Below are 56,932 nucleotides of genomic sequence, written 5' to 3' on the forward strand. Positions count from 1 at the left end.
CCTTCGAGGGCATGCGCAAGGCCGGCCAGCTGACCGCCCGCGCGCTCGACGCGGTGGCCGAGATGGTCGGCCCCGGCGTTTCCACCGCCGCCATCGACGATCTGATCTTCCAGTTCGCCATGGACAATGGCGCCCTGCCGGCGACGCTGATGTATCGCGGCTATCGCTATTCGGTGTGCACCTCCATCAATCACGTGGTCTGCCACGGCATGCCCAACGCCCGCCCGCTGCGCGAGGGCGACATCGTGAACGTGGACGTCACCTTGATTCTGGACGGCTGGTACGGCGATTCCAGCCGCATGTTCGCCATCGGCGAAATTCCCCGCCGGGCCGAGCGGCTGATCGAAGTGACCTATGAGTCCATGATGCTCGGCATCGAGGCCATCAAGCCGGGCGGCCATGTGGGCGACATCGGCGCGGCGATCCAGGATTTCGTGGAGCCGCAGCACATGAGCGTGGTGCGCGATTTCTGCGGCCATGGCGTCGGCCAGGTGTTCCATGACGAGCCGAACATCGTCCATGTGGGCCGGCGCGGCGAGGGGCCGGAGCTGAAGCCGGGCATGATCTTCACCGTGGAGCCGATGATCAATCTCGGCCGTCCGCACGTGAAGGTGCTGTCCGACGGCTGGACGGCGGTGACGCGCGACCGCTCGCTCTCCGCCCAGTTCGAGCATACGGTCGGCGTGACCCAGACCGGGGTGGAAATCTTCACCCTGAGCCCGAAGGGCTATCACAAGCCGCCCTATCTGCCGGCCTGACCATGGCGGGGGAGCCCGAGGACGGCATCGCCGAGGCCGGCCCCCATTTCCTGGGGCATCGCGACCGCCTGCGCGCGCGCTTCCGCGAGGCCGGTTCGGCCGCGCTCGCCGATTATGAATTGCTGGAACTCGTGCTGTTCCGCGCCGTGCCCCGGCGCGATGTGAAGCCGCTCGCGAAAGCCCTGGTGGCGCGCTTCGGCTCCTTCGCCGAGGTGGTGGCAGCGCCCGCCGCCCTGCTCAGCGAAATTCCCGGCGTGAAGGATGCCATCGTCACCGAGCTGAAGATCGTGGAGGCCGCCGCCCATCGCCTCGCCAAGGGCCAGATGAAGCGGCGCCCGGTGCTCTCGTCCTGGAGCTCGGTGCTCGATTATTGCCGCGCCTCCATGGCGTTCGCCGAGCGCGAGCAGGTGCGGGTGCTGTTCCTCGACAAGCGCAACCAGCTGATCGCCGACGAGGTGGTGCAGCAGGGCACGGTGGATCATGCCCCGGTCTATCCCCGCGAGGTGGTCAAGCGGGCGCTGGAGCTCTCCGCCACCGCCATCATCCTGTGCCACAACCATCCTACAGGCGCCATTTCGATCACGCACGGTCACGCTCTATCACATTGATAGATAAAGATTTTTTTGCTTGTCGCACCCCCGGATATCATGGCATATTGGGGTCGGTTTAAGGGGGATCATCACCCCTTTTACCCCCAGTCGCCGACCCCCGCTGACCATCTGGCGACCCCACCAAAACAGCCTATGGGAGTGCACAATGCCAAGCCTTACAGATGGCGAAATCCGCCGGACTTTGAAGCAAGTGGAACAAACCGAGAAACAAGTGACTCTCGTTGATGGTGAAGGGCACGGCACGGGCCGTCTCGTTCTCACCATCAAGCCAATGCCGACCAGAGTGACAGCGGACTGGATGGCGCAGCAGTGGCGCGACAAGAAGCGCCTTAAGAAAAAGCTCGGATCCTATCCGGCAATGTCGCTCGCCCAAGCCCGCGAGGTCTTCAAGCGCGATTTCGCCACCCCCATCCAGAAGGGGCGCAGCATTAAGATCGCCGGAGACACGCGGCCCGGAACCGTGGGCGACCTTTTCGAGGCATATGCGAAGCACCTGAAGGACTCTGAAAAATCGTCGTGGAAAGAAGCCGAAAAAGGCCTGAACAAGATTGCCGACATGCTCGGCCGTCACCGGCCCGCTCGTGACATCGAACCCGATGAAGTCTCAGAGGTGATCCGCCCGATTTTCGAGCGGGGTAAAAAGTCGATGGCCGATCATGTCCGCAGCTACATCCGCTCGGCCTATAGCTGGGGGCTGAAATCCGAACATGATTATCGCTCCCACTCACCTCGGCGCTTTCATTTGATCATGAACCCCGCTGCTGGCATCCCAACAGAACCTAAGGTCGTGGGCACCCGTTGGCTCGACGAGGATGAGTTCCTTCGCCTCTATCGCTGGCTGGAGTACCCGGACACGCCGATCCATCCTCCTTATGCCCGTGCTGTTCGTCTTCTGATGCTGACCGGCCAGCGCGTTGAGGAGATCGCCCGTCTCCACGTTGATCAATGGGATGCCCGCGAGAAAATCATCGACTGGTCGAAAACCAAAAATGGAAAGCCTCATGCGATCCCGGTTCCCGACATCGCTGTCGAGTTAATCGAGTCGATCAAGCCCAACGAGCATGGCTGGTTCTTTCCGTCGGCGATGGATCCAGAGAAGCCCGTCAGCCATGGGACGCTTTATGCCTTCATGTGGCGCCAGCGTGAACGGGAGGTCATCCCTGTCGTCACGAACCGCGATCTGCGCCGGACATGGAAGACGCTAGCCGGGAAGGCAGGTGTGACAAAGGAAATCCGCGATCGCCTTCAGAACCACACGCTTCAAGATGTCAGCTCCAAGAGCTACGACCGTTGGCACTATATGCCCGAGAAGCGAGCCGCGATGAAAAAATGGAACACTTTCGTCACTAAAATTCTGACGAAAAAGGGCCTGAAACGTGCGGCCTGATCCTGATACCCGCCTCCGCCATTCAACAGTAGGCAGGGCCTTTGTGCTCTGCCTACTGTCACCGACGACACCCTATTCGCCACCTTGTACGGTTTGTTCCGAATAGTTTGCCAAATCAGCCAGTCGAAACAGATCGGCCAGCTACGACCCGCCGGGAGAGACCTCGGGCGATCAGGCGCTATGGTCACCGGCACCAAATCTATTACTAGTCAAGAATAACAACCTTCCCTTTTAAACAGACACTTATGCGGATTCTCTTAACAAACTCTAGAGCTCTGATCGTCGCCACGATGGCGTGAATTAACCTAGCTCGATCGCAAAATGTCTGGCACGGAATTCCGTTACGCGTTCAATTCGATTTATCAGGTAGCTCCGATAGTTGGCCAAGATTCCGTCGGAATCAGACACATGGTCATCCAAGAGCAGTTCCGTCTCCTGTAGCGCGTGGTGCAGCGTGAAACCACCAGTAGCAACATCCATCAGCCGGTCGGTCAAGTCGCGCTCCACGACAAGCTTCAGGTCATCCGAGAGGGCCGACCGGCCGCCGAAATAGATCAATCGCCGGCCAAAAATCCGGAGCCGTTCATCATCAAACTCTCGAATGATGGCTGCGGCATCCCCCCAACCCACATCATGGAAATTTGCCATGCGGGTCTCGTCATCCGGGCCGGGAAAGCCATCGTAGATCTGCCCTTCCACATGGGTGGATGGTGAACGGGGCGCTCGCGTCGCCACGAAGATCGAGATGATCCGGTAACGAAGTGCTGTATTTTCCTTGATGCTTCGAGCACGACCCTCCAGGTCATCGATGTCGGCTCCGTTGAGCATTGCCTCCGGCGCATCATAAAGAGCTGTTAGCGTGGGTGCAGCATTGATTCTCAGTCTGCGGACAGGGCTTGGTTTTGCCGACAAGTAGCTCCGCAACGCCTCATCCGGCATCGCGGTAAGCTCTTCGGGGGACGCATCCAAACGCAAGCAGAACCGGCCATTGGGCTGATCCGGATCGGGGCCGAGGCAGACGACCGGCGTGTGATAGGCCTCGTTGCCAAAGAACTCCGTGAGGAAAAAACCGTCCTCCGAGTCGACGAAATCGCCGACTGTCGCCTTCTTCGAAAAGCGCACGAAGCGCTGCCAGAGTTCGGACGAGCGTTCATGGACGCACCGGCAAAGACCGAGCGTTGCAATCACGTCAGCCATCGCGTCGTGGGCGTGGGTATGAGCTACACCATTTGCCGACGCAAGCTGTTCCAGACGGAAAGTCGGACGCCCTTCCGGCCCAAAGGGAACGGACAGGCTGGCTGGCGAGAGCGCCGCGGCCGCCATGACGAGGCCCAGAACGTCCGCGCGGCAATTACCGTGGTTGCTCGTGAGGTAAGCTGGATGCAGCGTCTGAAAAAGAGCGTGCCTGAGCATCTCCTCGTCGAACCGGATGGAGTTATAGCCGACGAAAATCGAGGGAGACCAGGACAGGAGTTTTTGTCGGATAAGCAGGACCATCTGATAGTGCGACGGCAAGCCCGCATCAGTAAGCCGTTCAATGGGCAGCCCGTTTGTCAGAAGGGCGCTCGGATGGGGAACGACATGCGGTAGAAGACGTGAGCGCACCTCGAACCGATCGACCTCGTTGAGATCGTTGTCGGTCCTAATTGCCGCGAAATGCACGATCTGATCGAAACCGTGCCTGAGCCCCGTTGTCTCCGTGTCGAAGAATACGAAGCCCATTCACATCCCCTCGCCTAGAAATGACCCGCCAGGCGGAACCGCATAGCGGATGCACTGACCCGGAACTTTTTCGCAAGCGCTTCGATCCCGGCGTCATCCTCCATATCCAATCCACTGGCGTCGAGAGCAATTGCAAGGAGTTCTCGCGGCATAAGGAGTTCGGAGGCAAAGGCATTGGCCTCGACCTCCAGCGGGTCAATGCCCTGGGACGAGACGTCATCGCGCATCAAGACCCGAAACCCCTTGTCCACATGCACGGCCTTCTGGATATCCGAAGCATGCAACACATGATGTCCGAGCTCATGCGCGGCCGTAAACCGTTGCCGGTTCGGGTGATGCAAGGCGTTCACGCCGATGATACCGACACCGTCCTTTATGAAGGCCATGCCGGAGAGATCATCCTCCAGTGGCGCGTATTGAAGCATGACATTCCTGGCTTTGATAATGCGCTCAATGGGAACCGGTGCTCCCTTTACTCCGAACTCTCGCAAAATCGTGCGCGCAGCTTCCCGCGCCATTTCGGGGTTTGCGGTCACGACCCGGTCCTTCCGGACCCATGGCGCGCAAGTGCATCCGCAATCAGATCATTGATTTGAGCCTTGCCGCGAGCGGTCACGGTTTCGTCTGACAAGATCATCTGCAAGTCCTCCCGGGGCTGTGGTTTCGGCGCGGTGGGCAGCAAATCGGCAGGCTTCGAAAATTCCAGCGCCGACGCGAGACTGTAAACGTGATGCAGCAACACGTTCTGCCGGCCACTCTCAATGTTTGCCACTGACGCACGCGACATGCCCACCCTTGCCGCCAGCTCGGTTTGGGTGAGTTCAAGTGTCTTTCGTCTCGCGGCGACAAGCCGCCCGAACGCTACATAGATCGACTCGTCTGACATGATCAATGTTTGCTCTCCGCACCGCGCGATGTCAACGTCGCAAACATATTGTGCTTAATAATATCATTTATATTGTGCTTATTGACAACATTCCGGTGTCGTGAAATTAGTTAAGCGTCGGTGAATGTCGAATTCGGCCGGCGGCAAACAGAAAGGAATTCGGAATGTCAAAACGCATCCATGTCGTTCCCCACGATTCCGGTTGGGCGACGCGTCGAGAAGGGGCGTCCCGCGTGGGATCGACCCACGGCACCCAAGCGCAGGCTACCGAGGCGGCGCGCAATACCGCGATCCGCGAACGTGGCGAGGTAGTGATCCACCGTCCCGATGGCCGCATCCGGGATGCGAACTCCTACGGCAACGATCCCTTCCCCCCGAAGGGATGATTCCAGCGGCCGCGCCCGCCCGGGCGCGGCTCTTCCCATTTCCCATTTCGCATTCAACCCACCAGGCAGGCAACGCGAGGACGATCAAGATGCAGAAGCTGACGGCAGTGCAGAACGAGGATTTCAACCAACCCAAGGGCATCCAGCGTGCACGCCGGCTTCCCGATCCCACGCTCGGAGCGCTCTGGAATTCGATCATCCTGGACGAGCGCCTGAAGGCCCAGCTCCTCTCGCAGGCGATGCTGAACTTCACCATGCGCGGCAAGGTCGATCGTAGTGTCATTCCGCTCCACGGCGTCATTCTGCTTGTCGGACCGCCCGGGACCGGCAAGACCTCTCTTGCTCGCGGGTTGGCGCATCGTACCGCCGAGACATTTTCGGGCGGCGGGTTCCGCCTGCTCGAAGTCGAGCCGCACGCGCTTACCAGTTCGGCGATGGGCAAGACCCAGCGTGCGGTATCGGAGCTGTTCTCACAGTCGATCGCCGAAGCCGCCGCCGCGGGACCGACGATTGTGCTTCTCGATGAAGTCGAGACGCTTGCCGCCGACCGGTCGAAAATGAGCCTGGAAGCCAATCCGATCGATATCCACCGCGCAACCGATGCGGTGCTCGTTCAACTCGATGCGCTGGCCGAGCGGCATCCGAACCTGTTGTTCCTTGCCACCAGCAACTTTCCCCAGGCGGTCGACGCGGCCTTTACCTCGCGCTGTGACCTGGTCATCCATGTGCCGCTGCCCGATCGTGAAGCGTGCGGGCTTATTCTGAAGGATTGTCTGACTGGTCTTGGCAAGACCTATCCGGCTATCGCAAAGCTGCCGACAGCCGCGGGTTTCGACCGCTGCGCAGCCGAATGCGTCGGGCTCGACGGACGCGCCATCCGCAAGATGGTGGCCAACGCTTTGGCAAGCAGCCCCCAAACGGCCATGAATCCGGAACGCGTGACTATCGAAGATCTGTTTGCCGCGGCGCGCGCCGCCAAGGCGGTCCGTATGTCGGGAGGCAAGGCGTCATGAGCACCGTAGCCAGCCGGACATTCAAGAGCACGCCCGAGCGTGACGCCTCACGGACCTGGACGGCGATCGTTGATCTGTTGACCCTGGGAAAGACCGGTGATGCACGGACGGAGCTTCTTGCCGTCACCGGTGTCGCCGCCAGTGTTATCGCGGATCAGGCGCCCAAGGATGCCGCCATCACAGTTACCTGCGATGGTCCGCGCACGCGAATCTATTGCCTCTATGACGATGACGCCATCGAGGGCTCCGACGCCAACGAAGATGCCCTTGGCTTTGACCCGCTGAAAGGGGACTGGCGGGTTTCGCTGCCTTGCCTTGCGGACGATCTTGCCTGGATTCAGGGCGCGCTGAAGAAATGCAGCACCCGCATCACGGCGCGCGACCTCGATGCGGCTGTCTCGAGCGCCGACGAGGCGGCGACCGCGAAATCACAGACCCTTGTGTTCGATCCGAAAGGGTTTCTGGGCTCATGACCAACGTCGCCGTCAATACCTATACCCACTCTGTCACCTATGTGGCGGACAACATCCTCAAAAGCTTGAAGGATATCATCCGTCTTGTGGGCCTTGACCCGTCCGAGTTCGTCGGCGACTGGGAGTTGCACATGCGCGGTGTCCAGACCTGGCTGAACACAGGCGACCTCGAAACAGTAAAGCTGGAAATCTACAATCCCAAGACCGACGCACTGATTTTCCGTTGGGACATCGACATCGCCTATGGCTGGTCCGGCGGCGACGGCAGTTTCTGGACGGACACCGAGCAGCTCAAATACGCCATCAGAAAGGCGGGGCTGGTTCCGAGCGAGGCGCGGTATCGACTGCTTCTGCAAAGCAAGCCCGGCCGTCCCGACGTGGCCGGTTGGAGCAAGGCGAGCGGACGTTCGACGGAGGGCATGGTTCGCCAAAGCCTCGGGACGACGGTTGAGCACAGCGGCCTCGGCGCCAGCACATCTTATCTGAGGAGGGCCTGATGCTCACGATCGACGAAGCGTTTCGCAAATTCAAGAGCCGTCTCGAGCTGAATGATCGGGAGCAGGCAAACGCCTCGGCGCGCCAGAAAGAGGTCCGGGATTATCTGGACACCAAGTTCAAGATCGACCGGAGCTTCCTGACCGGATCCTATGCGCGCTGGACCAAGACCAAGCCGTTGAAGGATATCGACATCTTTTTCGTCCTGAAATCGTCGGAAGATCACTATCGCTCCAAAGCGCCCTCGGTGGTGCTGACCGATTTCCACAATGCCTTGGTCGAGAAGTACGGCGACAAGGCCAAGAAGCAGAACCGCTCGATCAACGTCGATTTTGGCGTGAAGGCCGATGCCGAGGATAATACCGATTACCGCGTCATCAGCGTCGATGTCGTCCCGGCTTTCGACAAGGATGAGGATTTCGAGATTCCCGACAACGAACTCGGCAAGTGGATCGGGACCAACCCTCAAACCCATGCCGCGGAGGCCACCGCCGCGCATCAGGCCTATTCCAGTGAATGGAAGGGTCTCGTGCGGATGTTGAAATACTGGAACAACAACCCCAAGCACGGCGAGAAGCCGGTGAAGCCCTCGTTCCTCATCGAAGTCATGGCAATGCAATGCCTTTATGGCGGCTGGGGTGGTAGCTTTGACCGCGAGATCCAGGGGTTCTTTGCGACGCTCGCGGCCCGGATTTTCGACGAGTGGCCCGACCCTGCCGGTCTCGGCCCGCCGATCAGCAACGGCATGGACACCGCGCGCAAGACGCGGGCGTGCGATCTTCTTCGTGCGGCGGAGCGCGACGCAACTCTTGCAATCGACCATGCGCGCCGCGGCCGGAACGGCGAAGCGTTGCGCGCATGGCGTGAATTGTTTGGCCCGAAATTTCCGCTGTCCTGATCGCAGGCACGAGAATCACACTGAGGTTTACCGATGTCGGAATGGTCTTTGTCCCAACTTCTCTCCTCGTTGCATGAAGATATTCAGCAGCGTCTCGCAATCGTCCGGAAGTCGTTCAACCATCCAGGGACGAAGGGCGATGCCAGCGAGAATGTCTGGATCAGCATGTTGGAGACATATTTGCCGAAGCGCTATCAGGCTGCGAAGGCGCATGTGGTCGATAGCTTGGGCAACTTCAGCCAGCAGATCGATGTGGTGATTTTCGATCGCCAATATTCGCCGTTTATCTTCACCTACGAAAACGAGACGATCATCCCTGCCGAAAGCGTCTATGCCGTTTTTGAGGCAAAGCAGACGGCGGACGCTAGCTTGGTCGCATACGCGCAGGAAAAGGTTGCGAGCGTCAGGCGCCTTCATCGCACGAGCCTCCCAATTCCATACGCCCAAGGCGTCTATCCGGCGAAACCCTTGATCCCGATTTTGGGCGGCCTCCTGACCTTTGAAAGCGAATGGAGTCCCGCTCTCGGGGCCTCATTTGAGAAGGCTCTGGCAGCCAATATAGGCGACGGTCGGCTCGATATCGGCTGCGTCGCGTCCCATGGCCACTTCTCGTTCGACCAAACGGCCGCGAGCTACAGCTTCGTCAACGAAAACAAACCGGCAACAGCATTCCTGTTCAAGCTGATATCTCAACTGCAATTCAGCGGAACCGTGCCGATGATCGACGTGGAAGCCTATGGACAATGGTTGACGAAATAGAAGGGCGACAGCGCGAAGACCATCCCTCCACGAACGAAGAACATGTATTCACTCTATTGAAACGGAAAAGCAATGCGGATTACGTCTCTTACTTTTTTGGCGTTCTATCTGAACGCAGCAATGGATTGCGGGCGATACGACGACCTGACGATTGCCGAAACAAAATCGAAAATTGAAAACGGAAATATATTCGACTTTCTTCGGCAGCGACTGGGGAATGACATCGACCTGAGCATCCTGACGAAGGAAGACGAGGCGGAGCTTCTCGCTGAATGGCAGGATTTGCTGGCGGCCGTGAATGCACGTCGAAAGATGGGCATTGAAATGCGCGGCTTGCCCCTCCTTATCGCCTATCTTTTGGAAGGTATCCAGCGCCGCCTTCCTCGCTAGGGTCGATACAATACGCAAGGCGGATACAAGACGCGCACCAGAGCGGTAACAGCAATGGATTTGTGAGAGTCGTGCTCAGGCGATTACGCTGTCTGCGCACGTATGTAGACAAGCCCCGATCGGGTACACCATGTGAGCTTATCATCATCGCCTGAGCGTAACATGGTTTTCCGTGGGGTGTCGGCTGCCTTCACCTGACCCCATACCGAATTTGTCGATTTTTATCGGTGCGGTAGGTAGCGATCAGCTAAAACCTGTGACATCGCCACATCGAGTTCAAACTGGAAAAGACTTGGATTGTTCGGCCAATTATCCGGCTTTTTGCTTCGTGCAACTTCGTAACCGGCCGGGTCGAGCCAGATGAGAGCTGCCCCTTCATCCAGCGGCAACACAACCAATCGCGCCTGCCGAAAATCAGCCGCCGAGCGTGCCAAATCTACCTTGATTGCGATTGTTGCACTTGCCTGACGTGGCGCTCGCGGCACCAGTCTGGCTTCAACCCAGGTGCGGATAATCCGAGGATCCAAAAGATCGTTGGCGTTCTCGCCATCTGGCCGACTTTCGTAGTAGGTCTTCGCCTCCAACTCAGCCTGTGGCCGATCGATGGCGTCGCCGCGTGCAAGCAAAAATGCTGCGACGGGGTCTAGCGTACCCCAACCTATCAGCTCCTTCAGCCAAAACGCGATCCAAGGCAACCCGCTTAGGGGCCAATCGGCGATTTCCAGTGCTCGTATGGGCTGTCCGTCGTCAGTTGTGTCCAGTAGTAAGCCGATGACGCTGCCAAGGCCCCACGTCCCTCGATAAATGAAGTTGTTCGCCACAAACCCATACCAGTTCGTGACCTCGCCGGCCCGAGGCTGCTGCGCAAGTGTTGACTTGGCTAACCACCAGCGAAGGAGTTTGGGCCAATCGTCGAAATTCTTCTTCCTGCCAAGCTTGGTATCGATCGCGAACACCGGAATCTCAGACAGGAGTGACAGGACATCACGGATGAATTCCAGTTGTTGTTCGGAGGTCCAACCTGCGTATTCATGGCCCTCCACTAGCTTGGCACGAATGGCCACCGCACGCTCGATCAAGGATTTCGCGGATCGCGGCGTCAGACTTGTCTTATATAGTCGTCGACGTTGAACTGAATCGGGATACTGCGTTTTTATGGCTTTGCCGCGCGCTAACCAAACGGCAGCTAGTCGCGCCTCGCCATGAGAGGCTGCAAAGGCATAGGTTCGGCGCCATATTCGTGCCAACTCCGCTTCCAGTTGAGCAGCGTCAAGATCTACCCCTCTCAACTCCTCAACTTCCTGAATCGCCGCTATGAGAAAAGCGTCGAGAGAGTCGAGATAAGCATGGCTGGACGGAGCATCCTCCCCCGGTTCAGATACGATGGTTTGTTCCAGCCAATCAGAAAATTCAGCTTCGGTTCCGCCGCCGGTCAAATTCATCCATTCGCGCTCCAACTCACGCAGCAAATGAGCAAGCGGACTGGAAGCATGATCGTCAGGGATCAGATCGCCAAGAGCAGCGGTCGCCTCCTCCAGCTTATTGACGAGACTTTCGTAACCGTTCCATTGCCTGCTATAACTGGGAACCATTCGCCCATATTTTCTTTCGTAGGTTCGCTCGGGCAATATCACGAGTGCGCTACCCTCCGTTGCTACACCAGGGCGTCCCGCGCGGCCGATCAGATTGCTGAACTCCTGCAACGTCATCTCAGTATTGCTCCTGAAGACGCTCGGTATCAGCAGGAAGTTGACCGGGATGTTGACGCCTTCCGACAGAGTCGACGTTGCAATGATGACCCGCACATAGCCCCGGTCAATGACCGTCTTGAGGCGACGGGCCAGCAGGCCAGGCATCTTACCGTGATGCACTACAATGCCTCGGGCCAACAGACGGTATTCTACCGAATCTGCCGTGAAGTAGTCGATCGCGGTTGCCAGGCAGCGCGCCCAGATTTGATTTCCTTCATCGACTGACCAATAATCAGGCAGCGCGATGTCCTGCCATTCATCCATGAGATCGGCGCATGTTGCCGCAAAAGTGTCGACGTTCTGTGTTAGCGAAATCAAGACCGCAGGCGTCGAACCGTCTGGGCGCTTCGCCGCAAGATTGAGGGCCGCCCAAAGCGTTGGCGCCCTCATGCGCACCTCCGGCCCAGCCTCAGCATCCAAGCCGCCCGGCACTGACGGAAAGGGTTCGCGCACAAAGGGCGAGTCGTCGCGCTGCTCATCGTCAAACTTGAGCGAATGTCCGTCCATCAAACTGTATCTTATCGCGAACTGCCCGTTGGAACTGACTTCGAGCCGGCCAAGCATTTGCCGCGTACTACGGTATGCCGAACTTGTTGGCACCGCATCGGGCGTGTTCGATATCCACCTCGCCAGAGCGGGGGCGGCCCGTGCAGCCACGGCCGAGAGCGCGACGATTCGAAACTCATGATCTTCACGCGCGCGCAAGAGGCGGGAACCGAGTTGTTCCAGCCTAAACGATCGTGATGTTCCATCACTCAGCCCGGTCAGCCTTGTCTCGTCCTGCTCCACCATATGGGCCTCATCGATAATGATGGTACGAACCCGGTCGAGGAACAGGACCCCCAGATAGCGCAGCAGCGCATCCGCCTTTTCGAACGTGCAGATAACGACTGTCGGTTGATCAGTTTGAATCCACGCATCGGTTGGGCCCCAATCAACACCGCCATACAGACCTGTGACAACAACGGGTTCCACCGCGATTCCGCGAAGATCCTCGGCTAAACGGCCTTCCACCTCGGCCGCCAGTGCGCGTGATGGCACGAGATAAAGAACCAGATTCCCAGCTGCGACTCCGTCCGGTGCGTCGGCGAACAAGCCCTGTACTGCCCCCAAGGTCGCAACTGTGGTCTTTCCAGAACCGGTGGGCGTGCATAACACGAACGACGTATTATCCTGCAATTTGGCGATACCCGCCGCCTGCGCCGGCCAAACCAGTGCGCGCCTGTTAACAAACGCCGAACGCGCAAACTGGGTAAGAGCATCACCCGCCGGTCCGCTGGAGGCAACGCGCAAGCGCTCGATCTGTGGCCATAGACAAGTTTCTATGAATCGTCGCGCGCTCGCGGCGGTCAGTTTGGCAAGGAGGTAAGAGTAAGAATCGCGACTATGCAGAAACCCTAAAGCAAGCGCTTCAAGTTTGACCACCGCGCGTTCAACCGGGACGTCCCCTCCAGTTCGCAGAAATGCGCAGATCGTTCCGATACACATGACAACGTGCTGAACGGACGCCACTTCCAAATCGCCGGGATCGAGACGGCCATTGTCACGTAATGTTCGATAGTCGTTCCAAAAAGTGAGTACAGCCTGAAACGCCGCTGGGAAATCTGCGCGGACAAACTGCCTGAGGAGTTCCGAGAGCGGTTCACCCTCAGGAAGCCTTCGAAGGTGGCCCAGCGCCATCGCCGGATAGTCGGCCAACTGATAGGCAGCTGCAGCCAGCAGATGAAGTGGAGTACCGGGCGGACGCAACTGTGATTGCGACAACCACTCGATGATCTCCGCCGATCGCTTCACCGAAGCTCGCCAGGGCGACCCAATATCCACGCCTCGCTCTAACCAGCCACTCTCCAGAAGCAGCATGGCCTCATCAAGGTAGCTAGTGACGTCACCAGGTGCAAAGCTCGCCAGACCTTCGCGCCCCATATCCCGCCGAAGCCTCTGACTATAAAGCTTGGCTTGGCGTGGAGTCAGCGCCTGCCCCGCGAGGGCTTCGCGAATGTCTCGCGCCATGGCGACCGTAGCAGCGTTCGTCATCTCAGCCCCCCCTATACAAAATGTCGACAACGGCGTCTAAATTTTCGAACTGAAACTCCATCGCCTCAAGATTGCGCTGCAAGGTATAGGAAGGATGCGGTGCTGCGGGAGGAAGCCATGCAATTCGATCGACCGGCTGCTTTGGCGAATGACCTACGGCATAGGCAAGACCATCGTGGCGTGTGGCGGTTTGAAAGCCTTTCCAATAAAACTGGAGGAGTGCCTGCTGCCAAGCTTTGGCGTCCGGCGTGTCATATTCCTTCAGGAGATTAATTAGTTCCCGGACGCCGCTCGGCCTGTTTCCTCCGGCAACCAGCTTTTCATGCGCATCTTTCATGATACCGGTGTTGCTGACAGTCAGACATTTTGCTTCGAGTGTCAGGATGTCCGTAATGACACCATTATCGTCCATACGAAACGCCAAGCCATCGTCACCCGTGCGGCCCGGACGCTTCTCCTCATCAGCGTCAGGATCGTGGGCGACCCCGGCGAAGAGACGTTCGTTAATAAGATCAAGGTGTTGAAACTCTTGATCGTGAAAACGAAACAAGAGCGCTGGAATTTTCCAGTCTGAGTATCCGATCGCACCATAATGCTCGACTGCTAATGCGCCGAGCGTCTCGCCGAGATAGCCTTGGAGCGATATGCGATTGAGCATTGCCGGATAATTCGCGGCCGGATCATGGGCTGGGTCATTAAACGGCGAAAGATCATCCTGGAAACCAGTCCGGATTCTTCGACGGGCGTCATCCAACGCCTCTTGGACGTATGCGATAAGCTCGTCGCGTAGTGGTCCAAGAGACGCATGGACTTCCCGCCACACACGCAATCTGTAGCGTTGGTGAGGTTGAGGAATGCCTTGATCGATCAGCCAAGCATTTAATGGAACTGGAGCCAGACGGCGAAATCTAATCAATTTTCTGGGCCACCCCTATCGTCGCCCCGGGAGGCCCATTCCAAATTCATATCCACTTTGCGTTCCCCAGCCACATTATTTGAACAGTTCTGCAATATCCGTCATTGGTCGAAACAACTTCATCGGCTGATCGGGGAACGGCAAAAAACTCTCCCGCTCATAGAAGCGGCGGGCATTTTCATCCTTGGCGTCAACGATCACCGCGAAGGATGCGATCTCGCTTCTGACAGCTCGAAACAGGGCGTCGGCCAGAAGAAAACGGCCATAGCCATTGCCCTGATGATGTCGATCAACCGCCAGCCGCCCCAGCAGTGTCGCCGGAATGAGCGGGTAGCGCGGGAGCTTTCGGACGGTCTGGGCAGGCCATTCGCCGACATTCACCGCCGTCGAGGACAGCGTGTAATAGCCGGCGATGGCGCCATCCGGCAGCACAAGCACAAACGGCGCCGCCATGTTCTTACGGGCGTCCTGTCCCGCTTGCGCCCTGAAATATCGATCGAGCGGCTCCACGCCGCTCTCGAACGACGCCCGATCATGCTGCGGGCCGAGTACCTCGACCCGCAACGATTCGTCAGCAAGTCGCCCCACCCGTCAGACGCCAGTGGCCCGGCGATACCGCTGCACCGTATCGCGCAGGCGGTCATTGACCGGCTGCGGGTTGATCAGGGCGTCCACGAATGCCTGGCTGTCCCGGACGGTCAGATCGAGGCGCTGATGCTCCTCGATAGCCCGGCGCGCGGCTTCCTGCACGCTGGTCAGCACGAAATCCGTCACCGTCCGGCCCTGAAGCGCAGCGGCATGTTCTATAAGACTCTTCTGGTCAGCCGTGACACGCGTTTCCAGACGCTCACCACGGACACGACCGCGAGATGTGTTCAAAGCAGGTGTGGTCATCATCGTTCTCCTGCGGACAATGTACGGCCAGTGGCCGGACTTTTCAAGGCTTGAATTTGGAATCGTGGCCGCGACGGGATGGTGTCCCCGCCTCCCAAAGCCGCGTTCTGGACTTTCCTGAAAGTCCGGGCATTGTTGAGCGCAACAGTATCAGCCACGAATGTCGTAGATGTTAGACAGATTTTCCAGATGGATTGAGAAAAGACGCGCCAGTCGCCGGCGAATGCAGACTGATGCTCGCGTTCTGATTCAAGAAGATGAGCGTAAAGCCTACTACATGGCACAACGTCTTGCTGCGCGCAGCCGGGTCGAAGGCAATCGTGCAGAGTTCTGGCACTGGGCAAGGGTCGCATCCGAGGTTGCGCGCATCTCCCCCGTTGCTGAAATGGACCTTGAGATCGTCAAGGCTGTCGCGGATGAGGAACAAAACCGTGTGCGGTAATAATGGAGAATCGTAGGAAATGGCGCGGTTGCCGCCTACAGGCCTTCGCCAATGAAAGAATCATCATCACATGTTAAAAGTCATCGCCCAGGACTTCATCAAGCCGGAGGCCGTCGAGATTGTTCTGCCGCTCTATCGGGAACTGGTCGAGAAAACCCGGCAAGAAGAACTCTGCATAGCCTATGATTTGTTCGTGGATCAGAAAGATCCCGGCCACTTCATCTTCATCGAGGAATGGCCGGATCGGGCGGCGCTCGATGCCCATTGTGCCACCGAGCATTTCACCCGGCTGGTTCCGCTCATCAATGCTCATCAGCGGCAAGATGCGACTTTCATCCTGATGGAGAAATTTCCAACCTGATCGACAGGCGGTCTGGCGCGAGAGCGGACGTATTCCCTGATTTCCGGTTCGGCGTATTTCCGGTTTTGCCAACACACTGTCTCGATGGGGGAAGGTCTTCCCCCTGGCCGGCGCCAAGGTCGCCGGCACACCCCTTTCAGCGGGGAGACCCCCAGGCTGTGCTAAAACCCAACTAATCGTGCGAGCGCAGCGAATGATTTTTACCCGCTCTATGGCATATGGCTTTTGGCTGCTTACGACCTCATTGTTGCCGCTCAGGTTTCTCTTGTCACCGCCCGAAACCTGCCATTCGTTGGGCCCCACAGCCCACAGAGTGCGTATTCCGATGATGCCGGACGGGTATTCCGACGCGAAGCCGGACAGGCATTCCAATTTGATGCCGGACACTGTTCCGATCAGAAGCCGGACGCGGCAAGGTGCCTTTGGGTCTGATTGATGATTGCCGTTGAGGCAGTGGTGGGTCAAGTGACGGTTGTGTCGGACATGGACACGGCGCGCTGTTTGCGCAGGCTCTCCCCAGATAATTCGATGCGATAGGCATTATGCACGAGGCGGTCGAGAATGGCGTCGGCGATGGTGGCGTTGCCGATCATGTCATACCAGTGGTCGACGGGAATCTGGCTGGTGATGATGGTCGAGCGCCGCTCGTATCGGTCCTCGACGATCTCCAGAAGATCACGGCGCTGTTCGTCGTTGAGCTTCTCCGGCCCCCAGTCATCGAGGATGAGCAGATCGGTTCTGGCCAGCGACTTGATCAGCCTGGTGTATCGTCCGTCCCCGCGGGCCAGCGCGAGGGCGGCGAAGAGCCGGGGAACGCGGTGGTAGGCGACGGAAAGATCCTCGCGGCAGGCCTTGTGCCCGAGAGCACAGGCCAGCCAACTCTTCCCGACGCCGGCCAGCCCGATGAGAAGCAGGCTATGGTGCTGCCTGATCCAGTCGCAACCGGACAGCTTGAGAAAGAGATTGCGGTCAAGGCCGCGGGCAGCGCGGAAGTCAATGTTCTCGACCTGGGCGTCATGGCGCAATTTTGCGGCGCGCGCCCTGGCCTCGAAGCGCTTCTGGCGGCGCGTCGTCATCTCCCGCTCGAGCAGAAGGGTGAGCCACTCTCCATGCTGGAGGCTTTGGGCCTCCGGCTGCTGATCGAGTTCCTGGAAAGCGGACGCCATGCCGGAAAGGCCGAGGTCGCGCAGGGTGTCGAGGGTGGGATTGGTCAGCATGGTCGATTGTCTCCTTAGTGAAAGTAGCCGGGGCCGCGAAGATTGGCGTGTTCGCCGACGGCGGCCGGTTCAGCGGAATGGCGGGGTGTTTTGTAGCTTGTGATGAGCGCGCCGATGCTTTTGCAGGTCAGCCCGCCGATCTCGACGGCGCGGGCCGAGACGGCCTCGGCCTGGGCGGCGCTGATGGCGCGGTAGAGTCCGAGAACCCCGAGGCAGGTTCGGAACCCCTGTTCAGGATGCGGCCGGCTGGCAAGGATCGCGACGATCAGGCCCTCGGTGTGCGGCCCGATCGATGCGGCCCAGCGTCGGAAGCGTTCCGGCGACCATTCGGCATATCGGCGATGCGAACTGGGCATGTGATCCGGGTCGGTCCCGAAGCGTGAACCGCCGTATCGGCGCTGATGAGCCGCAATCCGTTGGCCTTTGAGGAATATCTCGATGGTGCGGCTCGTGGCCCTGACATCCACCTGCTGGCGGATAAGATGGTGGGGCACGGAATAGAAGTAACGCTCGAACTCGACATGGTAGTCCGTCGAGACCCGCGCCAGACGCCATTCGGCGAACTCGTAATCCTGCGCCGGAAGGGCTGCCAGCGCGGTGCACTCCATCGCCTCGAACATGTCCCGGCGGCTTTGGCCGAGCCGGCGCATGACATGGGTGTTGATCCGCTCGACGGCTCCGACGATGGCTGCATTGGCCTCGGCCAGCGAGAAGAAGGTCTGGTTGCGCAAGCGGCCGAGAATGCAGGTTTGGGCGAAACGCACGCCGCTTTCGACCTTTGCCTTGTCTTTGGGGCGCTTCGGGCGGGCAGGCAGAACGCCGACGCCATAATGCGCCGCCATCATGCCGTAGGTGCGGTTGATCTCGGGATCGTAGAAGCTGGCCTTGTTCACGCCGGACTTCAGATTGTCGGGAACGAGGAGCCGCGGGACGCCGCCGAAGAAGCGGAACATGCGCACATGCGAGCCGATCCAGTCCGGCAGGGCCTGGCTCCAGGTTACCTCCGCGAAGGTGTAGCTCGACGCACCCAGCACGCCGAGGAAGATCTCCGCCTCGCGGATCTCGCCGGTCTTGCCGTCGACGATCGGCAGCGTCTTGCCGGAATAGTCGACGAACACCTTGTCGCCGGCAACATGTTCCTGGCGCATCGTGGGCGAAAGCCGCTGCTCGAAACTGCGGAACAGCTCGCAGAACCGGCTGTAGCCGTAGCCATCAGGATGAATCGCGCGATATTCCTCCCAAAGGATCTGTAGGGTCACGGCCGGCTTCTTCAGCTCGACCGCCAGCGCGCTCCAATCGGGTTCCACCCGCCGGCGCAGGCCCTGCTTGACGCCCTGTCGGGAGAATAGCCGGCGCTCGATGACGTCGTCCGTCAGGTCTCCGGGCAAGGGCCAGCTCAGTCCGGCCGCTCTCGCACGCTCAAGGTTATCCTGCACCGTGCTGCGAGCAAGCCCCAGCATCATGGCAATATCGCGCACGCTCACGTCGTCCGCGCAAAGCCGAAGCATTTGTCGTAGGTGTCTCATGGTCAGCCTTCTCTTCGCCGGCATCAGCATCTCCTCGTTCATCACGAGGAAACACATGCCAAGGTTGCTGACCCAAAGGCATCGGTGGACCGCCTAAACTGTCCGGTTATTTATCGGAATCGCGTCCGGCTTCATGTCGGAATGGCGTCCGGTTTTTGATCGGAACACCGTCCGGTTAATTCCCGGAATCCGCACACAGAGTCGAGGCCGTAAGTGGATCGGCAGGTTCCAGGTGACATTGGTGGCGACTATAATAGACCATGTTTGGCCCGCAGAAATTGCACGGAAGGCATTTTCAAGTGCGGTCAATTTCTGTCTCCAGGCTTGTGACTGCCGATGACCCGCGAGCACCAGCCAATTTGGCGATCGTTACGAAAAATACCGGCACGAAGAAGACACCAAGGACGGTGGCTGTCAGCATGCCGCCCATGACGCCTATACCAATCGAGTTCTGAGCGGCCGATCCCGCTCCCGTTGCTCGGGCAAGCGGCAGCACGCCCAGCACAAAAGCCAGTGAAGTCATCACGATCGGTCGCAACCGCAATGCTGCAGCGTGCAGCACCGCCTCGATGGGCGGACGCCCCTTCGTCATCAGGTCTTTGGCAAACTCCACAATGAGAATTGCGTTCTTGGCCGTTAATCCAATGGTAGTGAGAAGGCCGACCTTGAAATATACGTCGTTCGATTGGGAAAATACCGAAGCTGCAAGCAACGCCCCAAGAACACCGACCGGGACGGCCAAGATGACCGACAACGGGATCGACCAGCTTTCGTAGAGGGCGGCGAGACACAGAAAGACCACCAGAACCGATATTGCGTACAACATCGCGGCCTGCGAGCCTGCCAAACGCTCCTGGTAGGAAAGACCGGACCACGCCGAGGTGAAGCCGCCGGGGAGTGCCGAAACAAGGCTCTCGGCTTGGTCCATTGCGGCCCCGGAGCTTGTGCCCGACGCCGCCGATCCGGAGATTTCAATAGCTGCGGTGCCATTGAACCGAGCGAGTGACGGCGATCCCTGGATCCAGGAGGACCAGGCGAAGGCGGTAAATGGCACCATCTCGCCATTGCTGCTGCGTGCATACCAATGGTTGATATCCCCCGGTTGCATGCGATACGGCGCGTCCGCCTGGACGTAGACCGGCTTGATGACCCCGTTGTAGACGAAGTCGTTGACATTGGTGCCTGAAAACACGGTGTTGACCAAGCTGTTGATCGCCGAAGGGTCGACACCCATCGCACCGGCCTTTTCCTGGTCTACTTCTAGCTTCAGTTGCGGTTCGAGCGTTTTGGTGTTGCCGCGCAGATTGGTGATTGCGGGATTCGTGGCCCCCTGGTCCACAAGCGTGTTGCTTGCCGCCATGAGCGCGGCACGGCCCTGATTGGCACTATCCTGCAGGAACATCGTAAAGCCGCTGGACTGGCCCATACCCTGGATCGCAGGCGGCTGAAGCACAAAGACATCAGCGTCGCGGATCTGCTTGAAATGGGCCGTAGCTCGCTTGGCAATGGCGGAAGCCGACAATCGTGCATCAGTTCTCTGGTCGAAATCCTTGAGTCTCACAAACCCGGTAGCGGTGTTTTCCCCACTGGTGCCAAAGCCAAATCCGAGGCTCATGAAGACGCTTTGGACTCCATCCTTCTCGTCTTGGAGGTAATAGTCTTTGACCAGGTCAACGACCGCCTGGGTGCGTACGGCGTTGGCCCCCGCCGGCAGTGTAATCTGTGTCATCAGCACGCCTTGGTCCTCCTCTGGGACGAACGAGGTCGGCAGCTGCTGATATAGAACGTAGGCTCCGATTACGATGGCGGCAAAGGCAACGAATACGGTGAGTGGCCGCGTCACCAGTTTTCCCACGACAGCTATGTAACCGTTGGTGGTGCGGTTGAACCCACGGTCAAACCAGCCCAGCCAACGGGACAGGGGACCGCCATGCGACGGCTTGAGCATGATCGCACAGAGCGCAGGCGTCAGAACCACTGCGGCAAGCACCGAGAGGATCATGGCGCTGGCTATCGTCACGGAAAACTGCCGGTATATGACGCCGACCGATCCCGAAAAGAACGCCATTGGGATGAAGACCGCCGTCAGGACCAGGGCAATGCCTATCAGGGCATTGGTGATCTCTCCCATCGATCTTTCGGTGGCTTCGCGGGCGGTGACATTTTCGTCGCGCATAATGCGTTCCACGTTCTCCACGACGACGATCGCATCATCGACGAGCAGCCCGATCGCCAGCACCATTGCGAACATGGTCAACATGTTGATCGAATAGCCGAGCGCCGCGAGGACGCCGAACGTCCCCAGCAAGACGACCGGAACCGCGATCATGGGAATGAGGGTTGCGCGGAAGTTTTGCAGGAATAGCAACAGGACAAGAAATACGAGGACGATCGCTTCAATAAGCGTATGGATCACCTTCTCGATCGAAAGCACGACAAATGGCGTGGTTTCATAGGAATACGCCACCTCGACACCTGCGGGGAGCGAGTTCGCCAGGCTGTCGAGCTCGGCGTGAACCAGCTCCGCTGTCGTTACCGCGTTGGCGCCCGACGCCAGCTGAACGCCAAAACCCGCCGCGGGCATGCCGTTGAAGCTTGCGCTCTGCCCATAGCTTTCGAGACCCAGTTCGACCCGGCCCACGTCGGCGACGCGAACCACCGAGCCGTCTTCTGCGGTTTTCAGGATGATCCGCTCAAATTGCTCGGCCGACGTCATTTGCGTCCTGGCGATGATAGTCGCCTTGATCTGCTGGCCCTGAACGGTGGGGCTGCCACCGATGTATCCGGCGGCAACCTGAATGTTTTGGGCGCTTACGGCGGCAACGACATCACTAGGCACCAATTGGTATTGTTGCAGGGCAGCGGGATCCAGCCAGATACGCATCGCATAGCCGGAACCAAAAGCCTGGACGGCTCCCACGCCTTCTATGCGCTCGATGCGCTCCTCAATCTGGCTCGACATGATATCGGACAGCTGATTCATCGTGTAGCGCCCGTCGCGCGAAATGATGTTGCCGATCATGAGAATGCCCAATGGCGCGCGGTTGACCCTCACGCCCTGGCTTTGAACCGCCTCGGGGAGCTGCGAGGTTACGGTGGACAAGCGGTTCTGTACCTGAACCTGAGCCAGTTCAGGATCCGTGCCGTTCGCGAACGTCAAGGCAACCGATGAAGAGCCTGTATTTGATGTGGAGCTCATGTAAAGCAGGCCATCCAGGCCCGTCATCGCGCTTTCGATCTTACGAGTGACCGAGTTCTCGACGGCTTCGGCGGTGGCGCCCGTATAGGTCGCAGACACCCTGACGGTAACCGGGGCAATTTCCGGATACTGCGAAATCGGTAACGTCGAGATGGACATCAACCCCGCAAGCACCGTGGCAAGGGCGAGGACGATTGCAAAGACCGGGCGTGCAATGAAAAAACTGGCGATGGCGTTGCGAGGGGCTGCAAGCGTCACTGAGGAGCCTCCTGAGTTGTTGCTGCAGCAGATCCCAAGGTCTGCCGCACAAGGCCATTCTCATCGACCGACGCGTCGACCGCTTCGATCGCGGTCCCGTCCGAAATTTTCTGGAAGCCGTCGACCACGATGCGGTCTCCATCCTTCAGTCCGCCGACGACGATCCAATTGTTGCCGGTGGTGCCATTCGTGGTCACCGTCCGCAGTTCAGCCTTGCCCCCGGTGGAGGCGACATAGACCGTTGCTTCCCCGTTGGTCCCGCGCATCACAGCGCGCTGCGGTACGAGATACGCGTCGGGGATCTCACCGAGGGACAGTTGTGTTCTGACAAACATGCCTGGAACCAGTACCTGATCCGGATTGCGGAATGTAGCGCGCACCCGGAATGTGCCGGCCGTCTGGCTAACCACTCTGTCGACCACCGCGATGGTGCCTGTTGTGTTGTATTGTTTGCCGTTCTCGAGCGTGAGCGTGACCGGCCTCGGTGCTTGCTCCCGACCAAGCCGCCCTGCCTCGATTTCATCGCGAACACGAAGCAGGTTGACGCTCGAGTCCACCAGGTCAACGTAGACCGGGTCGATCTGGCGGATCGTTACAAGCGGTTCCGTCTGGTTTTCGGTAACAAGCGCCCCGATGCTGACCGCGGAAACACCGATCTCCCCATCGAGAGGAGCCGTGAGGGTAGCATCGTCGAGGTTGATGTTGGCGGTATCGAGATCCGCCCTGGCCACTTCGACGTCGGCCTGTGCCTGCAGCAGTGTGGACCGCGCGTCGTCGAGCGCCTGGGCACTAACGGCGTTGGATTTCGCCAGGGTATTGACACGACCGAAGGTCGCTTGCGCCGCCACGGCCACGGCCTGCGTCTTGTCCAAGGCAGCACTTGCGGCCGCGACGGCGGCCTTGAATTTGGTATTGTCAAGTTCATAAAGGACATCGCCTGTCGCGATTTTCTTGCCTTCCTGAAAGGCGATGCGACGGACGATGCCGTTGACCTGCGGCCGTATCTCCGCCGTTGCAGACGCGACAACCCGACCGGGCAGGGTGAGTTCAAAGGGGACGGACTGGCTGCTGATTGTGATCACTCCGACCGGCACAGGCCCTGCCCCGCCCGGCGCAGTGGAAGGCGTTCGCGAGTCGTTGCAGGCGACCAGCGATAGCAGCCCCGCCAGCAGGGCAAGAGGTCTGACTATTCTAAGCATGTGCGCCCCGTGCTTTGCCGGCCCGTTGCCCGATGCGGACAAGAAGAGCCGTTCGTTGCAGCATGCCTGAGATACGTGGGTCGCGGATGCTGGCAGACCGCTCGGCATCAGGAATGAAGTCGCGGCGCATGGCCGTCTCCGTTAATGAGTTTGTAAATTTAGGATTGGAATTTTAGGTACTATATAGTACCGATAATATTGGATGACTTGCCATGTCAAATGAAACTTCCGTAACAAAGAAGAACGCGCCGCCGCTGCGGCGCGGGCGCCCCAAGGTGCTCAGTGACGAGATGCGTCGCCGCGCGATCGTCAAAGCAGCCCATGAGACATTCATTGAGTTGGGGTTCGGGCGAACGACCACTGCGGCGGTCGCCGCGCGGGCCAAGGTCTCCAAACGCGCGATCTATCAGTTCTTCAAGAACCAGACGGAGTTGTTTGCTGCGGTGGTGAAAGACAACCGCCACATGATCCTTGATCTCCCACGGCCGGCCGGGGAAGACCTTTCTCTCATGGAGACCCTCGTTCGGATCTTCCGGCTGGACATCGACGACGACGCTGAGAAAGAGCGTGAAGCCATCCTGCAGCTCATCACGCGAGAGTCGAGCCAGTTTCCGGAGCTTTCGGATTATCTCTACAAACATCAAATAATCCGGTCCCGCGAAGATTTGATCGAGTGGCTGGAGAATGAGCGTCTCCGTGGCCGGATCACTGTCGAGGACCCGCTTGTAAATGCCGGAATGCTCATGGATATCGTGTTCGGCGCATTGCTGCCGCGCCGGCGTCTTCAAAATCGCATAGACCGTGCGCGCCGTACGGAACACATCAAGAAGCGTCTTGAAATCTATCTGCGCGGAACCGCGCCTTGATCTGAGACACCGGCCCAGTAACGCTCCAGAGTGATCTGTGTGCGAGGCCTCAGGGGCTTCTGCAAGGGGCGGTACGGTGCCGCTCTTCGGAGCGTATCCGCGGCGCATTGCACGCGCATCCCGCCCTTACCTTTCCCATTTGTAATGTCTGCCAAACTTGACATAGGAACTCAATATAAAATATCGGTACAGCGAAGTACCAATATTATCAAACCGCAACCTGGCGGGAGTTCTTGATCATGCACCAAACGGCCACTATCCATGAGAAAGGCGGTGTCATCTGCGACACCCAGGCGGGTTATAGCCTGATTTCCCGTGCCCTGCATTGGCTCATGGCGCTGCTGTTTGCCTGGCAGTTTACATCGGCGCTGCTTCATTTCTTCGCGGATGACACAGCAGTGAAAGCCTTCTTCTGGGCCACCCATGCGTCGGTCGGTTTCACGCTCTATTTGCTCAGCCTCGTGCGCGGCGCATGGGCGCTGGCTAACTGGCGTCGTCGTCCCACGCATAGTGGCTCGCCGCTCGAGCGCGCCGCTTCCATGGGGCACCTGGCGTTGTATTCCTTGATGATCATTGTCCCACTGCTCGCGATCTTGCGCGCCATTGGCAACGGGCGTGGGATGCGGGTCTACGGCCTCGAACTGATAGCGCCGGGAGGGGAACCCAATCTCTTGCTGACCACGCCCGCCAACGTTGCGCACGGCGTGCTGGGGTGGACCTCGCTGGTACTCACCGTTGGCCACGTCGGCATGGTTTTGCTGCACAGCGTGGTCTGGCGGGACGCTACACTCGACCGGATGACCAAAGGCTGGAGCGTTGCCCCGGCGTCTTCGACCCTAAAGGAGCCTATGTGATGGACCAGACAGTTTCAGCGGTGCTCGACACCTATCATGAGATGATCAAGGAGGAGCGGTCAAGGCCGCGCGAGCCGGCGCCTGACGCCGCAGATCGCGGGAACGACCATCGTTTGCTGGCCGTCGGACCGCAGACGGGACAGCTCCTCAATATTCTGGCGCGAAGCCTGAAGGCGCCCACTATTCTCGAGCTCGGCACCTCGTTCGGCTATTCCGGAATATGGCTTGCAGAGGCGGCCCGCGCAACGGGCGGTCGTCTCATCACCATGGAACTCTATCAACATAAATCCGCGTTTGCCCGTGACATGGCACAAAAGGCGGGACTTTCGGACCATATCGATTTCAAGGTCGGCGATGCGGTCCAGATGATCCGCGAATTGCCGGATGGCATCGACTTCGTCCTGGTCGACCTCTGGAAAGACCTTTACGTGCCCTGCCTCGAAGCGTTCTACCCGAAGCTCAACGCCGGCGCGATCATTGTCGCCGACAATATCCGCACGGACCGAGCTGACGTGATGGACTATGTGCGGGCGATCCGCGCGAAGCCCGGCATGACAAGCATCATGCTGCCGGTCGGACAGGGCCTGGAAGTCAGCCGCTTCAAAACGGGAGTTCCCGAATGAACAGGCGCATGTTTCTTACGTTGAACGGTTCTGTCGCCATGTGCGCCCTGGTCCCCTTCACAATACCTGGCTTTGCGGCCCCTGCGCAAAATGCGGGAGCCGAGCAGACGAAGGCGATAGCCGCTGCCGCCTTGGCCCTTCTGGACTTATTGAGCGACGATCAGCGCCAGGAGCTACAGTTTCCATTCACGCGGCAGCCGAAGGCAATCATGGCCCATTTCAAGGGCGGCATGCGCGGCGACGTCGACATGATCGGCGAACAATACGGGAAGTCCATGTGGTCGAACTTCCCGGTAAGCGACGTGGCGCGTCCCGGCCTGCGCCTCGGCAGCCTGAATGACGCGCAGCGGTCTTCCACCATGGCTATGCTAAGCGTGTTGTTGAGTGACAGGGGCTATCGCAAGATGCTCGAAATCATGGGTTCCGACCAGGTATTGGCGGACACGGCTACGCCATACGCCTCGGGTCGCGCGGCCTACACGCTCGCCATTTTTGGAACTCCGAACATCGATACCCCATGGATGATTCAGTTCGGCGGGCATCACTTGGCGCTCAATGTCACGCTGTCCGGCGACAAGGCAGTCCTGGCGCCCGTCCTAACCGGCTGCCTGCCCGCCATCTACACGGAAGACGGGAAAAGAATCCGTGCCCTCGCCGCCGAAAACGACAAGGCATTTGCCTTGCTCGACTCGCTTGACGATGCGCAACGCAAGCAGGCCATTATCGACCATCCCGTGTCTTTATTGGTACTTGGGCCGGGACATGATGACGAGACGGTGCCGCCCGTCGGAGTGAAAGTGTCAGTTCTGGATCAAAGCCAACGCGGGTTGCTTTATGATCTGATCCTGGAGTGGGTTGGCATCCTCAACGACGTTCATGCCGCACCCCGTCTGGCGGAGATCCGGAATGGTCTGGAAGACATGTACTTTGCCTGGAGTGGTCCGACGACACGTGAACCGAACCGTAACGGTGCTTCCTATTTCCGAATCCAGGGCCCTCGCCTTTTTGTCGAGTTTTCCCCGCAGGAGCCGGGTGGCGATCTGACGATGCATGTCCATACGATTTATCGCGATCCGTTCAATGCCTATGGCAGAGGAATAGCGTGACCGTGAGCGCATCATTGCATCTAACAGCACTACAGGAAGGAACAGATCCGTCCGTTGAGCGTCAGGTAAGAAATGCACAGCCAGCGAGAGGACCTATGATCAGACGACGTTCCTTTGTCCTTGCGGGGTTGTCGATAACTGCAGCAGCAATCCTTCCTCTGCCGCGTGGCGCCTGGTCCCAGAACTCACCGAAGGAGGTCGTTCAATCCGATCCTGCCTACATCCTGGGCGCTACCGCGATCACGGAAGTCTATGGTGACGGCCAGCGCCTCACGGCGGTGGCTATCGAGTATGACCGCCCGGTTGAAGCCGCCGCGCTTGATCCGGCGCTGTTTGCCGTCGATGACCGCACAATCACTCGCATCTACGCCAACAGCAGCGCTGACCTTGATGCCGAGGGTGCAGGTCAGGTTGCGCCCAGCCGTTTCGTCATCATCGAGCTCTCGCCGGAAGACAAAGCCGCACGCCTCTATGCAGCGCAGGCCAGAGGCGGCATTATACGCCGGCCGGTTGCGGCGACCTTGACTATAACGCTCACCGACGTGCCCGAACCTCGGTTTGAGTCTGGCGACGTACTCGCGGTTTCGCCGGGGCAGGACAATGGCCAACCTCAGGGCGGCCCGCCCGGCTTTGGTTCCGAGCCCCTGTCGCTTCCGACCACCGCCACGCGCAACCTCATAGTCGACGATTTCGTCCAGGCTGAGTTCCAGGACGCCGAAACCGGCGACACCCTGGCATATAACCTTTTCGTACCTCGCGATCGCGACCCATCAGTCCCGCTCCCGCTTGTGCTATTTATGCACGATGCGGGCGCCACCAGCACGGTGGTCGACACTACATTGGTACAAGGCCTTGGGGCCGTATCCTGGGCGTCACCCGAAGACCAAGCCAGGCAGCCCATCATCGTGCTTGCGCCGCAATACCGCAATCAGATCGTCAACGACGAGTCGCAGACCACATCCATGATGGAAACGACGCTGCACCTCCTTGATCACATCGCCGAAGCGTATAATGCTGACCGCTCGCGCCTCTACACGACGGGCCAGTCTGGAGGCGGGATGATGTCGATCGCAATGATGGTAAAGGAGCCTGATCTTTTTGCAGCGGCCTTCCTTGTGGCCTGCCAATGGGGTCCGGCGGTTGTGGCCCCACTCGCGCAGCAGAAGCTCTGGGTCATGGTCTCTGAGGGAGATCCGGGGGCCTTCCCCGGCCAGAACGCCATCATGGAAGTGATCGAGGAGGAAGGGACAGAGGTCTCGCGCACGACCTGGGACGGCACCTCGACGCCGGAGCAATTCGCAGCCCTTGTGGCGGAGCAACAGGCTAAGGGCGCTCCGGTCAACTATACGGTGTTGCGGCTCGGCACAGTGGTGCCCGAGGAGCAGGCGGGAAACCCCGGCTCCGACCATATGAACACCTGGCGCATCGCCTACACGATTCCTGGCATTCGCGATTGGATCAAACAACAGAGCCGCAACATATGAAGCAGCAGAGTGAGGACAAGACGTGGCCTTTATGTCGGTCACCCGAGAGCTGTGATTGGTAGTAATACCGACTGCGGCATCGCGAAGCGCGCTCAACTCGCTTTCCTTCGCCTCGCGAGAGGGATTCCGACAGCTTCTTCGTCGTGCGACCTATGAGGAGAACAAATGCGCCTTCTACACTGCACCATGGGCGTCGGCTCCTACTTTGTCTACTTTTGACAGAAGGCGGCCGCTGGAATGACCGAGGTAGAGGCGTGTTGCCGCCGAGTCTCATCCTGATTGACGCTGGGCCTCACCTTGTTTGTCGCCGCGCAGCCATCCTTACGTACGACTGCAACGGAGCTGGTACCAGCCCATCCCTCTAGGTAATAACGCCAAACATAGTGTTGTCGTCGCGTCACGTTCATATATCAAGACTGGCACTATTCTGGGATTGGCGCAATTCGTCTGAGCTGCCATGTGCGCCAGAGCTCGTCTTAATGTAGTATTCAAGGTGCCTACCTTGAGTTTCTGTATGAGTTGTGTGGGCCCGTTGCCACGAAGTCCAGCATCGCCTGGACGGCCGCTTTCCCAACTTTGAAGCCCAAAAGCGGACGGGCAGGAGCCCACCCTTCTCGGAAGTTGGAGGGTCAGCGAGGTGCCGCGATCCCGTCTCTGCGTAGGTATTCGAGACTCAGCACAAAGCCTTTCCCCGTGAGCAAACAAGTGTAGAATCAGACTCTCCTGATCTACTTCGCCGAGGTGTCTATGAGCTTCATTGAAGGAATAGCGCGAGATCAGGCCAATCTGCTTCCCCCTTGTGTTAATGACTATGTTGGGCCTGACACGCTCGTCCGCGTCGTCGATGCTTTCGTCGACAGCCTGGATCTGATTGAGCTTGGCTTCACACGGGCCATTGCGGCCTCGACCGGACGACCAGGCTACCATCCCGGCGACATGCTCCGGCTGTATATCTGGGGCTACCTCAATCAGGTCCGGTCATCGCGACATCTGGAGCGCTCCTGCAAGCGCGACCTTGAAGCGATGTGGCTGATGCGCCAACTCGCGCCGGATTATCGGACCATTGCCGCCTTCCGGCACGACTATCCCAACGCGATCGTCGCCGCCAGCGCCGCGTTCGTGCTGTTCTGTCGCGAACAGAATTTGGTGGGCGGCCGGTCGGTCGCACTCGACGGTACCAAGATGCGAGCCGCCGCCAGTCCAAAGAACATCGCCGGCGCAGAGCGGCTCGCGCGCGACATCGCGCATACCGGAAAAGAGATCGCCTATTATCTCGACCGCTTGGATATCATCGACGAGACCGTCGCGCAGGGCTTTGATGATCAACCACTGCACCGCGAAGGCTTCAAGTCCGCCATTGCCTCCCTGCAGCGTCGGAAGGACCGGCTGGTTAGGCGACAGCAGGAACTCGATCGACGGGACGAGAAGGTGCTCGTGTTTGGCGAGCCGGAGGCCAAACCGATGGGATATGCCCACGCGCCGAAGCTTCCCTCCTACAATCTGCAAAGCGTCGTCGACGTTGCGAGTGGGCTGATCGTCCACCATGACGTCTACAATGACGCGAACGACAGCCACCTTCTTCATCCGATGTCAGTCGCGGCTAAGGCCGTGCTGGAGGTAGATCAGCTCCAGGTGTTGACCGACGGCGGCTATTCGAACGCCGAAGAAGTCGCCCGTTGCGAACGCGAGAACATCAAGGTCGCTGCGCCGATCAAGCGCGGCGCGATGAATTCCGAACATTTTCGACCGGTCCAGTTCCTCTACGACGAGGACAGCGACACGATCCGTTGCCCCGCCGGGCAAACACTGCGCCCGTCTGGAATCCATACTCGTAATCGGGCGATCCGCTACCGCACGTCGGCCTGCACGACCTGCGCGTTGAAGCCGAGATGCACGCCGGGAGCCCAGCGCACGATTCATCGGCTTGTCGATCAAGGCGCCCTCGATCGCATGGAGGCCCGAATCCATGCCGATCCCAGCCTGATGACGATCAGGCGATGCACGGTCGAGCATCCATTCGGCACCATAAAGCGAATGTCGGGTGGCGGTAGGTTCCTAACTAGAGGGCTTAGGGCGGTAAAGGCAGAGGCGGCGCTGTCGATCCTGGCCTTCAACATCCTACACGCCGCGAACACATTCGGAACGAGGGTTATTACCCCGACTTGACGCGAGGCGGCACTTCGCTTCGGCTCCACTTGGCCGGCGCTGCGGCCGACGGCTGACGTTTTGGCACAGCCTGCCCCGCAACGCCCCCCTGAGAGTAAGAGCTTGGCCGGTTTGGCCGTGACGGGTTGAGGACTGGAGAAGAGGTCTCCGGCGCCTGTCGCGGAGCAGCCCCGATGGCCAGATATGACCGAAGCGCCCGTACCGGCGCTGATCGCACCAACCTTTACGACGATATCACCAACAAGATCATCGGCGAACTGGAAGAAGGCCGCGTGCCCTGGGTCCAGCCCTGGGAAACCGCAGCGGCGAAGGCGCCGCTCGCCATGCCGAAGAACGCCGCCACCGGGCGCGGCTATTCCGGCATCAACGTCCTGATCCTTTGGGGTGCCGTCATCCAGCACGGTTTCCCCGGCCAGAGCTGGCTGACGTTTCGCCAGGCCCTGTCGCTCGGCGGTAATGTCCGCAAGGGCGAACACGGCACCACCGTCGTCTATGCCGACCGCTTCGTTCCCGACGACGAAAAGAAACGCGCCCGCGAAACCGGTGAGGATGCACACGCGATCCCATTCCTGAAGCGCTTCACCGTCTTCAATGCGGCGCAATGCGAGGGCCTGCCCGAGGATGTCAACGTCGTCGCACCGCCACCGCTGCCCGGCCTGGTCGAGCCGAAGGTCGAAGCACTCATCAAGGCGACCGGCATCGACTTCCGCATCGGCGGCAATCGCGCCTACTACGTTCCCGCCCATGACTATGTGCAGGTCCCGCCTCCGCAGGCCTATTTCGAGCCCATCAACTGGCACCGGACAGCGCTGCACGAAATCGGCCATGCCAGCGGAGCGCCCCATCGGCTGAACCGGAATCTCTCCGGCTCCTTCGGCTCGAAGCTCTATTCGGTCGAGGAAATCACCGCCGAACTCATTTCAGCATTTTGCTGCGCATCGCTCGGCATTGAGCCAACCGTGCGCCACGCGGACTACATCGGCTCCTGGCTGGAATGTCTTCGCGAGGACAACCGCGCCATCGTCCGGGCCGCCAGTCAGGCCAGCAAGGCGGCCGACTGGATTTTGTCCTTCCTGCCCGGTCAGGAGCGGACCTCACCCATTACCGATTTTGACGATGAGCAGGAGGCGGCGTGATGACCGTACTTTCCGCAACCAGCTCTCCCTCCCCATCGACGGAGAACGATCCCATCCGCAGCGATCATCGCCGTGATCGCCAATATCTGGCCATGGGCGAACGTTACGCCGAAGCGGCCACCCGCCTCTCCCGGTGTGGCAGTATCGGCGGCGTGTGCGAGCCGTTCTTGATGCTTGTCGCTCATGCGCTGGAACTCTCGCTCAAGGCAGTGCTGAGCCATCAGGGGCACGACGAGGAGCGACTGATGGCGATAGGTCACAGTCTCGAATGCTGCCACCGCCAAGCTGTTAAGGGAGGATTCCATCCAAAGGACAGAACCGGCCTTGCGATCCTCGTGGAAGCCCTGGATCAACCTCACGCCTTCCAGGCCTTTCGCTATCCGCAGATCCTGGGATGGACTCTCCCGGATACGACCAGGGTCATTGCACCTCTGGTCGACCATCTGGAAGCAGTCAAATTGCTTCTGGACACGACGGACCGCCCAACCCGAGAGTGAGAGGAGTGTGGGGATTTTCGTGACGGGTTGAGGTCGAGAGAGAGGCTCTCGGCGCCCGTCGCGGAGACTACCACGATGGCTACTACTGCTCAGAAAATCACCCTGTCGTCCTCGCGCGACATTCCCTTCAACAAGCTGGTCCTCAGCCAGTCGAATGTCCGCAAGGTCAAGGCGGGCGTGTCGATCGAGGAACTCTCGCGGGACATCGCCCGGCGCGGCCTACTACAGGGCCTCAATGTGCGTCCGGTCATCGATGCCGATGGCAATGAGACCGGCATGTTCGAAATCCCCGCTGGCGGCCGCCGCTACCGGGCGCTTGAACTGCTGGTCAAGGCCAAGCGCCTGGCGAAGACTGCGCCGGTGCCCTGCGTCGTGCGTGAAGCCGGCAGCGACATCCTCCTTGAGGACGACAGCCTGGCCGAAAACCTCCAGCGCGCCCCGCTCCATCCCCTCGACCAGTACCGCGCGTTTCAGGATATGCGCCTCAAGGGCATGTCCGAGGAAGAGATCGCCGCCGCGTTCTTCGTCTCGGTCAATATCGTGAAGCAACGCCTGCGCCTGGCCTCCGTCGCGCCCTCGCTCCTCGACCTCTATGCCGAGGACATCGTGACGCTGGAGCAGCTCATGGCCTTCACCGTCAATCCCGACCATGCCCGCCAGGAACAGGTCTGGGATGCGATCAAGGATTCGTGGTCGAAGGAGCCGCATCAGGTCCGGCGCATGCTCACCGAAACCACGGTGCGCGCCTCCGACAAGCGGGCACAGTTCGTCGGTCTCGCCGCCTATGAGGTCGCCGGTGGCATCGTCCTGAATGACCTGTTCCAGTCCGACGATGGCGGCTGGCTGCAGGATGTCGGACTGCTCGACCAGCTCACCGACGACAAGCTGAAGGCGGAAGCCGAGGCTATCGGCGCCGAGGGCTGGAAGTGGGTCGATGCCAGGGTCGAGACGCCCTATGGCCACGGTCACGGCCTCCGTCGGCTGATCGGCACGGCGGCGCCCCTGACCGATGAGGAACAGGCGACCTTCGACGCCCTGACTGCGGAATACGAGGCCCTTGAAGCCGAATATGCCGAGGCCGAGCAATATCCCGACGTGGTGGACGAACGGGTCGGTGAGATCGAAACCGCCCTCGCCGCCCTCGAGGATCGCCCCGTCATCTATGACCCGACCGAGATCACCCGCGCCGGTGTGTTCATCAGCATCGATCGCGAAGGTCACCTGTCGGTCGATCGCGGTTATGTCCATCCCGAGGACGAAGCGCCCCTGGTCGTGGACGGCGAAGGTGACCGAAACGACGGGACTTCGCCCGATGGTTCGGCGTCTTCGATCCCCGCTGCGCAGCGCGCCGTCATCACCATTGGCGGCCAGCCGACCGAACCGGAGGAGGAAGAGGAGAACGTCATCAAGCCGCTGCCCGAACGGCTGGTCTCGGAGCTGACGGCGCACAAGACGCTCGCGCTGCACGATGCGCTGGCGAACAATCCGCATGTCGCCATGACGGCGCTGCTGCATCGGCTGGTGATGGAGCGCTACCACTATTCCGCGCCGAGCGGATGCCTGGAAGTCACCGTGCGCCACCACTTCTTCTCGACTCAGGGCACCGACCTGAAGGACAGCCCGTCGGCCAAGGCGATCGCGACGCGGTATCAGGACTGGAAGGCGGACCTACCGACCGACGACGATGCACTGTGGGAGTGGATCGCCGTGCTTGACGACGCCAGCCGCATGGTGCTGCTCGCCCATTGCGTCGCCTATGGCGTGAATGCGCTTTATGAAAAGGTCGACCGTAATGGCGGCTCCGGGCTTTCACAGCGTAGTCTGGATCAGCGGCTGTCTCAGGCCGACCGGCTGGCGCGCGCCACGGACCTCGATATGGTCGAGGGCGCAGGATGGCGGCCGACGGTCGAGAACTATCTCGGCCGTGTCACCAAGCCCCGCATCCTCGAAGCCGTGCGTGAGGGCGCCGGTGAACGGGCGGCGTCCCTCATCGAGCACCTGAAGAAGGGCGACATGGCCAAGGAGGCGGAACGCCTGCTGGCCGATACCGGCTGGCTACCCGAACCTCTGCGTCTAGCCGACATCGAGCAGGTGCCGGACGACATTGCCCCCGAGGACGATACCGATGCGCTGCCTGATTTCCTCGCCGGTGACGACGAGCCGGACCAAAGCGAGGACGACACGGCCCATCTGATCGCGGCCGAGTAATCCTCACCGGCGGGGCGGCTCCGGTCGCCCCGTTTCTTTCCATCCCAACCATCCAGGCTCGGCATCTGCCGGGCCTTTCTCTTTTCTGGAGATTGTTTCCATGTCCGCACATATCGTCCATGACACCGCGCCGCTCGGTTCGCTCATCCGCTATTCCGACGGCACGCCCAAGCCTCCGGCGCGTTTTTCCAAAAAGCTCGCCGCCTGGGAACGCCGCAACGGCGTCGGCCGGCTGGTGAAGAAGGAACCGGCCCGCGAGCGCCCGACCTATTGCTCACCGGCATCGATCACCCTGCATGAGGGAAATTTCGCCAGCGGCGGCGTCATCCTCGTGACCATCATGCGCACTCATTCGGTCGATAGCGATCTGACCTTCGAGATCGCCGAGCGGCCCGCCATTGGCATGGTGCGGGTGCTTCAGGATTTCGGCGGCAACAGCGAGCTGCTGCACCTGGCCGAAAGCCGCGAAGCCGCCGAGCTGTGGCTGGCGAAGAACCGCTACAGTTCGGCACGGCTCGAGGACGTGACCGCCGATGAGGTTGGCGCAGATGTCGTCGAAGGCCGGGCGGCGGCGTAGTCGGCCACTTGCGGATCAGCAAATACAGCCCGGCCTCGCAAGAGCGCCGGGCTTTTTTCGTCTTCCGCATCCAGAGGAAGAGGAAGGCCGGGACGGGTTTGAGCCGGTCGGGTTGAGAGAGAGTGTCCGCCGGTTCGGCCCGTTCCTGCTCTCTGGAGTAACACTCCATGGCCAACTACTTCACCCATTTCTCGTGCTTGCTCGATGTCGGCATACCCGACAATGCCGCCCGAGCACTCGACCTCTACAATCGCCTGTCCGAGGACGGCGCATCGGAAGACCCGCCTTCGGAGGGCTTCCTGCTGTCGATCCAGCCCGAGCATGGCGGCACCCAGCTCTGGATGCGCGATGACGAGACCGGCGATCCCGAGCGATTGATCCAGTTCGTCAAAATCTGCGCGAAGGAATTCGAACTGACCGGCCGCTGGGGCTTTCAATACGCCAACACCTGCTCGACGGCCCGCGTCAACGCCTTCGGCGGTGGGGCACATGCCCTCGATCTCAGCACCGGCGAAACAATCGCCTGGACATATACCGACGGCTGGCTCACCGACGTGCTCGACGGAGGCGATCCCGATGCCTTCCGTAATGGGAAGCCGATAGTCAAGGATTAAAGTTGCATTCGCAGCGACCTTTCTGAAGAGAAAACAAGTTCATCGCATTCGTGGTGCCGCCATTTGCCCTTGGGACGAAATGGCTATCGTCCTAGTCCTTCACCGGGGTCGCGCTTCCGTCCGTGGTCGGCGCGTCGGCCGCCAACTTGATGCCTGGTTCAATGCGGTTTCCGAGCGCCCATCTGAGATGCGTGCTTGAAGCAAAGCTTCAGCGACTAGGCATCGGCCGGCGTCTTCGGAAACCACGTCCCGGTGGGGACCTCGATGGCCAATACGCTTGGTCTGGCCGATTGTTAGAACTTCACGATCACACAGAGATCACGCACCAATCATGCGATCCGGCCTCTTTGGTTTGCTTCGCGCGGAACGGCGCAAAACTCAGTGCCATCCACCCACATTCGATGTAGAACCACGCCGACACGCCTTGCCATGGCAGTGACCGCACGTTTCATCCCGCGGCGCCGTGCGAGCTGCATCCCCCAGGTTTTGATCCATGACGGTTTCTTTGAACGATACATGATCACGGATGCTGCCTGATACAGTGCGGTCCGCATACCTACGTCGCCTGCCTTCGTGATGCTGCCAATCACATCCGTCTCGCCGGATTGGTAACGACCTGGCGTCAAACCGACCCACGGTCCAACGTCTTTTGACGAGCGGAACCTGGCGGGATCGTCGATTGCCGATCGGACGGTCAAGGCAACAATCGCGCCGATCCCTGGCATCGTCATCATCAGACGGCAGGCTTTATCCTCGCGCGCAATCTCTCGAGCCATACGCTCCAATCGAGCAAGTTCCGTGCGCAGCGCGGCCCGTGCTCGTAGCATTGGCTCCAGCGACAGTTCGAGCAGCCGGTTTCCTGAGATCAGGTCCCTGACCAGAGTTTCAAAGCCAACCTTCCCTGTCTTCCCCAATCTCAGTCCAAAATTTCGAAGCATCCCGCGAAGCGAAAGCTCCAGGTCAATTACGGCCTGGTTGACTGATCTTCTCGCTCCCAGAAGCACACGCATTTCCTGCGCGGAGACAGATTTGCAGTGAACGGGACGAAACCATCCTAGTCGCAACAACTGGGCTATGCCTGCTGCGTCGCGCCGATCTGTCTTTATTGGGGCAGCTTTCAGCGCAGCTTTTACCTGCCGCGTCTCCATCAAAGTGACGGGAATCCCGACATCGGTCAGGCCCTTATGCAGCCACTGTGAGAGCGGGCCAGCTTCGAGTCCAACGGCAGCAATATTGTCGGCAAACGGATGAAACCAGTCGCGCAACGCTTCTGGATCGCTCGCGAGCTTAGATTCCCGAACCACCTTCCCACGCTCATCTACCGCGCAAATAGCACAACTATCGAGAGATACATCGATGCCAATAAAAACTTCCAAGACCGAACTCCTCTTATCTCAAAACAAACAAAAGCCTATTCCAGCAGATCGCGGGCTTGCTACGGGGGTGCGGACGGATACCCCCATTACGGCATCTGAGATCATCGAAACCACCGTCTATCGCCTCTCCGAGCTTTCCGACACGGCGAAGGACAAGGCCCGCGCCTGGTATCGGGAGGCGTCCAGCGACGACTGGCACGAATTCGTCTTCGAGGATTTCGAGGCGATTTGCGCCATTCTCGGCATCCGGCTGAAGACCCGCCCTGTGCGGCTCTATGGCGGCGGAACACGTCAGAAACCTTGCATCGGGTTCCGGGGATTCTGGAGCCAGGGCGATGGCGCCTGTTTCGAGGCATTCTATTCCTACGAGAAGGATGCACTTCGCAAGATCAGGTCGCACGCACCGCAGGACGAAGAACTGCATCATATCGCCAGTACATTGCAGGCGATTCAGCGGCGGAATTTCTACCAGCTTCACGCCGAGGCCACCCATCGCGGTCCCTATTACCACGAGTATCGCATGTCAATCTCGGTGGAGCGCGATAGTCCGACCTGGCAGGACATAACCGCAGATGCCGAGGAGGCCGTGACCGAGGCGCTGCGCGATCTGGCCCGCTGGCTCTACCGGCAGCTCGAACGCGAATACGAGTACCAATCCTCGGATGCCGTCGTCGACGACACTATCACGGCGAACGAATACACCTTCACAGCATCTGGTCGTCGCTTCGGTTGATCCAGACAAGCGCCCCGCCTCACGGCCGGGCGCTTTTTCCATGTCGGCCATGGCCGAGCATTTGAGAGGAAGAGGAAGGCCGGGACGGGTTTGAGCCAGTGCGGTCGAGAGAGAGCGCTGCGCGGCTCGATCCGTTCCCGCTCTCCGAGGTTCCTTCCATGACATATGCTTCCACCGCCGCGACCGTTCCGGCTGCACCGATGGTCTCTGTCGTCGACACAGCCTTCGCTATCCACCAGGCAGCGTTTCTCCTCCTTCCCCATCTCGAACGCGGTCATCGCGTCGATGCCGCCACCCTGCGCGGCGCGATGGAAACCGCCTTCGGCGCATCCGACGCCACCGGCGCCTGGGATTGGAAAACCGCCTATGAAGCCTGCGAAGCGGCGACCATCCTGTTCCTGCGCAAATACGGAAAGGCGCTTTTCCGCAAAGCCGGTTCTCAGGCCGCCAGCCTGCCGCTTCTGGCGAAGGTCGCCGGGCTTCTGCCCACCCACACGCGCCGTTCGGAAGAAAGCCAGACCTTCCAGCAATTCTCGACGCCGATCCCGCTCGGGCTGATCGCCGCAACCGCCGCCGCCATCACGCCCGCCGACCGGGTTCTCGAACCCTCGGCAGGCACCGGCCTGCTCGCCATCCTGGCCGAGATCGTCGGTGGATCGCTTGTGCTCAACGAGCTGGCGGAAACCCGCGCCGATCTTCTCTTCCACCTCTTTCCGGCCATTCCCGTCACCCGCTTCGACGCGGCGCAGATCCACGACCATCTTGACCCGGCTCTTGTGCCGACCGTGGTGCTGATGAACCCTCCGTTCTCGGTGATGGCCAATGTCTCCGGCCGGATGGCGGACGCCGCCTATCGCCATGTCGCCTCGGCGCTGGCGCGTCTGGCCGATGGCGGGCGGCTGGTGACGATCACCGGATCGAGCTTCGCACCGGATACGCCGACCTGGCGTGATGCCTTCGTCCGGCTTCAGGAACATGGCCGCGTGGTGTTCACCGCGTCCATCGACGGCTCGGTCTATGCCAAGCATGGCACGACCATCGACACGCGGCTGACCGTCATCGACAAACTGCCCGCCGACGATCCGGCCGCGTTTCCGGCATCGCCGGGGATCGCGCCCGATGTCGCAACGCTGATAGGCTGGATCGGCGAGCACGTCCCGGCACGTTTGCCGGTCAATGCCGCGATCTCGGTTCCCGCCGCTGCACCCACGGCCGCACCGCGAACCGTTCGCGGCTATCTGAACCGTGCCGCCGCCTCTTCTCCCACCCGCACCGTCACCGAACCCGACGGAGTCGAACTCGCCTATGAGACGGTGGACTGGACGCCCGCCGAGGACGGCCGGATCACCGATGCGATCTATGAAGAATACGGATTGCAGGCGATCCGTATTCCCGGCTCTACGGCCCATCCGACCAAGCTCGTGCAATCGGCAGCCATGTCTTCGGTCGCGCCGCCGAAGCCAAGTTATCGGCCGCGGCTTCCCGCCAAACTTGTCACCGACGGCCTGCTGTCCGACGCGCAGTTGGAAACCGTCATCTATGCCGGCGAAGCCCATTCGGACTTCCTTGCCGGATCGTGGACGCTGGACGAGACCTTCGATGTCGTCTCGGCTGCGCCTGACGACGCGCCGAACGCCGTCCGCTTCCGCCGTGGCTTTTTCCTCGGTGACGGCACTGGCGCGGGTAAAGGTCGCCAGTCGGCGGGGATCATCCTCGACAACTGGATGCAGGGCCGCCGCAAGGCCGTCTGGATCTCCAAATCCGACAAGCTGCTGGAAGACGCGCAACGCGACTGGTCGGCACTCGGCATGGAACGGCTGCTGGTCTCGCCGCTGTCGCGTTTCCCGCAGGGCAAGGACATTCGCCTGCCGGAAGGCATCCTGTTTACGACCTATTCCACGCTACGCTCCGACGAGCGTGGGAGCAAGGTTTCGCGCGTCCGGCAAATCGTCGAATGGTTGGGCTCAGACTTCGACGGAGTGATCATTTTCGACGAAAGCCATTCGATGCAGAACGCCGCAGGAGGCAAGGGAGAACGCGGCGACGTCGCCGCCTCGCAGCAGGGTCGCGCCGGTCTTCGCCTTCAGCACACCCTGCCGAATGCCCGTGTCGTCTATGTCTCGGCGACCGGCGCGACCACGGTTCACAATCTCGCCTATGCCCAGCGGCTCGGCCTGTGGGGCGGCGAGGATTTCCCATTCTCGACCAGGGCGGAATTCGTCGAAGCCATCGAAGCGGGCGGCGTCGCGGCGATGGAGGTGCTTGCCCGCGACCTCCGGGCGCTCGGTCTCTACACCGCCCGGTCACTCTCTTATGATGGCGTGGAATACGAACTGGTCGAGCATCAGCTTACGCCCGAACAGACCCGCATCTACGATGCCTATGCCGGGGCGTTCAGCGTCATCCATAACAATCTCGATGCCGCGATGCAGGCCGCCAACATCACCAGCGGCGAGAGCGGCTCCGGCACGCTGAACCGGCAAGCGAAGTCCGCCGCGCGCTCGGCCTTCGAGTCGGCCAAGCAGCGCTTCTTCGGCCATCTCCTCACCAGCATGAAGACCCCGACGCTGATCGCCGCCATCGATCGCGATCTGGCGGATGGCCATGCCGCCGTAATCCAGATCGTCTCCACAGGCGAAGCCCTGATGGAACGCAGGCTGGCCGAGCTTCCCGCCGAGGAATGGAATGACGTCCGCGTGGACATCACGCCCAGGGAATACGTCCTTGATTACCTCGCCCATTCCTTCCCGGTGCAGCTCTACGAGCCCTTCACCGACTCGGAGGGCAACCTGTCATCGAGGCCGGTCTACCGCGACGGCCAGCCGGTCGAAAGCCGCGAGGCCGCCGCCCGCAGGGATCGGCTGATCGAGAAACTCGCCTCACTCCCACCCGTTCCGGGCGCACTCGACCAGATCATCCAGCGGTTCGGAACCGACGTCGTGGCCGAGGTCACGGGCCGCTCGCGTCGCATCGTCCGCAAGACCAGCCCCGGCGGCGTTGATCGTCTCGCCGTCGAGAACCGCGCCGGATCGGCCAATCTCGCGGAAACCGCCGCCTTCATGGACGATCAGAAGCGTATCCTGATCTTCTCGGACGCGGGCGGCACCGGGCGATCGTACCATGCCGACCTCAATGCGAAGAACCAGCGGCTGCGCATCCACTACCTGCTCGAACCGGGCTGGAAGGCCGACGCCGCCATTCAGGGGCTGGGTCGCACCAACCGGACCAATCAGGTGCAACCTCCGCTGTTCCGTCCGATCTCGACCGACGTAAAGGCCGAAAAACGCTTTCTTAGCACCATCGCCCGCCGCCTTGACACGCTGGGCGCGATCACGCGCGGCCAGCGCCAGACCGGCGGTCAGGGTCTGTTCCGTCCCGAAGACAATCTGGAATCGCACTATGCCCGCGACGCGCTGCGACAGCTCTATCTCCTGCTGGTGCGCGGCAAGGTCGAGGGTTGCTCGCTCCAGATATTCGAGGACGCCACCGGTCTCAAACTGATGGACGACACCGGCATCAAGGACGAGCTGCCGCCGATCACCACTTTCCTGAACCGGCTGCTGGCGCTGACCATCGAACTGCAGGGTGTCCTGTTCACCGCTTTCGAGCAATTGCTGAACGCCAAGATCGAGGGCGCTATCGCCTCCGGCAGCTACGATGTCGGGCTGGAAACGCTGCGGGCGGAGAGCTTCATCGTCACCGACCGCCAGACCATCCACGTCCATCCGGGCACTGGCGCCGAAGCCCGGTTGCTGACCATCACGCAGCGAGAGCGCAACCGCCCGGTCACGCTCGCCGAGGCGCTCGACTTGGCTGCCGATCCTCGGGCGAAGCTTCTCATCAATGAGCGCTCCGGCCGCGCCGCCGTGCAGATCCCGACCACCAGCGTCATGCTCGACGATGGAGAGATCGAGCGGCGCATCCGGCTGATCCGGCCGATGGAGGCGCATAATATCCCGGTCAAGATGATGGGCGAGACCCATTGGGTCGAAGCGGACGAGGCCGCTTTCGTATCGACCTGGACTACCGAGGTGGCCGAGGTGCCGGAGTTCGTCGACAGCACCATCCATGTAGTCAGCGGCCTGTTGCTGCCGATCTGGAAACGCCTGCCGAATGACTCGACACGGGTTTACCGTCTCCAGACCGATGACGGCGAGCGCATCGTCGGCCGCCGCGTTTCGCCCGCCTGGGTCGCAGGCGCGATGGCCACCGACACATCGACACTGACGCCAGACGATGCCTTCATGGCCCTGATGGACGGCAAGACTATCCTTGATCTTGCCGAAGGCCTCCAGCTTCGACGCAGCCGCGTCATGCGCGCCAACCGCATCGAACTGTCAGGTTTCACCGACGTCATGCGCGATCGCCTTTCGGCCTATGGCCTCTTCCACGAAATCATCTCATGGAAGCTCAGGATGTTCATTCCGACCGACGCTTTCGGTCCAGCCATCCTGGCCAAGGTGCTGGAGCGCTATCCTGTCCAGCGCATCGGCGAACGGGAGGCGGCGTAGATGGCTCGCCATGACGCCTCCGAACTCGCGCAACGTCTCGGCCGGCAGGCCGAGGCGGTGTGTAAGCACTATCTGTCGAACGGTCATCGCGAAGGCCGCTACTGGCTGGTCGGCGATGTACAGAACAGCGCCGGCCGCTCTATGTTCGTGCGCCTGACCGGTCAGGAATCCGGCAAGGGCGCAGCAGGAAAATGGACCGACGCGGCGACCGGCGAACATGGCGACCTGCTCGACGTCATCCGCGAGAGCTGCGGCCTCATCGACTTCAAGGACGTCGCTGACGAAGCCCGGTCGTTCCTCAGTCTGCCAAGGCCGGAACCTGATCAGGTTCCCCGATCCCGGCCGGGAACAGCGCCAGCCGGATCGCCGGAAGCCGCACGGCGTCTGTTCGCCATGGCGCAACCGATTGCCGGGACCGTCGTGGAAGCGCACTTACGGAAACGTGCGATTACGGCTTTGCAAGAAACCGGCGTACTCCGGTTCCACCCCCGCTGCTACTATCGGCCCGAGGGGCATGGTCCCACCGAGGCCTGGCCCGCGATGATCGCTGCCGTCACCGACCTTGGCGGCGCCCTGACCGGCGTGCATCGCACCTGGCTCCTGCCCGATGGCAGCGACAAGGCCCCTGTCGCAACGCCAAGGCGGGCGATGGGCAATCTCCTGGGGCACGGCGTCCGCTTCGGTGTGGCGCAAGATGTCCTGGCGGCAGGCGAAGGGATCGAGACCGTGCTGTCGGCCCGCTCGGGTCTGCCCCATATGCCGATGATGGCGGCGCTCTCTGCGGCGCACCTCGCCGCCATCCAGTTCCCGGCAACGCTGAGGCGGCTCTATATCGTGCGCGATGCCGATCCGGCGGGGGATGGCGCGCGAGACAGCCTGGTCGAACGGGCCAGAGGCGTCGGGATCGAGGCGGTTGTCCTGTCGCCGGTGCTCGGGGACTTCAATGAGGATCTGCGCCAACTCGGCATCGATGCTCTACGGGCGGCCTTGCGGGTTCAGATCGTCCCCGAAGACGTCAGCCGTTTTCTCGCAGCGTGAGGGCGGATCGGTCACGCCGGGGATGAGGCGCACAGCAGCCCGGAACCTGCCATATGCGGTGATGGTGTTGTCCTGATGTGCCGGAAGGGCCGCCGCCCACGCCTTCTGAGAGGGCGATCGAGCCGTCAAACGGCCCTGACCGGCAATGGCTGCGTCCGGCTATTTTCCACCGCGCCCTATGGGCGCTTTGCATCGCGAGGCAAAATAGCCGGTCTTCGCCATCCAGCGCTGGAGGCTTGGCCCTCCGCTTCGCTGCGGGTGCAGGTCCGGGCCGCCCGACAGCTTTCGTCGCCTGCGAAGGCCGCGATGGGCGCGGTCGATCCGACAAGGGCGAACACCATGATGACCGAATACGATGACGCAGGTTTCGAGCCGCCGCACACCTCATCCCCTACCGATCACCTCCTCACCGAACTCCAGCTCTACGGCTACCGTCCGTTCGAGGATGAACCCGACCCAAGGCCGCTTCCCGAAGGCAATGCCGTCGCTGGCGCCGTCGCCGACATCTTCGACGCCCTGATGGTCACGCTCAGTGATACCCGCCTCGAACCCGACCTCGACGAACTGCTGTGGTCCACCGTCAACCTCTTCCACCGCGCCACCGCCCGGATCGAACGCGACCTGGACGATAACGAGCAAGCCCAGCGTCGCGGCCAGCGGGAACAGGATGGCTCGGAGGTAAAGTCCGTCGAGCTGGAACGCCTGACAGCCGAAGGGCAGACCTTCATCGAGCGGCGCAACAGCATGGAACTCTTCCGCGATGTCGCCGCCGAACAGTTCGAGCGCCACACCGGATCGGCCTGGCGGCCGCGCTCAGGGTCGATGGTCAACCACCGCAATCTGACATCGGCGATGATCGACTCCAGAGACTTCCTCGCCGCCAAGCGTCGGGCGGAAACCGAGGTGATGCTGCCCGCCGGTCCCAAGGTCGCCTTCACCGGCGGTCTCGACTTCAACGATCATAGCCTGATCTGGGCCAAGCTCGATCAGGTCCATGCCAAGCATCCCGATATGGTGCTGCTGCACGGTGGATCGCCGAAGGGAGCCGAGTTGATCGCGGCAAAATGGGCCGACAATCGCAAGGTTCCGCAGGTCGCCTTCAAACCCGACTGGACACGGCACAGCAAGTCCGCGCCCTTCAAGCGTAACGACGCCATGCTGGATGTCCTCCCGGTCGGCGTCATCGTCTTTCCCGGCACCGGGATTCAGGAAAACCTTGCGGACAAGGCCCGCAAGCTCGGCATCCCGGTCATGAAGTTCGACGGCGGCGCGTAAGCGCCGCCGCTCGGCGGTGGTTCAGCCGCCTTTACTTGACTACACGATCACACTCTGGCTCAAATATAGCATCCTCGAAGAACCGGCGAAGTAGCATAGTCGCAGGCGGAGCGTACCTCTGGCAGCCTGTCGTAACCCACAACCCTTTCTGTGGAGGCTTCCATGACCCTGATCCTGCTCGCCATCTCCTTGTCGATCGCGCTTTGCGTCATCGCCTATAACTTCGCCATCTATGCCTTGCCCTTCATGGTTGGGCTGACAGCGTTCCAATATACTTATGGGACCGACGCTGGATTTCTGATGTCAGGTTTCGCCGCCATCGGTGCAGCTCTGCTTTCTGTCGGGCTGGTCATCGCCGTGCTCGGCTTTGCGAAGAACCCCGCTCTTCGGCTCATCGCGCTCGCCGTCTTCGCCGTGCCGGCCGCCATTGCCGGATACGCGCTCGTCTATGGCGTCACGAAGAACGCCATAGAATCGACCATTGTGCTCAACCTGCTCGGTGGCGCCGGCGGCCTGTTCATCGGCATCGCGGCAATGCTCAATCTCAACGCCCTCGGATCGGCCGTCCTCTCGCGCTGATCTCAGCATTCAGCAATCTGCCGCTTCCCTCAATATCCGCAACGACGGCAAACGCCACCGGGCCTCGTTTCCCGCTCAGACCTGCAAATAGCAGCGCCAGATCAACGGTGTTCGTCTCGCGGTCTTGGCGTGATGCGGAACGTCGACAATCGAGGTCGACCCACCACTGGCAGGATCGTTATGCCGCTGATCGACCCCTTGCGCCGTGACCACCGATCATGGCGAACCACGTTCCTTCTCACATACTGGAGCCGCCCGAGAACAATTGAAGGCGATACGGCGCTTTCAACCTCCCCTATTGCCTGAACGTCCCATGCCATGCCTTGCCTTCCATGAACCCGAAGTGCGGGCCGCATGAGTGGCCAGGGAACCCGGCTGCCTATACTGGAGCAGTTCGCGGAGCCCTGTCTCGATGATGAACACCGGCAAGGACGAAGGTTCCGCTGATCGCTCCGAGGCGCTTCGCCGATGGACATATCCCTCCGACTGACTGATCCCCTAAGCCCGTTCAGTTTCCGCCAGCAACCCCTGCAAACCAGACCGAGTTGGCGCCGAAGCGCCGGCCCGCACCACCCTGTTTCTTCGGGGTTCGCCCTTCGCATTCGCTTCGGTGCAGTCGTCTCCCGACGGTCTTGGCCGGGTCTCGTCGGAGGGACGGTCCCTCGGACTGAAGCAACGGAGACATCAAATGCAGAACATCGTCATTCTCGCCGGCAACATCGGCCAGGAACCCGAAACCCGCACCACCCAGGGCGGCACCGGCATCACCCACTTCACGCTGGCCACCTCGCGCGCCCGCTACTCCGAAGGCAAGGTTGTCCGGGACGAAAACGGCCGCCGGGCTCAGGACACCGAATGGCACCGCATCACCGCCTTCAACGGCCTCGGCAAGACCATCCAGCAGTATTGCGAGAAGGGAATGAAGGTTCTGGTGCGCGGCCGCATCCACTACACCAAGTGGACCGACCAGCAGGGCAACGACCGCTACGGCTGCGAGATCATCGCCGAGACGATCGATTTCCTCAGCCGGGCCAAACAGACCGAGAGCAACGACAGCAAGTTCATCGACGACGATGATATCCCGTTCTGAGCGGGAGCCGGGAAGCCCGGCGGTGCAAGCCGCCGGGCTTTCTTCATGTTCATGGCAGGTTGAGGACAAGCAGAGATGGTCACCACGCTCCAACGGTTTGCCTAAACGCAGGAGGACGACGGTTGCCGTCAGGCTCAGGACAGATCGCTTGGTAAGCAGCGTGTCGGTGACAGACTTCAATCTGAGCAGAAGGACATCACCGGCTCCTGTGGTCGAAACACCACCCCCGCTCGAAGACGCAATTCCTTGGTTCATGCCGAAGCCTAATGCGATCAACCCGTGAAGGGTCCGCTACGCAAGCGTGCGGCCTCTGCGGCTTCGCCTGCAAGGTGATCTCGGCCTCAACACAAACACTTCGGACGCCTGTCGCGCGGGGGATGGTCCCCCGCCTCCAAGACAGGAGCCAGAACAATGTCCTTCACCCTCGCACACGCTTTCGCCGTCAGCCTCGCCGCCACCCTCATGGTCTCCGTCGTCATCTTCCAGGCTGGTGACGGCACCGTGGGCGCGATGCCCACCGCCGAGTACGACGGTGACGAATCCACCATCATCGACGAAATCGATCCTTTCGCCCCATGACGGGGCGAAGGCCGTCCCGGCCAAACGAAGCCCCCGGCTTCGCGCGCGGCGGGTCCTCGCACTCGTCTGACGACCGAATCAGTCGCCTTCCGAATTCAGCGAAGAGAGCGCGAAACGCCGATTTGAGGTCGCCAAGCAGGCAAAATACGACTATAATAGCCGTTTTCGTGGCGTGCGTCCAAAGTCCGTAGGAGGTGATCATGCATGATCACCGCCCGACAGACACGGGCCGCACGTGCGTTGCTGGGTTGGAACCAGGAGACGCTCGCTGAGAAGGCCGTCGTATCGCTGACCGCGCTCAAGCGTATGGAGTCAGTTAACGATCTGCGCGTGCATGAAAGCACCCGCGATCAGGTACGAAGAGCATTGGAAGCAGCCGGTATCGTCTTCATGACTTCCGCGCGGGGCGAAGGGGTTATGGTAGTCGATGAGCAGCCGCAGAATACTGGGCAAAAGCAGCGATAGAGGATCCGGTCGTGTTCGACCGACCCCGGCGATTGCCAGCTGGCCGCCATCACAGTGTCAAATCCCCCTGCTATTCGGAGGCCTCAGATTCCAATTGACGCTCCGCTCCTGCGGAGGCTCCAGATGACGACGATCACATTTCTCGATGAGCCACCCTCAAGCGCCGCGCTGACCGAATATGATCGCCAGCACGTCAAGCTCTACGTCCGGCTACTCGATGCCGAGGCCGATGGCGCCGATTGGCAGGAAGCCGCCGAAATCCTGTTTGGTATCGATCCGGCGCGTGAACCCGAACGCGCTCGGCTGATCCATGACAGCCACCTGGCGCGGGCGCATTGGATGACGGAACACGGCTATCGGCAACTGCGCCGAGGCCGCCCGAACTGACATCTGGTGTTGTCGCTGCGGCAACACCTGTTGTCCCACCCTGGGCTTTCCACAAAATCGAATCGCGGGAATCAATGCTCGCCTGACGTGTGTAAATTCAGTAGTCAGGAGAACTGCCATGATACCTGAAACAACAGGGTGGCGCAGATCACCAGAATACGACTTCATGGATGAAGTCGGCATCGACGATCTCGCATGGGAATGCTTGCGCCGCAACAGCGACTATCAAAAAGATTTCGCAAATCTGTCTAAAACCGCCAAGCTCGACGAGCCTCTCCCGCCCAAGCTGGCGGAACGGTGGGGTTTGCGATTTCGCCGCCCGGCCAAGCCTAAGCAGTGCTGACGAGACCGTCTTCTGGCTTCCAGAGATCGACACCAGCGTCCTCCACCTGGCCCTCGATACAATGTCGCCAGATGAGACGGCCAAGACCCTCGCCGACCTGGCGGAGGCGAAACGGCGCACCACCCCCGAAGGCCTTCATCTGCTCCATCAGGGGATTTCCCCCGCTATCCAGATAATCATCCAGGCAGAGCTTTCACCCGATCGGCCTCTGGCCGCTCTGGTGCCACTCGGAGCCGACGGTCTCGACCGCATTCAGGCGCTGATACGGCTCTGGCGTCATCTGCATCACCTTCCCGTTCCGACCGATACCCGTTTGACCTCGCAGCAACGGCGCAGGCTGAAGAACATGCTGCGCGCCGCCGATGGCCGGGTGAACCATGCCGACTATCGCGAGATCGCCGAAGTGATCTTCGGCGTCGCGCGCGTTGCGGCCGAGCCCTGGAAAACCTCCGCGCTACGCGACGCAACCATGGATCTCGTCAAGGACGGGTTTGCCATGATCGACAGCGACTACCGCAAACTTCTGCGCCATCGCCGCCGTTCGTAACCGGCCGCTCGATCCGGGGTGTGCGATTTTAGGCCCCCCTAAGTTCGCACTCCCCCCTCGCGGTTGCACTTCGCCACCCTGGCCTTCGTCCGCCGCTGACAGTCAGCGGCCCCAACGACCCCCACGGAGGCCCGATCATGTCCCCCAATCTCGCCGGTTTACCACCGCGCTACCTTCGCACCCCTGAAGCTGCCCGTTTCCTCAGCCTGTCCGGTCGGACGCTGGAAAAACACCGGACCTATGGCACAGGCCCCGCCTACCGGAAACTTGGAGGCCGCGTCGTCTATTCGATTGAGGACTTGCAGGCCTGGGCCAACCGCGGCGCCGTCACCTCGACCTCCGATCCGTCCGGCTCGGTCCTTCCCGCGAAACGCCGCGAAGACGATGCGCCCGAGCGCGGCGCGCGTTCGTACCGTTGAGGAGCCGTATATGTCACGGCGTCGCCTCATCACCTCCAGCGAGCGGAGCAAGCTCGATCCCTTCATCGTAGCCACCGGCGACGCCAGCCCGCGCGACCAGCGCGATCTCATGGAACGCCCCTTCTTCTCGCTGGCCAAGGCCAAGCGTGTCGTGCCGATCCTCTACGAAACCGGCGACGTCCGCGTCGAGGTCTTCGCCGTGCCGGAACACGGCATGGCGACCATCTGGGACGCCGACGTGCTGATCTGGGCCGCTAGCCAGATCGTCGAAGCCGAGAACCTCGGCCTCAAGACCTCGCGCTTCCTGCGCTTCACGCCCTACCAGCTCCTGATGGCCACGGGACGCGAGACCGGCGCCCGCGACTACCGCCTGCTCAAGGGTGCGCTGTCGCGCCTGCAATCGACCTCTATCCGCACGACGATCCGAAACAGTGAGCATTGGCGCCGACACCAGTTCTCCTGGATCAACGAATGGGAGGAACTGACCCGCAACGACGGCCGTGTCGAAGGCATGGAGTTCGTCCTGCCCGACTGGTTCTATCGCGGCGTCACCGACCGGACGCTCGTTCTGGCCATCGACGCGGCCTATTTCCGGCTCACCGGCGGCATCGAGCGCTGGCTCTATCGGGTCGCCCGCAAGCACGCCGGCCGCCAGCCCAACGGCTGGGCGTTCGAGATCGCTCATCTCCATGAGAAATCCGGAAGCCTGGTGCGCGTCTCCGACTTCGCGCTCCAGATTCGGCGCATTGCCATTCGCCAGCCGCTGCCCGGCTATCGCCTGCGCATCGAGCGACAGGGCCGGCGCGAACTGCTCAGAATCCTGCCCGCCGAGTTATCCACAGGCCCTGTGGATAACCATGTGGAAGCACTCGGGACTTCGCACGCAAACGGTATCGGGACTTCACACGCAGCACTATCGGGACTTCGCACGCACGGATCGCAGTTAACCCTTTGGCCCGAAACGGCGATTCCGACCCTTAACTTAGAGTCTAACTCAGAATCTTCTTTAACTGTTTCTGTGGGTGTGAAGCACGCGCCCAGTGCCATCCGCGATCATCTTGGCAGTGATCGTGGGTGTTCGCAACACGCTACGCATGAGCCATCCCGATCTGTCCGTCTTCCGTGGATTCCAGGCATCAAGCCGGAGGACACGCCATGAGCGGATCATCGACATCACCCCGAGCGGCTCACGCTTCTTTCCGTGGTCGACATCGTGGTCGCCACAAGCAGGGATCGGAAGGTCGGGCGGCCAAGCTAACTCGCGTCTTCGCGGTCGCAGAATGCGATGCGGACAAGATTCTAAACGCACTCACCCGAACCCTCGTCCCCTCGGGGGACATCTCTCCGCCGCAGCGGAACTTTCAGCCTATGTCAGGCGGCATCCATGGGGATGACAGGCAGACGGCCTTAAGCGCCGGGAACGGGCTTTGGCGCGATTGCCTGGCCGTCACCCGTTTTCCAGATGAACGTGGTCCCCTCGACCCAGATGCGGTGCATCAGCACGGCCATCCGGCGCGCGAGCGCGGTGACGGCGCGTTTATGGCCTCGGTTCTTCACCAGTCGCATCCCCCATGCCTTCAGGGACGACCACCGTTTCACCCTGATAAGCAGGACATGTGCCGCTTCGTAGAGCGCCGCCCGTGCCATCGCATCACCACTCTTGGACACTCGCCCATTCCAGTCGACCTCGCCGGACTGCCAGGCGCGCGGCGTCAGGCCGAGATGCGCGCCGACAGACTTCGAGCGTCGGAACCGCGACGGCACATCGATGGTCGCACGATAGGTCAGTGCCACGATGGGGCCGACGCCGGGAACGGTCATCAGCCGGTGGCACACCTCGTCGTCACGGGCGAAGTCCATCGCCACCTTTTGCAGGTTGATGTATTCAACAGCCAGAGCGCGCCTCGCGGTCAGCATCGGATTGAGCGCCCGCATCAGCATCGCACGGTCGCCGGCGAGTTCCAGAACGCGCGCCTCGAAGTTGCGCTTGGATACCACGCCCATCTTCAGACCGAAGCTGCGCAGCATGCCTCTGATCGCCAGTTCGATATCCATCAGCTTGCGAACCAGCGTCTGCCTGGCCACCAGCAGGAAGCGCAGTTCCTGCGCAGTCTGCGTCTTCACATGCACGGCGCGGAACCAGCCGGTGCGCATGATGTTGGCGATCCCGCGCGCATCGTTGCGGTCGGTCTTGTTCGGCATGGCCGACAGCGCCGCCTTGGCATGCCGCGTCTCGATGCACACGACCGGCAAACCGGCTTCGGACAGGCGGCCGTAAAGCCATTGCGACGAAGCGCCGGCTTCAAGGCCGATCCGCTTCATCACCATGCCGCACTGCGCGAAGAACGCGACAAGATCGTCCGGTTCGGAAGCAACCTTCGCCTCCTTCAGCACGATCCCGTCAGCATCCACGATGCAGATGCTCGTCATCTCAAGGGAAACATCCAGTCCAGCAAAGTAGTCCATCGTCTCTCTCCATTCCGGTTGGTGGTGGACCGGCGCAAGCCGGTCAGATCACCGTTCACGGTATGGCAAGAGGCGCTTTCCTCACACGCGACGAGAACAGAAACAGTTACCCCAGCTAACTCTTCTTTTGAAAATAGGGCTGTGAACAACCGCGACAGCGGGCGCCCTAACGGACCTGCCGGGCCGATGCAGATCGGAGACATCCTCCGCTTGCGCACCGGCCGCGAGAGCGGGGGCACACGATGATCGTGGCGCTCCTCAATCAAAAAGGCGGCGTCGGCAAGACGACGCTGGCGCTGCATCTCGCCGGTCAATGGGCCAACGAAGGCAAGCGCGTCACCCTGATCGATGCCGACCCGCAAGGCTCGTCGCTCGACTGGTCGCAGCAGCGGGCGCGTGAAGGCCTGCCACGCCTGTTCAGTATCGTCGGTCTGGCGCGCGACACCCTTCACCGTGAAGCCCCCGAGCTGGCCCGCAACGCCGATCACATCGTCATCGATGGTCCGCCGGGTGTCGCCGGGCTGATGCGCTCGGCTCTGCTCGCGGCCGACCTCGTGTTGATTCCTGTGCAGCCCTCGCCGTTTGACGGCTGGGCTTCAGCCGAGATGCTGGCGCTGATCGCCGAGGCGCGCGTTTACCGGCCCGAGCTTGCCGCCCGCTTTGTGCTGAACCGTTGCGCCGCGCGCACCGTCATCGCCCGCGAGACTGCCGAGAAGTTGGCCGATCACGATCCGCCGGTGCTTTCCGCAACAATCGGCCAGCGCGTCGCCTTCGCCGACAGGGCGCAATCCGGCCGCCTGGTTTTCGAGGCGGATACCTACAGCATGGCCGCCCGCGAGATCGCTGCGTTCGCCACCGAAGTCGGGAGGCTCGCGCCATGACGACCCTGCCATTCCACGACGGAGGCAGGTCATGACCAAGCCTGCACCAAGGCGCGGCTTCGCCGCCCGGCCCGCCGATCCCGAGAGCTGGATCAAGGCGTCCGAACCTCCAGCCATTGCGCCGGCGCAGGACGGCGGCTTCACCGCCCGGCTGACAATCGACGTCACGCCCGACCTGCGCGGCCGCATCAAGATCGCGGCCTTCCAGCGCGGCGTAACCGTCGCCGACATGCTCCGCGATCTGCTCGCGCGCGAGTTCCCACCCCCGTCAGGAGACCCCAAATGACCAGCAACGCGGCTCCCCGCGTGCGCGGCGGCCCGTCACCGGCCAGCCCCGCACCTTTCACCACTCTCGTCGAACTGACATGGGTTGAGAAGAAGATCGAGCACTGGATCAGGTTCGGTCGCCAGAGCTACGACCAGATCCTCGACCGCAGGCGGCGTGTCGTCGGCTTTGCGCCCAACAGCCTCTTCGCCTTCGTCCGCTGGGCGTCGAACGACTACGGCACGATCATCTCGCGCATCGACATCGTGCGTGCTGTTGACACGGGCGAGCCGTTCCAGACGCTGCCCTTCGTGCGCCCCGGCGGCGAAATCCTGCTCAGGATCGACGGCTGGCCGAAGGTCGAACGGGTACTGCACCTGATCGACGCCATCGAGGCGACGGGTATCGATCCGGTCGACGTCTCGCCCGACCATTGGCGGCATGTTCACAACCGGCTGACCGCAGGACATGAGCCGCGCGCCTACACCGCCGAACAACATCGGGCGTTCCTGCTGCGCCGGAGGACCGCACCATGACCCGCTTCGGCTACGTCATGACGACGTATTTCTCCGTCTTAGCCGTCGCGGGCCTGTCGTTCGTATCCATCGCGCCGAAGCTGATCTGGAACGCCAGCGCCAGTGCGCCGATCGGCTTTTACACCGTGCGGTCGGCCGACCATCTCGACGTGACCGATCTGGTCGCCGTCGATGCACCGGAACCGATCGCGGCCTTCCTTGCTGACAGCGGCTACCTGCCCCGCGGCACGCCATTGCTGAAGCGCGTCCTCGGCCTGCCAGGACAGACGGTCTGCCGCACCAGCCTCACTGTCACGGTCGACGGGATCGAGATGGGCGATGCCCTCGTGCGCGACCGGATCGGTCGGCCGCTGCCGGTCTGGCAGGGCTGCCGCCGCATCGTCGACGGCGAAATCTTCCTGATGAATTGGGAAGTTCGGGACAGCCTCGATGGCCGGTATTTCGGGCCGATCCCGTCAGCATCGATCATCGGCCGCGCGGTTCCCCTGTGGACCGACAATGACGGCGAAGGTCGCTTCGAATGGCGCGCGTCAACGCGGTGAACGCCCCGCCGACGGCGGGCACACCGCTCGCCAGTCCTCTCATCACCGCAACAGAAAGGAACCACCCATGCCACAGATCGGTCAATTCACCCGCGAGGACACGGGCTTTTCCGGGCGCATCCACACGCTAACCCTCTACCGTGAACTCACCATCGTTCCGGCAGAACCATCGGATGCCGAGAACGCGCCCGACTATCGCGTTCTTCACGGTGGAGACGACGGCGCACCCGAGATCGGAGCCGCATGGAAGCGCACAGGCGACAAGGCGGGAGACTACCTCTCCCTGCTGATCGACGATCCCGTTCTCGCTCAGCCATTCCGCGCCAACCTGTTCCGGAATGGCGACGACGATACTTCATGGTCGCTGTACTGGAACCGCCAGCCCAAGCGCGGCGAGCGGGATTGACCGATGCCGCTCTCCCACACAAAGCCCGCCATCATTACTGCGATCGGACGGCTTCCCGCCGTCCGACGCATCCCCCTCCTTCTCCTTTCCGGCCTTCTTCTCACCGTTGCGCCGCCCGTCGTTACCCAAGCGCAGAGCGTGACGGTGACGCGACTGTCCGTCGCTGATCCACATGCCGCCTTCGTCACCGAAGCTTCGCTGCGGTTCGGCATTCCCGAACACTGGATACGCGCCGTGCGCCGCGTCGAAAGCGCCGGTGATGTGCAGGCCATATCGTCAGCCGGCGCGATGGGCCTGATGCAGGTCATGCCCGACACATGGGCCGAACTTCGCGCCCGCTATCGGCTCGGCACCGATCCTTACGACCCGCGCGACAACATCCTCGCGGGCACGGCTTACCTGCGAGAGATGCACGACCGCTACGGTTCGCCCGGCTTTCTGGCTGCCTATAATGCCGGTCCCGGTCGCTACGAGGAATACCTCGCAGGCCGCCCCCTGCCGGCTGAAACCCGCGCCTATGTCGCTACGCTCGCTCCCCTTGTCGGTGCACGCGAAATCACTCCCGCCGCCCCCGGCGCTGTCGTCGTCGCTGCCGCCGATCCACGAACCTGGACGCGCGCGCCGCTCTTCATCGGTCGCATGGATGGTGCATCGGCGGTTGATCCGGCCGCATCCGAAACGCGCCCGAATGACAGCCGGACAGCAACTCCGGCGCGCGTGGTTTCGGGCATGGCGCCACGGTCGGGCGGCCTGTTCGTCGCCCGGTCAGATGCAGGAGACCCGCAATGAGGCTTTTCGCGGTATGGCGCAGCGTGGCGAGATTCCGGTCAGGATGGGCGGGATGGCAGGGGGAGCGAGGAAGCACAACCGAACGATGGCAGGATAAAGGGGCGCGATGTGCCCTTCTGTTCGGTTGTGGTTTTTCAAGGAATTATGAGGCGATCTCGCGAGGTGCGCCTGATTGGCGCTCCTCGCGGCTTTACCGCTTTTTGAATGATTTCCGCATCTTGATGCGATGTGCGGGGCTTCGCTCATGAGCAGCGACGACGATTTCCGCATCCGGCCAGGCCGCATCCGCTCGTCTGGCGCACAGCGCACCCGCCCTTTCATCTCGCAGGCTCTGGCTGCCGCCCAGAAGGCGGGCGGCTCCGTCTCACGTAAGGGCAAGATCGGGCCGAACAATCGCTCGCGCTTCGGCAGGGGACAGCGCGCGTCCGTGCAGGCCAACCGCCTCATCACCGCACGCTCGCGCGGCGCCGTCATCAAGAGCCGCTTCATTCGCCACGCGACTCAGCGCGGCAAGCTCGGCGCCCATCTCGGCTATCTGCGCCGCGAGGGCGTCACCCGCGACGGGGAGAAGGCCAGGCTGTTCGGTCCTGGCACCGAGGATGCCGATCCCAAGGATTTCGCCGAGCGCTGCGAGGATGACCGTCATCATTTCCGTTTCATCGTCTCACCCGACGACGCGCTGGAGATGGCCGACCTCAAGAACTTCACCCGCGATCTCGTCGGCCAGATGGAAAAGGATCTCGGCACGAGGCTCGATTGGGTCGCCGTCGATCACTGGAACACCGAGCATCCCCATGTCCATCTGATCGTGCGCGGAGTCCGCGACGATGGCGAGAACCTCGTCATCTCCCGCGACTACATCAAGGAAGGCATGCGCGACCGCGCGCGTGACCTCATCACCCAGGAACTCGGCCCGCGCACCGATCTGGATATCCGCCGCTCCCTTGAACGTCAGATCGAGGCCGAGCGCTGGACGCAACTCGACCGTCAGCTTGTACGCGATGGCGGAAAATCCGGCATCATCGATCTCGCCCCGCACCCCGACCGCCAACCTGATGAATTCCATGCGCTGAAGGTCGGGCGCCTGCGCAAGCTGGAATCCCTCAGCCTCGCCGATCAGGTCGGCGCCGGCCAGTGGGCAATATCCGATACTGCCGAGGCGACACTGCGGGGACTGGGCGAGCGTGGCGATATCATCAAGCGCATCCATCGCAGCCTTTCCGAACGCGGCATCGACCGCGGCGCCGCGAACTACGTTCTGGCCGGCGAAAGTCTCGACGTTCCCGTCGTCGGACGTCTGATCGATCGCGGCCTGGACGACGAGCTGAACGGCACCGCCTATGCCGTGGTCGACGGCGTCGACGGCCGCACCCATCACATCAAATTGCCGGATCTCGACGCCGCCGGAGACAGCGCGCCAGGATCGATCGTCGAACTGCGCAAATTCGATGACGCACAAGGGCGCCGGCGCGTCGCACTCGCCGTGCGTTCCGATCTTTCCATCGAGCGTCAGATTTCCGCGACGGGCGCGACCTGGCTCGACCGGCAGGCCATCGCCCGTGAGCCCACCGCGCTCGGCGGTGGCGGCTTTGGCGTCGAAGTGCGCGACGCCATGGACCGCCGCGCCGAACGCCTGATCGAACAGGGTTTCGCCGAACGGCAGGGCCGCAGCGTTATCTTCGCCCGCAACCTGATCGGCACCCTGCGACAGCGCGAGCTGGATGCGCTCGGCGACAAGCTGGCGAACGAGATCGGGCGGCCGTTCAACAAAGCGGCCAGCGGCGAATATGTGGCCGGCAACTACCAGCGGCGCTTCGCGCTCGCCTCCGGCCGTTTCGCCATGATCGACGACGGCCTCGGGTTCCAGCTCGTGCCCTGGTCGCCATCCCTCGAAAAGCAGCTCGGGCAACACGTCTCTGGCGTCAAGCGCGGCGACGACGGCATCGACTGGAGCTTCGGTCGCAAACGCGGCTTGGGCCTGTGACCATCATCTTGAGCA

56 protein-coding genes (1 of these 56 cut by a window edge) are annotated in these 56,932 nt (G+C 61.1%); 43 read left to right on the forward strand and 13 right to left on the reverse strand.

Annotated features, from left to right (window positions below):
- The 3 genes from map to V5G24_RS21940 all read left to right on the forward strand — a co-directional run.
- Positions 1-758: the 3' portion of a type I methionyl aminopeptidase gene (gene map, locus V5G24_RS21930; RefSeq protein WP_394046884.1), read on the forward strand. 70 nt of this gene lie to the left of the window's left edge; the window shows 758 of its 828 coding nt (coding positions 71-828); the start codon falls outside the window, past its left edge; the stop codon is at positions 756-758.
- A 2-nt stretch (positions 759-760) separates the two neighbouring features.
- Positions 761-1,366 (forward strand): JAB domain-containing protein, encoded by a 606-nt coding sequence (locus tag V5G24_RS21935; protein WP_394083272.1) that lies wholly within the window; start codon positions 761-763, stop codon positions 1,364-1,366.
- Between the two features lie 148 nt (positions 1,367-1,514).
- Positions 1,515-2,756, forward strand: coding sequence for a tyrosine-type recombinase/integrase (locus tag V5G24_RS21940; protein ID WP_394083270.1), 1,242 nt, complete (start codon positions 1,515-1,517; stop codon positions 2,754-2,756).
- A 300-nt stretch (positions 2,757-3,056) separates the two neighbouring features.
- Here the strand turns inward: V5G24_RS21940 and V5G24_RS21945 are convergent, their stop codons facing one another.
- From V5G24_RS21945 to V5G24_RS21955, 3 genes are read right to left on the reverse strand one after another with little or no spacing between them, the layout of a single operon-like run.
- Positions 3,057-4,478: an exonuclease domain-containing protein gene (locus V5G24_RS21945; protein WP_394083268.1), complete on the reverse strand. Its 1,422-nt coding sequence runs from the start codon at positions 4,476-4,478 to the stop codon at positions 3,057-3,059.
- A 14-nt stretch (positions 4,479-4,492) separates the two neighbouring features.
- Complete coding sequence (locus V5G24_RS21950; protein WP_394083266.1) at positions 4,493-5,014, reverse strand: ImmA/IrrE family metallo-endopeptidase; 522 nt, start codon at positions 5,012-5,014, stop codon at positions 4,493-4,495.
- Complete coding sequence (locus V5G24_RS21955) at positions 5,011-5,364, reverse strand: helix-turn-helix domain-containing protein (RefSeq protein ID WP_394083859.1); 354 nt, start codon at positions 5,362-5,364, stop codon at positions 5,011-5,013. The genes V5G24_RS21950 and V5G24_RS21955 overlap by 4 nt, the downstream gene beginning before the upstream one ends.
- 164 nt (positions 5,365-5,528) lie before the next feature.
- Between V5G24_RS21955 and V5G24_RS21960 the strand changes: the two genes are divergently transcribed.
- From V5G24_RS21960 to V5G24_RS21990, 7 genes are all read left to right on the forward strand, one after another.
- Positions 5,529-5,750 (forward strand): DUF2188 domain-containing protein, encoded by a 222-nt coding sequence (locus V5G24_RS21960; protein WP_113240876.1) that lies wholly within the window; start codon positions 5,529-5,531, stop codon positions 5,748-5,750.
- 89 nt (positions 5,751-5,839) lie between these two features.
- Positions 5,840-6,763 (forward strand): AAA family ATPase, encoded by a 924-nt coding sequence (locus V5G24_RS21965; protein ID WP_394083264.1) that lies wholly within the window; start codon positions 5,840-5,842, stop codon positions 6,761-6,763.
- Complete coding sequence (locus V5G24_RS21970; RefSeq protein ID WP_394083262.1) at positions 6,760-7,236, forward strand: CBASS system Cap8 protein; 477 nt, start codon at positions 6,760-6,762, stop codon at positions 7,234-7,236. Before V5G24_RS21965 ends, V5G24_RS21970 begins: the two co-directional genes overlap by 4 nt.
- The gene (locus tag V5G24_RS21975) at positions 7,233-7,733 is read left to right on the forward strand and encodes an HORMA domain containing protein (protein ID WP_394083260.1); all 501 of its coding nucleotides are present in this window, start codon (positions 7,233-7,235) and stop codon (positions 7,731-7,733) included. Before V5G24_RS21970 ends, V5G24_RS21975 begins: the two co-directional genes overlap by 4 nt.
- A complete protein-coding gene (locus V5G24_RS21980) occupies positions 7,733-8,629 on the forward strand; it encodes a CBASS oligonucleotide cyclase (protein WP_394083258.1) in 897 nt (298 codons plus the stop codon). Before V5G24_RS21975 ends, V5G24_RS21980 begins: the two co-directional genes overlap by 1 nt.
- Before the next feature lie 33 nt (positions 8,630-8,662).
- On the forward strand, positions 8,663-9,388 hold the full coding sequence (nucC, locus tag V5G24_RS21985) for a CBASS effector endonuclease NucC (RefSeq protein ID WP_394083256.1): 726 nt from the start codon (positions 8,663-8,665) through the stop codon (positions 9,386-9,388).
- 72 nt (positions 9,389-9,460) lie between these two features.
- Entirely contained in the window at positions 9,461-9,778 is a 318-nt protein-coding gene (locus V5G24_RS21990; protein ID WP_394083254.1) for a hypothetical protein, read from the forward strand.
- A gap of 221 nt (positions 9,779-9,999) precedes the next feature.
- Here V5G24_RS21990 and V5G24_RS21995 read toward each other — a convergent pair whose 3' ends face one another.
- The 4 genes from V5G24_RS21995 to V5G24_RS22010 form a co-directional block, all read right to left on the reverse strand.
- The gene (locus V5G24_RS21995; RefSeq protein WP_394083252.1) at positions 10,000-13,563 is read right to left on the reverse strand and encodes a DEAD/DEAH box helicase; all 3,564 of its coding nucleotides are present in this window, start codon (positions 13,561-13,563) and stop codon (positions 10,000-10,002) included.
- A gap of 1 nt (position 13,564) precedes the next feature.
- On the reverse strand, positions 13,565-14,317 hold the full coding sequence (locus V5G24_RS22000) for a hypothetical protein (RefSeq protein WP_394083250.1): 753 nt from the start codon (positions 14,315-14,317) through the stop codon (positions 13,565-13,567).
- A gap of 237 nt (positions 14,318-14,554) precedes the next feature.
- Positions 14,555-14,989 carry a GNAT family N-acetyltransferase gene (locus V5G24_RS22005; RefSeq protein WP_394083248.1) on the reverse strand — a complete coding sequence of 145 codons (435 nt, stop codon included), beginning with the start codon at positions 14,987-14,989 and terminating at the stop codon, positions 14,555-14,557.
- An 81-nt stretch (positions 14,990-15,070) separates the two neighbouring features.
- Complete coding sequence (locus tag V5G24_RS22010; RefSeq protein WP_394083857.1) at positions 15,071-15,373, reverse strand: type II toxin-antitoxin system TacA family antitoxin; 303 nt, start codon at positions 15,371-15,373, stop codon at positions 15,071-15,073.
- Positions 15,374-15,596: 223 nt separating this feature from the next.
- Between V5G24_RS22010 and V5G24_RS22015 the strand changes: the two genes are divergently transcribed.
- Positions 15,597-15,815 carry a hypothetical protein gene (locus V5G24_RS22015; protein WP_394083246.1) on the forward strand — a complete coding sequence of 73 codons (219 nt, stop codon included), beginning with the start codon at positions 15,597-15,599 and terminating at the stop codon, positions 15,813-15,815.
- Between the two features lie 70 nt (positions 15,816-15,885).
- Complete coding sequence (locus V5G24_RS22020; RefSeq protein ID WP_394083244.1) at positions 15,886-16,176, forward strand: putative quinol monooxygenase; 291 nt, start codon at positions 15,886-15,888, stop codon at positions 16,174-16,176.
- 461 nt (positions 16,177-16,637) lie between these two features.
- Here the strand turns inward: V5G24_RS22020 and istB are convergent, their stop codons facing one another.
- The 4 genes from istB to V5G24_RS22040 all read right to left on the reverse strand — a co-directional run bounded on the left by istB (position 16,638) and on the right by V5G24_RS22040 (position 23,458).
- Positions 16,638-17,393, reverse strand: coding sequence for an IS21-like element helper ATPase IstB (gene istB / locus V5G24_RS22025; RefSeq protein ID WP_394083242.1), 756 nt, complete (start codon positions 17,391-17,393; stop codon positions 16,638-16,640).
- Positions 17,394-17,407: 14 nt separating this feature from the next.
- The gene (gene istA / locus V5G24_RS22030) at positions 17,408-18,919 is read right to left on the reverse strand and encodes an IS21 family transposase (protein ID WP_394083855.1); all 1,512 of its coding nucleotides are present in this window, start codon (positions 18,917-18,919) and stop codon (positions 17,408-17,410) included.
- A 295-nt stretch (positions 18,920-19,214) separates the two neighbouring features.
- The gene (locus V5G24_RS22035; RefSeq protein ID WP_394083853.1) at positions 19,215-22,349 is read right to left on the reverse strand and encodes an efflux RND transporter permease subunit; all 3,135 of its coding nucleotides are present in this window, start codon (positions 22,347-22,349) and stop codon (positions 19,215-19,217) included.
- A 23-nt stretch (positions 22,350-22,372) separates the two neighbouring features.
- Positions 22,373-23,458, reverse strand: a complete 1,086-nt coding sequence (locus tag V5G24_RS22040; protein WP_394083240.1) for an efflux RND transporter periplasmic adaptor subunit — start codon at positions 23,456-23,458, stop codon at positions 22,373-22,375.
- 329 nt (positions 23,459-23,787) lie between these two features.
- Between V5G24_RS22040 and V5G24_RS22045 the strand changes: the two genes are divergently transcribed.
- The 11 genes from V5G24_RS22045 (at position 23,788) to V5G24_RS22095 (ending at position 35,706) form a co-directional block, all read left to right on the forward strand.
- The gene (locus V5G24_RS22045; protein WP_394083238.1) at positions 23,788-24,441 is read left to right on the forward strand and encodes a TetR/AcrR family transcriptional regulator; all 654 of its coding nucleotides are present in this window, start codon (positions 23,788-23,790) and stop codon (positions 24,439-24,441) included.
- Between the two features lie 239 nt (positions 24,442-24,680).
- On the forward strand, positions 24,681-25,295 hold the full coding sequence (locus tag V5G24_RS22050; protein ID WP_394083236.1) for a cytochrome b: 615 nt from the start codon (positions 24,681-24,683) through the stop codon (positions 25,293-25,295).
- Positions 25,295-25,918: an O-methyltransferase gene (locus V5G24_RS22055; RefSeq protein ID WP_394083234.1), complete on the forward strand. Its 624-nt coding sequence runs from the start codon at positions 25,295-25,297 to the stop codon at positions 25,916-25,918. Before V5G24_RS22050 ends, V5G24_RS22055 begins: the two co-directional genes overlap by 1 nt.
- A complete protein-coding gene (locus V5G24_RS22060; protein ID WP_394083232.1) occupies positions 25,915-27,024 on the forward strand; it encodes a DUF3500 domain-containing protein in 1,110 nt (369 codons plus the stop codon). Before V5G24_RS22055 ends, V5G24_RS22060 begins: the two co-directional genes overlap by 4 nt.
- Before the next feature lie 95 nt (positions 27,025-27,119).
- On the forward strand, positions 27,120-28,508 hold the full coding sequence (locus V5G24_RS22065) for a prolyl oligopeptidase family serine peptidase (RefSeq protein ID WP_394083230.1): 1,389 nt from the start codon (positions 27,120-27,122) through the stop codon (positions 28,506-28,508).
- Between the two features lie 747 nt (positions 28,509-29,255).
- Positions 29,256-30,674 (forward strand): IS1182 family transposase, encoded by a 1,419-nt coding sequence (locus V5G24_RS22070; RefSeq protein ID WP_394083228.1) that lies wholly within the window; start codon positions 29,256-29,258, stop codon positions 30,672-30,674.
- A gap of 173 nt (positions 30,675-30,847) precedes the next feature.
- Positions 30,848-31,810 carry an ArdC family protein gene (locus tag V5G24_RS22075; RefSeq protein ID WP_394083226.1) on the forward strand — a complete coding sequence of 321 codons (963 nt, stop codon included), beginning with the start codon at positions 30,848-30,850 and terminating at the stop codon, positions 31,808-31,810.
- Positions 31,810-32,307, forward strand: a complete 498-nt coding sequence (locus V5G24_RS22080; protein ID WP_394083225.1) for a hypothetical protein — start codon at positions 31,810-31,812, stop codon at positions 32,305-32,307. The genes V5G24_RS22075 and V5G24_RS22080 overlap by 1 nt, the downstream gene beginning before the upstream one ends.
- A 75-nt stretch (positions 32,308-32,382) precedes the next feature.
- Positions 32,383-34,515, forward strand: coding sequence for a ParB/RepB/Spo0J family partition protein (locus V5G24_RS22085; RefSeq protein ID WP_394083223.1), 2,133 nt, complete (start codon positions 32,383-32,385; stop codon positions 34,513-34,515).
- 100 nt (positions 34,516-34,615) lie between these two features.
- Positions 34,616-35,092, forward strand: a complete 477-nt coding sequence (locus tag V5G24_RS22090; RefSeq protein ID WP_394083221.1) for a UCP036055 family protein — start codon at positions 34,616-34,618, stop codon at positions 35,090-35,092.
- A gap of 167 nt (positions 35,093-35,259) precedes the next feature.
- Positions 35,260-35,706: a hypothetical protein gene (locus V5G24_RS22095; RefSeq protein ID WP_394083219.1), complete on the forward strand. Its 447-nt coding sequence runs from the start codon at positions 35,260-35,262 to the stop codon at positions 35,704-35,706.
- 329 nt (positions 35,707-36,035) lie between these two features.
- Here the strand turns inward: V5G24_RS22095 and V5G24_RS22100 are convergent, their stop codons facing one another.
- Positions 36,036-37,082, reverse strand: coding sequence for an IS110 family RNA-guided transposase (locus tag V5G24_RS22100; RefSeq protein WP_394083217.1), 1,047 nt, complete (start codon positions 37,080-37,082; stop codon positions 36,036-36,038).
- Here V5G24_RS22100 and V5G24_RS22105 point away from each other — a divergent pair.
- The 13 genes from V5G24_RS22105 (at position 37,063) to V5G24_RS22165 (ending at position 50,207) form a co-directional block, all read left to right on the forward strand.
- Positions 37,063-37,815: a DUF8835 domain-containing pootine gene (locus V5G24_RS22105; RefSeq protein ID WP_394083215.1), complete on the forward strand. Its 753-nt coding sequence runs from the start codon at positions 37,063-37,065 to the stop codon at positions 37,813-37,815. The genes V5G24_RS22100 and V5G24_RS22105 overlap by 20 nt on opposite strands.
- A gap of 200 nt (positions 37,816-38,015) precedes the next feature.
- Complete coding sequence (locus V5G24_RS22110) at positions 38,016-42,326, forward strand: strawberry notch-like NTP hydrolase domain-containing protein (RefSeq protein ID WP_445322302.1); 4,311 nt, start codon at positions 38,016-38,018, stop codon at positions 42,324-42,326.
- Positions 42,327-43,364, forward strand: coding sequence for a DUF7146 domain-containing protein (locus tag V5G24_RS22115; RefSeq protein ID WP_394083211.1), 1,038 nt, complete (start codon positions 42,327-42,329; stop codon positions 43,362-43,364).
- A 339-nt stretch (positions 43,365-43,703) separates the two neighbouring features.
- Positions 43,704-44,639, forward strand: coding sequence for a DUF2493 domain-containing protein (locus V5G24_RS22120; protein WP_394083851.1), 936 nt, complete (start codon positions 43,704-43,706; stop codon positions 44,637-44,639).
- Between the two features lie 162 nt (positions 44,640-44,801).
- On the forward strand, positions 44,802-45,218 hold the full coding sequence (locus V5G24_RS22125) for a hypothetical protein (RefSeq protein ID WP_394083209.1): 417 nt from the start codon (positions 44,802-44,804) through the stop codon (positions 45,216-45,218).
- Between the two features lie 688 nt (positions 45,219-45,906).
- Complete coding sequence (locus V5G24_RS22130; protein WP_394083207.1) at positions 45,907-46,308, forward strand: single-stranded DNA-binding protein; 402 nt, start codon at positions 45,907-45,909, stop codon at positions 46,306-46,308.
- Positions 46,309-46,719: 411 nt separating this feature from the next.
- Positions 46,720-46,887, forward strand: a complete 168-nt coding sequence (locus tag V5G24_RS22135) for a hypothetical protein (protein ID WP_394083205.1) — start codon at positions 46,720-46,722, stop codon at positions 46,885-46,887.
- Positions 46,888-47,091: 204 nt separating this feature from the next.
- Positions 47,092-47,352: a helix-turn-helix domain-containing protein gene (locus tag V5G24_RS22140; RefSeq protein WP_394083203.1), complete on the forward strand. Its 261-nt coding sequence runs from the start codon at positions 47,092-47,094 to the stop codon at positions 47,350-47,352.
- Between the two features lie 108 nt (positions 47,353-47,460).
- Complete coding sequence (locus V5G24_RS22145; RefSeq protein WP_394083849.1) at positions 47,461-47,739, forward strand: DNA -binding domain-containing protein; 279 nt, start codon at positions 47,461-47,463, stop codon at positions 47,737-47,739.
- Between the two features lie 118 nt (positions 47,740-47,857).
- Complete coding sequence (locus V5G24_RS22150) at positions 47,858-48,082, forward strand: transcriptional regulator domain-containing protein (protein ID WP_394083201.1); 225 nt, start codon at positions 47,858-47,860, stop codon at positions 48,080-48,082.
- 61 nt (positions 48,083-48,143) lie between these two features.
- Positions 48,144-48,629 carry a DUF2285 domain-containing protein gene (locus V5G24_RS22155; RefSeq protein WP_394083199.1) on the forward strand — a complete coding sequence of 162 codons (486 nt, stop codon included), beginning with the start codon at positions 48,144-48,146 and terminating at the stop codon, positions 48,627-48,629.
- 137 nt (positions 48,630-48,766) lie between these two features.
- Positions 48,767-49,048, forward strand: coding sequence for a helix-turn-helix transcriptional regulator (locus V5G24_RS22160; RefSeq protein WP_394083197.1), 282 nt, complete (start codon positions 48,767-48,769; stop codon positions 49,046-49,048).
- Positions 49,049-49,058: 10 nt separating this feature from the next.
- Entirely contained in the window at positions 49,059-50,207 is a 1,149-nt protein-coding gene (locus V5G24_RS22165) for a replication initiator protein A (RefSeq protein ID WP_394083195.1), read from the forward strand.
- Positions 50,208-50,455: 248 nt separating this feature from the next.
- Here the strand turns inward: V5G24_RS22165 and V5G24_RS22170 are convergent, their stop codons facing one another.
- Positions 50,456-51,514, reverse strand: a complete 1,059-nt coding sequence (locus tag V5G24_RS22170; protein ID WP_394083193.1) for an IS110 family RNA-guided transposase — start codon at positions 51,512-51,514, stop codon at positions 50,456-50,458.
- A gap of 242 nt (positions 51,515-51,756) precedes the next feature.
- On the opposite strand from V5G24_RS22170, the gene parA reads away from it, so the two are divergent.
- From parA to V5G24_RS22205, 7 genes are all read left to right on the forward strand, one after another.
- Positions 51,757-52,395: a ParA family partition ATPase gene (gene parA, locus V5G24_RS22175; protein WP_394083191.1), complete on the forward strand. Its 639-nt coding sequence runs from the start codon at positions 51,757-51,759 to the stop codon at positions 52,393-52,395.
- 31 nt (positions 52,396-52,426) lie between these two features.
- Positions 52,427-52,681 carry a ribbon-helix-helix protein gene (locus V5G24_RS22180; RefSeq protein WP_394083189.1) on the forward strand — a complete coding sequence of 85 codons (255 nt, stop codon included), beginning with the start codon at positions 52,427-52,429 and terminating at the stop codon, positions 52,679-52,681.
- Positions 52,678-53,196, forward strand: coding sequence for a DUF2840 domain-containing protein (locus tag V5G24_RS22185; RefSeq protein WP_394083187.1), 519 nt, complete (start codon positions 52,678-52,680; stop codon positions 53,194-53,196). Before V5G24_RS22180 ends, V5G24_RS22185 begins: the two co-directional genes overlap by 4 nt.
- Positions 53,193-53,738, forward strand: a complete 546-nt coding sequence (locus tag V5G24_RS22190; protein WP_394083185.1) for a S26 family signal peptidase — start codon at positions 53,193-53,195, stop codon at positions 53,736-53,738. The genes V5G24_RS22185 and V5G24_RS22190 overlap by 4 nt, the downstream gene beginning before the upstream one ends.
- Before the next feature lie 67 nt (positions 53,739-53,805).
- Complete coding sequence (locus V5G24_RS22195) at positions 53,806-54,144, forward strand: DUF736 domain-containing protein (RefSeq protein ID WP_394083183.1); 339 nt, start codon at positions 53,806-53,808, stop codon at positions 54,142-54,144.
- A gap of 3 nt (positions 54,145-54,147) precedes the next feature.
- Positions 54,148-54,933: a lytic transglycosylase domain-containing protein gene (locus tag V5G24_RS22200; protein ID WP_394083181.1), complete on the forward strand. Its 786-nt coding sequence runs from the start codon at positions 54,148-54,150 to the stop codon at positions 54,931-54,933.
- 244 nt (positions 54,934-55,177) lie between these two features.
- The gene (locus V5G24_RS22205) at positions 55,178-56,917 is read left to right on the forward strand and encodes a relaxase/mobilization nuclease domain-containing protein (RefSeq protein WP_394083179.1); all 1,740 of its coding nucleotides are present in this window, start codon (positions 55,178-55,180) and stop codon (positions 56,915-56,917) included.
- The last annotated feature ends 15 nt before the right edge of the window (positions 56,918-56,932 follow it).

Origin of the sequence: Roseixanthobacter finlandensis (genome assembly GCF_043195105.2) — a bacterium.
In the GTDB taxonomy this organism is placed as follows: Bacteria; Pseudomonadota; Alphaproteobacteria; order Rhizobiales; family Xanthobacteraceae; genus NCEH01.

What these genes read in the sequence shown, in the direction of transcription:
- V5G24_RS21935 (WP_394083272.1), top strand. Translation starts at nt 761, where the DNA reads ATGGCGGGGGAGCCCGAGGACGGCATCGCCGAGGCCGGCCCCCATTTC.
- V5G24_RS21940 (WP_394083270.1), top strand. Translation starts at nt 1,515, where the DNA reads ATGCCAAGCCTTACAGATGGCGAAATCCGCCGGACTTTGAAGCAAGTG.
- V5G24_RS21945 (WP_394083268.1), bottom strand. Translation starts at nt 4,478, where the DNA reads ATGGGCTTCGTATTCTTCGACACGGAGACAACGGGGCTCAGGCACGGT.
- V5G24_RS21955 (WP_394083859.1), bottom strand. Translation starts at nt 5,364, where the DNA reads ATGTCAGACGAGTCGATCTATGTAGCGTTCGGGCGGCTTGTCGCCGCG.
- V5G24_RS21960 (WP_113240876.1), top strand. Translation starts at nt 5,529, where the DNA reads ATGTCAAAACGCATCCATGTCGTTCCCCACGATTCCGGTTGGGCGACG.
- V5G24_RS21965 (WP_394083264.1), top strand. Translation starts at nt 5,840, where the DNA reads ATGCAGAAGCTGACGGCAGTGCAGAACGAGGATTTCAACCAACCCAAG.
- V5G24_RS21970 (WP_394083262.1), top strand. Translation starts at nt 6,760, where the DNA reads ATGAGCACCGTAGCCAGCCGGACATTCAAGAGCACGCCCGAGCGTGAC.
- V5G24_RS21975 (WP_394083260.1), top strand. Translation starts at nt 7,233, where the DNA reads ATGACCAACGTCGCCGTCAATACCTATACCCACTCTGTCACCTATGTG.
- V5G24_RS21980 (WP_394083258.1), top strand. Translation starts at nt 7,733, where the DNA reads ATGCTCACGATCGACGAAGCGTTTCGCAAATTCAAGAGCCGTCTCGAG.
- nucC (WP_394083256.1), top strand. Translation starts at nt 8,663, where the DNA reads ATGTCGGAATGGTCTTTGTCCCAACTTCTCTCCTCGTTGCATGAAGAT.
- V5G24_RS21990 (WP_394083254.1), top strand. Translation starts at nt 9,461, where the DNA reads ATGCGGATTACGTCTCTTACTTTTTTGGCGTTCTATCTGAACGCAGCA.
- V5G24_RS21995 (WP_394083252.1), bottom strand. Translation starts at nt 13,563, where the DNA reads ATGACGAACGCTGCTACGGTCGCCATGGCGCGAGACATTCGCGAAGCC.
- V5G24_RS22010 (WP_394083857.1), bottom strand. Translation starts at nt 15,373, where the DNA reads ATGACCACACCTGCTTTGAACACATCTCGCGGTCGTGTCCGTGGTGAG.
- V5G24_RS22015 (WP_394083246.1), top strand. Translation starts at nt 15,597, where the DNA reads ATGCAGACTGATGCTCGCGTTCTGATTCAAGAAGATGAGCGTAAAGCC.
- V5G24_RS22020 (WP_394083244.1), top strand. Translation starts at nt 15,886, where the DNA reads ATGTTAAAAGTCATCGCCCAGGACTTCATCAAGCCGGAGGCCGTCGAG.
- istB (WP_394083242.1), bottom strand. Translation starts at nt 17,393, where the DNA reads ATGCTGACCAATCCCACCCTCGACACCCTGCGCGACCTCGGCCTTTCC.
- istA (WP_394083855.1), bottom strand. Translation starts at nt 18,919, where the DNA reads ATGAGACACCTACGACAAATGCTTCGGCTTTGCGCGGACGACGTGAGC.
- V5G24_RS22045 (WP_394083238.1), top strand. Translation starts at nt 23,788, where the DNA reads ATGTCAAATGAAACTTCCGTAACAAAGAAGAACGCGCCGCCGCTGCGG.
- V5G24_RS22050 (WP_394083236.1), top strand. Translation starts at nt 24,681, where the DNA reads ATGCACCAAACGGCCACTATCCATGAGAAAGGCGGTGTCATCTGCGAC.
- V5G24_RS22055 (WP_394083234.1), top strand. Translation starts at nt 25,295, where the DNA reads ATGGACCAGACAGTTTCAGCGGTGCTCGACACCTATCATGAGATGATC.
- V5G24_RS22060 (WP_394083232.1), top strand. Translation starts at nt 25,915, where the DNA reads ATGAACAGGCGCATGTTTCTTACGTTGAACGGTTCTGTCGCCATGTGC.
- V5G24_RS22065 (WP_394083230.1), top strand. Translation starts at nt 27,120, where the DNA reads ATGATCAGACGACGTTCCTTTGTCCTTGCGGGGTTGTCGATAACTGCA.
- V5G24_RS22070 (WP_394083228.1), top strand. Translation starts at nt 29,256, where the DNA reads ATGAGCTTCATTGAAGGAATAGCGCGAGATCAGGCCAATCTGCTTCCC.
- V5G24_RS22075 (WP_394083226.1), top strand. Translation starts at nt 30,848, where the DNA reads ATGGCCAGATATGACCGAAGCGCCCGTACCGGCGCTGATCGCACCAAC.
- V5G24_RS22080 (WP_394083225.1), top strand. Translation starts at nt 31,810, where the DNA reads ATGACCGTACTTTCCGCAACCAGCTCTCCCTCCCCATCGACGGAGAAC.
- V5G24_RS22085 (WP_394083223.1), top strand. Translation starts at nt 32,383, where the DNA reads ATGGCTACTACTGCTCAGAAAATCACCCTGTCGTCCTCGCGCGACATT.
- V5G24_RS22090 (WP_394083221.1), top strand. Translation starts at nt 34,616, where the DNA reads ATGTCCGCACATATCGTCCATGACACCGCGCCGCTCGGTTCGCTCATC.
- V5G24_RS22095 (WP_394083219.1), top strand. Translation starts at nt 35,260, where the DNA reads ATGGCCAACTACTTCACCCATTTCTCGTGCTTGCTCGATGTCGGCATA.
- V5G24_RS22105 (WP_394083215.1), top strand. Translation starts at nt 37,063, where the DNA reads ATGCCAATAAAAACTTCCAAGACCGAACTCCTCTTATCTCAAAACAAA.
- V5G24_RS22110 (WP_445322302.1), top strand. Translation starts at nt 38,016, where the DNA reads ATGGTCTCTGTCGTCGACACAGCCTTCGCTATCCACCAGGCAGCGTTT.
- V5G24_RS22115 (WP_394083211.1), top strand. Translation starts at nt 42,327, where the DNA reads ATGGCTCGCCATGACGCCTCCGAACTCGCGCAACGTCTCGGCCGGCAG.
- V5G24_RS22120 (WP_394083851.1), top strand. Translation starts at nt 43,704, where the DNA reads ATGATGACCGAATACGATGACGCAGGTTTCGAGCCGCCGCACACCTCA.
- V5G24_RS22125 (WP_394083209.1), top strand. Translation starts at nt 44,802, where the DNA reads ATGACCCTGATCCTGCTCGCCATCTCCTTGTCGATCGCGCTTTGCGTC.
- V5G24_RS22130 (WP_394083207.1), top strand. Translation starts at nt 45,907, where the DNA reads ATGCAGAACATCGTCATTCTCGCCGGCAACATCGGCCAGGAACCCGAA.
- V5G24_RS22135 (WP_394083205.1), top strand. Translation starts at nt 46,720, where the DNA reads ATGTCCTTCACCCTCGCACACGCTTTCGCCGTCAGCCTCGCCGCCACC.
- V5G24_RS22140 (WP_394083203.1), top strand. Translation starts at nt 47,092, where the DNA reads ATGATCACCGCCCGACAGACACGGGCCGCACGTGCGTTGCTGGGTTGG.
- V5G24_RS22150 (WP_394083201.1), top strand. Translation starts at nt 47,858, where the DNA reads ATGATACCTGAAACAACAGGGTGGCGCAGATCACCAGAATACGACTTC.
- V5G24_RS22155 (WP_394083199.1), top strand. Translation starts at nt 48,144, where the DNA reads ATGTCGCCAGATGAGACGGCCAAGACCCTCGCCGACCTGGCGGAGGCG.
- V5G24_RS22160 (WP_394083197.1), top strand. Translation starts at nt 48,767, where the DNA reads ATGTCCCCCAATCTCGCCGGTTTACCACCGCGCTACCTTCGCACCCCT.
- V5G24_RS22165 (WP_394083195.1), top strand. Translation starts at nt 49,059, where the DNA reads ATGTCACGGCGTCGCCTCATCACCTCCAGCGAGCGGAGCAAGCTCGAT.
- V5G24_RS22170 (WP_394083193.1), bottom strand. Translation starts at nt 51,514, where the DNA reads ATGGACTACTTTGCTGGACTGGATGTTTCCCTTGAGATGACGAGCATC.
- parA (WP_394083191.1), top strand. Translation starts at nt 51,757, where the DNA reads ATGATCGTGGCGCTCCTCAATCAAAAAGGCGGCGTCGGCAAGACGACG.
- V5G24_RS22180 (WP_394083189.1), top strand. Translation starts at nt 52,427, where the DNA reads ATGACCAAGCCTGCACCAAGGCGCGGCTTCGCCGCCCGGCCCGCCGAT.
- V5G24_RS22185 (WP_394083187.1), top strand. Translation starts at nt 52,678, where the DNA reads ATGACCAGCAACGCGGCTCCCCGCGTGCGCGGCGGCCCGTCACCGGCC.
- V5G24_RS22190 (WP_394083185.1), top strand. Translation starts at nt 53,193, where the DNA reads ATGACCCGCTTCGGCTACGTCATGACGACGTATTTCTCCGTCTTAGCC.
- V5G24_RS22195 (WP_394083183.1), top strand. Translation starts at nt 53,806, where the DNA reads ATGCCACAGATCGGTCAATTCACCCGCGAGGACACGGGCTTTTCCGGG.
- V5G24_RS22200 (WP_394083181.1), top strand. Translation starts at nt 54,148, where the DNA reads ATGCCGCTCTCCCACACAAAGCCCGCCATCATTACTGCGATCGGACGG.
- V5G24_RS22205 (WP_394083179.1), top strand. Translation starts at nt 55,178, where the DNA reads ATGAGCAGCGACGACGATTTCCGCATCCGGCCAGGCCGCATCCGCTCG.